This window comes from Amycolatopsis sp. NPDC104863, assembly GCF_055582965.1.
This window is the reverse complement of sequence record NZ_JBVJOW010000010.1, coordinates 1-55,797: the sequence shown is the minus strand read 5'-3', so window position 1 is coordinate 55,797 and position 55,797 is coordinate 1. Positions and strand designations below refer to the sequence as shown.

General features: G+C 70.9%; 50 protein-coding genes, 1 tRNA gene and 1 rRNA gene (1 of these 52 only partly in view). 26 read left to right on the top strand and 26 right to left on the bottom strand.

What is annotated here, in order from left to right; all coding sequences use genetic code 11:
• The 4 genes from ACZ63J_RS41550 to ACZ63J_RS41535 all read right to left on the bottom strand — a co-directional run.
• Nucleotides 1-918: the 5' portion of a sensor histidine kinase gene (locus ACZ63J_RS41550; RefSeq protein ID WP_465407423.1), read on the bottom strand. 396 nt of this gene lie to the left of the window's left edge; the window shows 918 of its 1,314 coding nt (coding positions 1-918); it begins with the start codon at nucleotides 916-918; its stop codon lies off the left edge, out of view.
• Between the two features lie 150 nt (nucleotides 919-1,068).
• The gene (locus ACZ63J_RS41545) at nucleotides 1,069-1,269 is read right to left on the bottom strand and encodes a hypothetical protein (protein ID WP_257921124.1); all 201 of its coding nucleotides are present in this window, start codon (nucleotides 1,267-1,269) and stop codon (nucleotides 1,069-1,071) included.
• Nucleotides 1,270-1,276: 7 nt separating this feature from the next.
• On the bottom strand, nucleotides 1,277-2,386 hold the full coding sequence (locus tag ACZ63J_RS41540) for a fatty acid desaturase family protein (RefSeq protein WP_465407421.1): 1,110 nt from the start codon (nucleotides 2,384-2,386) through the stop codon (nucleotides 1,277-1,279).
• An 11-nt stretch (nucleotides 2,387-2,397) separates the two neighbouring features.
• Nucleotides 2,398-3,465 (bottom strand): ferredoxin reductase, encoded by a 1,068-nt coding sequence (locus ACZ63J_RS41535; RefSeq protein WP_465407419.1) that lies wholly within the window; start codon nucleotides 3,463-3,465, stop codon nucleotides 2,398-2,400.
• 93 nt (nucleotides 3,466-3,558) lie between these two features.
• Between ACZ63J_RS41535 and ACZ63J_RS41530 the strand changes: the two genes are divergently transcribed.
• The 5 genes from ACZ63J_RS41530 (at nucleotide 3,559) to ACZ63J_RS41510 (ending at nucleotide 7,943) form a co-directional block, all read left to right on the top strand.
• Nucleotides 3,559-4,212: a TetR family transcriptional regulator gene (locus ACZ63J_RS41530; protein WP_465407417.1), complete on the top strand. Its 654-nt coding sequence runs from the start codon at nucleotides 3,559-3,561 to the stop codon at nucleotides 4,210-4,212.
• Nucleotides 4,213-4,335: 123 nt separating this feature from the next.
• Nucleotides 4,336-5,448 carry a Re/Si-specific NAD(P)(+) transhydrogenase subunit alpha gene (locus ACZ63J_RS41525; RefSeq protein WP_465407415.1) on the top strand — a complete coding sequence of 371 codons (1,113 nt, stop codon included), beginning with the start codon at nucleotides 4,336-4,338 and terminating at the stop codon, nucleotides 5,446-5,448.
• Between the two features lie 82 nt (nucleotides 5,449-5,530).
• Nucleotides 5,531-5,833 (top strand): NAD(P) transhydrogenase subunit alpha part 2, encoded by a 303-nt coding sequence (locus ACZ63J_RS41520; RefSeq protein ID WP_465407496.1) that lies wholly within the window; start codon nucleotides 5,531-5,533, stop codon nucleotides 5,831-5,833.
• The gene (locus tag ACZ63J_RS41515; protein WP_465340354.1) at nucleotides 5,830-7,218 is read left to right on the top strand and encodes an NAD(P)(+) transhydrogenase (Re/Si-specific) subunit beta; all 1,389 of its coding nucleotides are present in this window, start codon (nucleotides 5,830-5,832) and stop codon (nucleotides 7,216-7,218) included. Before ACZ63J_RS41520 ends, ACZ63J_RS41515 begins: the two co-directional genes overlap by 4 nt.
• On the top strand, nucleotides 7,215-7,943 hold the full coding sequence (locus ACZ63J_RS41510; RefSeq protein WP_465407413.1) for a lipoate--protein ligase family protein: 729 nt from the start codon (nucleotides 7,215-7,217) through the stop codon (nucleotides 7,941-7,943). Before ACZ63J_RS41515 ends, ACZ63J_RS41510 begins: the two co-directional genes overlap by 4 nt.
• Nucleotides 7,944-7,961: 18 nt before the next feature.
• On the opposite strand, the gene ACZ63J_RS41505 is transcribed toward ACZ63J_RS41510, so the two are convergent.
• Nucleotides 7,962-8,453, bottom strand: a complete 492-nt coding sequence (locus tag ACZ63J_RS41505; RefSeq protein WP_465407411.1) for an Lsr2 dimerization domain-containing protein — start codon at nucleotides 8,451-8,453, stop codon at nucleotides 7,962-7,964.
• 138 nt (nucleotides 8,454-8,591) lie between these two features.
• On the opposite strand from ACZ63J_RS41505, the gene ACZ63J_RS41500 reads away from it, so the two are divergent.
• Complete coding sequence (locus ACZ63J_RS41500) at nucleotides 8,592-9,986, top strand: dihydrolipoyl dehydrogenase family protein (RefSeq protein ID WP_465407409.1); 1,395 nt, start codon at nucleotides 8,592-8,594, stop codon at nucleotides 9,984-9,986.
• A gap of 3 nt (nucleotides 9,987-9,989) precedes the next feature.
• On the opposite strand, the gene ACZ63J_RS41495 is transcribed toward ACZ63J_RS41500, so the two are convergent.
• On the bottom strand, nucleotides 9,990-12,593 hold the full coding sequence (locus tag ACZ63J_RS41495; protein WP_465407407.1) for a hypothetical protein: 2,604 nt from the start codon (nucleotides 12,591-12,593) through the stop codon (nucleotides 9,990-9,992).
• Nucleotides 12,594-12,805: 212 nt separating this feature from the next.
• On the opposite strand from ACZ63J_RS41495, the gene ACZ63J_RS41490 reads away from it, so the two are divergent.
• Nucleotides 12,806-13,309, top strand: coding sequence for a DUF3145 domain-containing protein (locus ACZ63J_RS41490; protein WP_465314411.1), 504 nt, complete (start codon nucleotides 12,806-12,808; stop codon nucleotides 13,307-13,309).
• Between the two features lie 111 nt (nucleotides 13,310-13,420).
• The gene (locus ACZ63J_RS41485) at nucleotides 13,421-14,014 is read left to right on the top strand and encodes a hypothetical protein (RefSeq protein WP_465407405.1); all 594 of its coding nucleotides are present in this window, start codon (nucleotides 13,421-13,423) and stop codon (nucleotides 14,012-14,014) included.
• Between the two features lie 51 nt (nucleotides 14,015-14,065).
• On the opposite strand, the gene ACZ63J_RS41480 is transcribed toward ACZ63J_RS41485, so the two are convergent.
• From ACZ63J_RS41480 to ACZ63J_RS41460, 5 genes are all read right to left on the bottom strand, one after another.
• Complete coding sequence (locus tag ACZ63J_RS41480; RefSeq protein WP_465340360.1) at nucleotides 14,066-15,316, bottom strand: beta-ketoacyl-[acyl-carrier-protein] synthase family protein; 1,251 nt, start codon at nucleotides 15,314-15,316, stop codon at nucleotides 14,066-14,068.
• 28 nt (nucleotides 15,317-15,344) lie between these two features.
• A complete protein-coding gene (locus ACZ63J_RS41475; protein ID WP_004559006.1) occupies nucleotides 15,345-15,590 on the bottom strand; it encodes an acyl carrier protein in 246 nt (81 codons plus the stop codon).
• 74 nt (nucleotides 15,591-15,664) lie between these two features.
• The gene (locus ACZ63J_RS41470) at nucleotides 15,665-16,648 is read right to left on the bottom strand and encodes a beta-ketoacyl-ACP synthase III (protein WP_465340361.1); all 984 of its coding nucleotides are present in this window, start codon (nucleotides 16,646-16,648) and stop codon (nucleotides 15,665-15,667) included.
• Entirely contained in the window at nucleotides 16,645-17,568 is a 924-nt protein-coding gene (locus ACZ63J_RS41465) for an ACP S-malonyltransferase (RefSeq protein WP_465340362.1), read from the bottom strand. Before ACZ63J_RS41465 ends, ACZ63J_RS41470 begins: the two co-directional genes overlap by 4 nt.
• Before the next feature lie 159 nt (nucleotides 17,569-17,727).
• A complete protein-coding gene (locus ACZ63J_RS41460) occupies nucleotides 17,728-18,942 on the bottom strand; it encodes a PucR family transcriptional regulator (RefSeq protein WP_465340363.1) in 1,215 nt (404 codons plus the stop codon).
• Between the two features lie 125 nt (nucleotides 18,943-19,067).
• Here ACZ63J_RS41460 and ACZ63J_RS41455 point away from each other — a divergent pair, with 125 nt between their 5' ends.
• From ACZ63J_RS41455 to ACZ63J_RS41440, 4 genes are all read left to right on the top strand, one after another.
• On the top strand, nucleotides 19,068-19,976 hold the full coding sequence (locus ACZ63J_RS41455) for an ABC transporter ATP-binding protein (protein ID WP_465407403.1): 909 nt from the start codon (nucleotides 19,068-19,070) through the stop codon (nucleotides 19,974-19,976).
• Entirely contained in the window at nucleotides 19,973-21,196 is a 1,224-nt protein-coding gene (locus ACZ63J_RS41450) for an ABC transporter permease (RefSeq protein WP_465407401.1), read from the top strand. The genes ACZ63J_RS41455 and ACZ63J_RS41450 overlap by 4 nt, the downstream gene beginning before the upstream one ends.
• Nucleotides 21,197-21,497: 301 nt before the next feature.
• Nucleotides 21,498-22,274, top strand: coding sequence for a mechanosensitive ion channel family protein (locus ACZ63J_RS41445; protein WP_465314419.1), 777 nt, complete (start codon nucleotides 21,498-21,500; stop codon nucleotides 22,272-22,274).
• Nucleotides 22,275-22,511: 237 nt separating this feature from the next.
• Entirely contained in the window at nucleotides 22,512-23,150 is a 639-nt protein-coding gene (locus tag ACZ63J_RS41440; protein WP_465314420.1) for a nicotinamide mononucleotide transporter family protein, read from the top strand.
• On the opposite strand, the gene ACZ63J_RS41435 is transcribed toward ACZ63J_RS41440, so the two are convergent.
• Entirely contained in the window at nucleotides 23,131-24,744 is a 1,614-nt protein-coding gene (locus ACZ63J_RS41435; protein ID WP_465407494.1) for an L-lactate permease, read from the bottom strand. The two genes, ACZ63J_RS41440 and ACZ63J_RS41435, sit on opposite strands and share 20 nt — an antisense overlap.
• Nucleotides 24,745-24,886: 142 nt before the next feature.
• Nucleotides 24,887-25,477 carry a TetR/AcrR family transcriptional regulator gene (locus ACZ63J_RS41430; RefSeq protein WP_465407400.1) on the bottom strand — a complete coding sequence of 197 codons (591 nt, stop codon included), beginning with the start codon at nucleotides 25,475-25,477 and terminating at the stop codon, nucleotides 24,887-24,889.
• An 82-nt stretch (nucleotides 25,478-25,559) separates the two neighbouring features.
• Between ACZ63J_RS41430 and ACZ63J_RS41425 the strand changes: the two genes are divergently transcribed.
• Nucleotides 25,560-26,303, top strand: coding sequence for an SDR family oxidoreductase (locus tag ACZ63J_RS41425; RefSeq protein ID WP_465407398.1), 744 nt, complete (start codon nucleotides 25,560-25,562; stop codon nucleotides 26,301-26,303).
• Here ACZ63J_RS41425 and ACZ63J_RS41420 read toward each other — a convergent pair.
• Nucleotides 26,300-27,511, bottom strand: coding sequence for an alpha-hydroxy acid oxidase (locus ACZ63J_RS41420; RefSeq protein ID WP_465314424.1), 1,212 nt, complete (start codon nucleotides 27,509-27,511; stop codon nucleotides 26,300-26,302). The two genes, ACZ63J_RS41425 and ACZ63J_RS41420, sit on opposite strands and share 4 nt — an antisense overlap.
• A gap of 83 nt (nucleotides 27,512-27,594) precedes the next feature.
• Nucleotides 27,595-30,390 carry a pyruvate dehydrogenase (acetyl-transferring), homodimeric type gene (gene aceE, locus ACZ63J_RS41415; RefSeq protein ID WP_465407396.1) on the bottom strand — a complete coding sequence of 932 codons (2,796 nt, stop codon included), beginning with the start codon at nucleotides 30,388-30,390 and terminating at the stop codon, nucleotides 27,595-27,597.
• 418 nt (nucleotides 30,391-30,808) lie between these two features.
• Here aceE and ACZ63J_RS41410 point away from each other — a divergent pair, with 418 nt between their 5' ends.
• The 3 genes from ACZ63J_RS41410 to ACZ63J_RS41400 all read left to right on the top strand — a co-directional run bounded on the left by ACZ63J_RS41410 (nucleotide 30,809) and on the right by ACZ63J_RS41400 (nucleotide 31,890).
• On the top strand, nucleotides 30,809-31,240 hold the full coding sequence (locus ACZ63J_RS41410; protein ID WP_465314426.1) for a DUF3052 domain-containing protein: 432 nt from the start codon (nucleotides 30,809-30,811) through the stop codon (nucleotides 31,238-31,240).
• A 71-nt stretch (nucleotides 31,241-31,311) separates the two neighbouring features.
• Entirely contained in the window at nucleotides 31,312-31,773 is a 462-nt protein-coding gene (locus ACZ63J_RS41405; RefSeq protein WP_465407394.1) for a peroxiredoxin, read from the top strand.
• A gap of 42 nt (nucleotides 31,774-31,815) precedes the next feature.
• Nucleotides 31,816-31,890 (top strand) — tRNA-Val (locus tag ACZ63J_RS41400).
• Here ACZ63J_RS41400 and ACZ63J_RS41395 read toward each other — a convergent pair.
• Nucleotides 31,847-33,226 (bottom strand): MFS transporter, encoded by a 1,380-nt coding sequence (locus tag ACZ63J_RS41395; protein WP_465407492.1) that lies wholly within the window; start codon nucleotides 33,224-33,226, stop codon nucleotides 31,847-31,849. The two genes, ACZ63J_RS41400 and ACZ63J_RS41395, sit on opposite strands and share 44 nt — an antisense overlap.
• Nucleotides 33,227-33,452: 226 nt before the next feature.
• Between ACZ63J_RS41395 and ACZ63J_RS41390 the strand changes: the two genes are divergently transcribed.
• Together ACZ63J_RS41390 and ACZ63J_RS41385 are read left to right on the top strand one after the other, a co-directional pair.
• Nucleotides 33,453-33,917 carry a hypothetical protein gene (locus ACZ63J_RS41390; protein ID WP_465407392.1) on the top strand — a complete coding sequence of 155 codons (465 nt, stop codon included), beginning with the start codon at nucleotides 33,453-33,455 and terminating at the stop codon, nucleotides 33,915-33,917.
• A gap of 54 nt (nucleotides 33,918-33,971) precedes the next feature.
• Nucleotides 33,972-34,547 carry a short chain dehydrogenase gene (locus ACZ63J_RS41385; protein ID WP_465407390.1) on the top strand — a complete coding sequence of 192 codons (576 nt, stop codon included), beginning with the start codon at nucleotides 33,972-33,974 and terminating at the stop codon, nucleotides 34,545-34,547.
• Between the two features lie 38 nt (nucleotides 34,548-34,585).
• On the opposite strand, the gene ACZ63J_RS41380 is transcribed toward ACZ63J_RS41385, so the two are convergent.
• Entirely contained in the window at nucleotides 34,586-35,320 is a 735-nt protein-coding gene (locus ACZ63J_RS41380) for an SdrD B-like domain-containing protein (RefSeq protein WP_465407388.1), read from the bottom strand.
• A gap of 49 nt (nucleotides 35,321-35,369) precedes the next feature.
• Complete coding sequence (locus ACZ63J_RS41375) at nucleotides 35,370-35,882, bottom strand: carboxymuconolactone decarboxylase family protein (RefSeq protein WP_465407491.1); 513 nt, start codon at nucleotides 35,880-35,882, stop codon at nucleotides 35,370-35,372.
• Nucleotides 35,883-36,007: 125 nt separating this feature from the next.
• Here ACZ63J_RS41375 and ACZ63J_RS41370 point away from each other — a divergent pair, with 125 nt between their 5' ends.
• A complete protein-coding gene (locus ACZ63J_RS41370; RefSeq protein ID WP_465407387.1) occupies nucleotides 36,008-36,472 on the top strand; it encodes a MarR family winged helix-turn-helix transcriptional regulator in 465 nt (154 codons plus the stop codon).
• On the opposite strand, the gene ACZ63J_RS41365 is transcribed toward ACZ63J_RS41370, so the two are convergent.
• Nucleotides 36,469-36,885 (bottom strand): cupin domain-containing protein, encoded by a 417-nt coding sequence (locus ACZ63J_RS41365; protein WP_465340385.1) that lies wholly within the window; start codon nucleotides 36,883-36,885, stop codon nucleotides 36,469-36,471. The two genes, ACZ63J_RS41370 and ACZ63J_RS41365, sit on opposite strands and share 4 nt — an antisense overlap.
• Before the next feature lie 18 nt (nucleotides 36,886-36,903).
• Nucleotides 36,904-38,397, bottom strand: coding sequence for an AMP-binding protein (locus ACZ63J_RS41360; RefSeq protein WP_465407385.1), 1,494 nt, complete (start codon nucleotides 38,395-38,397; stop codon nucleotides 36,904-36,906).
• 79 nt (nucleotides 38,398-38,476) lie between these two features.
• Here ACZ63J_RS41360 and ACZ63J_RS41355 point away from each other — a divergent pair, with 79 nt between their 5' ends.
• The gene (locus ACZ63J_RS41355) at nucleotides 38,477-39,427 is read left to right on the top strand and encodes an SDR family NAD(P)-dependent oxidoreductase (RefSeq protein WP_465407383.1); all 951 of its coding nucleotides are present in this window, start codon (nucleotides 38,477-38,479) and stop codon (nucleotides 39,425-39,427) included.
• A gap of 5 nt (nucleotides 39,428-39,432) precedes the next feature.
• On the opposite strand, the gene ACZ63J_RS41350 is transcribed toward ACZ63J_RS41355, so the two are convergent.
• On the bottom strand, nucleotides 39,433-40,602 hold the full coding sequence (locus tag ACZ63J_RS41350) for an aminotransferase class V-fold PLP-dependent enzyme (RefSeq protein ID WP_465407381.1): 1,170 nt from the start codon (nucleotides 40,600-40,602) through the stop codon (nucleotides 39,433-39,435).
• A 46-nt stretch (nucleotides 40,603-40,648) separates the two neighbouring features.
• Between ACZ63J_RS41350 and ACZ63J_RS41345 the strand changes: the two genes are divergently transcribed.
• Complete coding sequence (locus tag ACZ63J_RS41345) at nucleotides 40,649-41,281, top strand: GntR family transcriptional regulator (RefSeq protein WP_465407379.1); 633 nt, start codon at nucleotides 40,649-40,651, stop codon at nucleotides 41,279-41,281.
• Entirely contained in the window at nucleotides 41,278-42,045 is a 768-nt protein-coding gene (locus ACZ63J_RS41340) for a metallophosphoesterase (RefSeq protein WP_465407377.1), read from the top strand. Before ACZ63J_RS41345 ends, ACZ63J_RS41340 begins: the two co-directional genes overlap by 4 nt.
• Here the strand turns inward: ACZ63J_RS41340 and ACZ63J_RS41335 are convergent.
• The 5 genes from ACZ63J_RS41335 to ACZ63J_RS41315 form a co-directional block, all read right to left on the bottom strand.
• Nucleotides 42,020-43,645: a CocE/NonD family hydrolase gene (locus tag ACZ63J_RS41335; RefSeq protein WP_465407375.1), complete on the bottom strand. Its 1,626-nt coding sequence runs from the start codon at nucleotides 43,643-43,645 to the stop codon at nucleotides 42,020-42,022. The two genes, ACZ63J_RS41340 and ACZ63J_RS41335, sit on opposite strands and share 26 nt — an antisense overlap.
• A 71-nt stretch (nucleotides 43,646-43,716) precedes the next feature.
• Complete coding sequence (gene aspA, locus ACZ63J_RS41330; RefSeq protein ID WP_465407374.1) at nucleotides 43,717-45,108, bottom strand: aspartate ammonia-lyase; 1,392 nt, start codon at nucleotides 45,106-45,108, stop codon at nucleotides 43,717-43,719.
• Nucleotides 45,108-46,028 carry an asparaginase gene (locus ACZ63J_RS41325; RefSeq protein ID WP_465407372.1) on the bottom strand — a complete coding sequence of 307 codons (921 nt, stop codon included), beginning with the start codon at nucleotides 46,026-46,028 and terminating at the stop codon, nucleotides 45,108-45,110. The genes aspA and ACZ63J_RS41325 overlap by 1 nt, the downstream gene beginning before the upstream one ends.
• Nucleotides 46,025-47,362: an amino acid permease gene (locus ACZ63J_RS41320; protein ID WP_465314444.1), complete on the bottom strand. Its 1,338-nt coding sequence runs from the start codon at nucleotides 47,360-47,362 to the stop codon at nucleotides 46,025-46,027. The genes ACZ63J_RS41325 and ACZ63J_RS41320 overlap by 4 nt, the downstream gene beginning before the upstream one ends.
• 77 nt (nucleotides 47,363-47,439) lie before the next feature.
• Nucleotides 47,440-48,087, bottom strand: a complete 648-nt coding sequence (locus ACZ63J_RS41315) for a FadR/GntR family transcriptional regulator (protein ID WP_465314445.1) — start codon at nucleotides 48,085-48,087, stop codon at nucleotides 47,440-47,442.
• Between the two features lie 510 nt (nucleotides 48,088-48,597).
• On the opposite strand from ACZ63J_RS41315, the gene dnaE reads away from it, so the two are divergent.
• The 4 genes from dnaE to ACZ63J_RS41295 all read left to right on the top strand — a co-directional run.
• The gene (gene dnaE, locus ACZ63J_RS41310) at nucleotides 48,598-52,182 is read left to right on the top strand and encodes a DNA polymerase III subunit alpha (RefSeq protein WP_465314440.1); all 3,585 of its coding nucleotides are present in this window, start codon (nucleotides 48,598-48,600) and stop codon (nucleotides 52,180-52,182) included.
• A 72-nt stretch (nucleotides 52,183-52,254) separates the two neighbouring features.
• A complete protein-coding gene (locus tag ACZ63J_RS41305) occupies nucleotides 52,255-53,736 on the top strand; it encodes an MFS transporter (RefSeq protein WP_465407370.1) in 1,482 nt (493 codons plus the stop codon).
• Between the two features lie 422 nt (nucleotides 53,737-54,158).
• Nucleotides 54,159-55,352: a low temperature requirement protein A gene (locus ACZ63J_RS41300; RefSeq protein ID WP_465407368.1), complete on the top strand. Its 1,194-nt coding sequence runs from the start codon at nucleotides 54,159-54,161 to the stop codon at nucleotides 55,350-55,352.
• Nucleotides 55,353-55,723: 371 nt separating this feature from the next.
• Nucleotides 55,724-55,797, top strand: a 16S ribosomal RNA gene (locus ACZ63J_RS41295); the annotation flags it as partial.

The following is a 55,797-nucleotide window of genomic DNA, read 5'->3' as shown; positions in this document are numbered from 1 at the left end:
GTCGCGCAGCTCGGTCAGGGCCTGCTTGGCGTTGGTGTGCGCGGCGGTGACCAGCTGCCTGACCTGGGCGAGGTCGAGCTCGTCGGCGCTCAGCTCGTCCTTGGCCAGGCCGAGCTTCATCGCCAGCGCGACGAGCTGGGCCTGCGCGCCGTCGTGGAGGTCACGCTCGATGCGCCGCAGCCGCAGCGCCGAGTCCTCGACCGCCGTCGCGCGGCTCGCCTCCAGGTCGCGGACCCGTTCCGAAAGCACGCGTTCGCCGAGCAGGCCCACGACGAGCAGCCGGTCGAGGGCGACGAAAGCGTGCGTCACCCACGGCAGCGCGATGAGCACGAGCAGCCCGGACGCCGTCCAGGCCAGCGACCCGGGCCAGCTTTCGGCGCGGATGCCGAAGACCGGCAGGTTCTCTTCGCCGAGCGGGAACCACAGGAAGCTGTAGGTCGTGGCGGCCAGGCCGTAGACGGTCGCGGCGAAGACCGTGAACAACCCGACGAGGGTGAGGGGAAGGCGAAGCAGCAGGTAACCGGCGGCGCGCCAGCCCGCCGGATCCCCGACGCGGGCCCGCACCCAGGCCCAGAGCCCGGGCTTCAGCTCCGGCCGCCGCGGAACGGGCACGCTGACGCCGAGCAGTGCGCGGGCGAGTCGCCGGTGGGCGCCGCCGAGGCCGCGGGCGTAGAGGATGGCCCCGGCGAGCACGAGGAAGCCGAGCAGGATCGGCGTCAGCCAGAGCCCGAGCGCGAGCAGGACGAGGAAGCTGACCAGGGCGAAGAGGGTCAGCGGGGCGGAGAGCCAGAGCCAGAGGTACTCGGCCCAGAAGTCCCGCGAGGCCAGCGGCCCGAAGGTGCGGCGCAAGGGGTGGGGGCGAGGGACGTCGAGGCTGGTCACGGTGCCAGTCTCGCCCGCGGGGGCGGTGGTGCCCATCCGGTTTTCCCCCGGGCCGGACCCGGGTTCACCCCTCGGCCCGCGGGGGCGCCCCCGTTTTCCACGCTACCGGCGGGCACCGACAGTTCTGGTGCCCGAAAGGGGCGCGGGCCACCCTGCATCCACAAGGTGGCCCGCACCCGCCGTCGGTCAGGGGGCGTCCGGGTCGTCGTCCCGGGCCTTCTGTGCCGCCTCGCGCATCTCGATCACGTCGGTCAGCCAGTCGCCGGTCTCGCGGGCGATGTCGCGGATCGCTCCCGTGATGATCGAGGCGATGTTGCCGACGTGGGTCGCGGCGGACTCGGTGATCACCTGCAGGGTGTCCTTGTCTCGTTCGAACTGGCCCACCATGTCACCCTCACGCTGCTCGGAGCTGCCGGTCGGGTTCCACGGTAACCGGCGACGGCGAACTCTGCGGAAGAGCCAGCTTCACGATCTTCTTCGCCACCGACCAGAGCTGCTTGCGCAACGGGCCCGTGTGGTACGGCAGGCCGTACTTCTCGCAGATCGCGCGCACCTCGCCGGCGATCTCCGGGTAGCGGCGCGCCGGGATGTCCGGGAACAGGTGGTGCTCGATCTGGTGGGACAGGTTGCCGCTCATGATGTGGAACAGCGGGCCGCCGGAGATGTTCGCCGAACCCAGGATCTGGCGCAGGTACCACTGGCCCCGGGACTCGGAAGCGGTCTCCTCCTCGGTGAAGCTCTCGACGTCGGCCGGGAAGTGGCCGCAGAAGATGATCGAGAACGACCACAGGTTGCGGACCAGGTTCGCGGTCGCGTTGCCGGCGAAGGTCAGCGGCGCGAGCGGCCCGGTCAGCAGCGGGAACAGCACGTAGTCCTTGCCGACCTGCCGCGACGCCTTGCGCAGGATGCGCCGGAGCACCGGCGCGTTGTCGGCCCACGACCGCTCGCCCTTGACGACGTTCTCGACCTCGAGGTCGTGCAGCATTACGCCCCACTGGAAGAACAGCGCCAGCAGCGTCGCGTACACCGGGTTGCCCAGGTAGTACGGGTGCCACTTCTGGGCGGTGTCCATCCGCAGGATCCCGTACCCGACGTCGCGGTCCTTGTCGAGGATGTTCGTGTACGTGTGGTGGATGTAGTTGTGCGAGTGCCGCCAGTTCTCGGCCGGCGCCACGGTGTCCCACTCGAAACGCTGCGAGCTGAGCGCCGGGTCGCGCGTCCAGTCGTACTGGCCGTGCATGACGTTGTGGCCGATCTCCATGTTGTCGAGGATCTTCGCCACCGACAGCGCGCCGACACCGGCGAGCCACGCGGGCGGGAAGAACCCCGCGAACAACAGCGCCCGGCCGGCGACCTCGAGGCCGCGCTGGGTCTTGATGATGCCGTGGATGTAGTCGACGTCTTCCTGGCCCAGACTGTCGACGGTCCGCTGCCGCAGCGCGTCGAGCTCGCGGCCGAACTCCTCGACCTGTTCCGGGGTCAGGCGGTCCTGCAGACCGGTCATGGCGGTTCTCCCTAAGCGTCGATCTCGACGTCCCCGACCGGGACGGAGATGCAGAGCTGGATTTCTTCGTCTTCTTCGCCGGAGACCTCGCCCGTCTTGGCGTTGCGGACGCGGCCGGCGGTCTTGAGCTGGGTGCAGGAGAAGCAGATGCCCATCCGGCAGCCGTGTTCCGGCGACAGGCCCGCTTCCTCGGCCTGCTCCAGCAACGGCTTCCCGGAGTTGGCGCACTCCCGGCCACTGCGCTTGAACCGGACCTGCCCCTCGGCGTTCGCCGTGTCGAAGGTCAACGCCGGCGGCGTGAACTCTTCGGTGTGCACCCGTTCACCCAGCTGGTCACGCACGGCGTCCATCAGCGGCTTCGGGCCGCAGACGAACGCCTCCGCGTCGCGGTGCCACGGTGCGACGCGCTCGAGATGTTCCGGCGAGAAGAACCCGTGCAGGTCCCCGCCCTGGGTGTGGGTGTAGGCGTGCACGACCTTCAGCCCGGGGTGCCGGGCGGCGAGCTCGGCCAGCTCGGTGCGGTAGAGCGCGTCGGCCGGGCCGTTCGAGTACTGCAGGAACACGATCTCGCCGGCGTGCCCCTCGGCGACCAGGGTGCGCACCATGGCGAGCACGGGCGTGACCCCGCTGCCGCCGCCGATCAGCAGCACCCGCCCGGGCCGGGTGGCCGGCAGCGTGAACGTGCCGTCCGGAGTGGACAGACCGACCACCGAGCCGGCGCCGATCGCGCGGTTCAGGTGCCCGGAGACCAGGCCCTGCTCCTTGACCGTGAACTCCAGCTCACCGTCGTACTGCGAACCGCACGGTGAATAGCAGCGCGTGCGCCGGACGCCGTTGATCTCCACCTGCAGGCGGACGTACTGGCCGGCGGTGAAGCCGGGCCACGCGCGGCTGGGCCGCACGGTGAGCGTGACGGTGTCCGGTGTCTGCTTGCGCACCGCCGTGACCAGGCCGCGGATCTCGCGGCGGACCAACATCGGGTCGACGAGCTCCAGGTAGCGGTCCATCCCGTGCGGGGTCAGCAGCGCTTCGGCCAGCGAGGCCAGGCTGCGCACCCGCCGGGGGATGAGCGCCGTCATCGGAGACCTCCTCGATTACAGTGAACGACTGTGCACTCAACAGTGCACTGCAGGAGTGGACTGCGTGTCAACGAAGGACGCGGAGGATGTGACGTGAGCAACGCGGTGGACATCCGTACGCTGGACCCTGTGTCCGAAGAGCCCGTGAGCCGCCAGGAGCGCAAGCAGCGCACGCGCCAGGCGTTGCTGGACACCGCACTGGAGCTGCTGGCCGACCGCCCGTTCGCGAGCCTTTCCCTGCGTGAGGTCGCCAAGGGCGCCGGTCTGGTGCCGACGGCGTTCTACCGGCACTTCGCCTCGATGGAGGAGCTCGGCGTCGCGCTCGTCGAAGAAGCGACCCGCACCCTGCGCGGCATGATGCGCTCGGCGCGCAGCGACCCGGACACCTACCGGGGGATGATCAGCGCTTCGGTCGCCACCGTGCACCAATTCGTCCGGGCGAACGAGGACCATTTCCGGTTCCTCACCCGCGAACGCTACGGCGGCGGCCCGCTCGCCCGCGCCATCGCCGTCGAACTGCGGATGTTCTCCGGTGATCTCGCGATCGACCTCGCCCGGTTCACGCCGCTGCGGGCGTGGAGCACCGAAGACCTGCACATGCTGGCCGACTTGATCGTTTCCGTAATGATCACCACGACGGTGGAACTGCTGGAAGCGCGCCCTGGTGAAGACGCAAAAATCACCGGAACGGCGGAAAAACGGCTGCGGTTGGTCCTGCTCGGGATCCCGCATTGGAAAACGAGCTGAACGTTTCCGGCACAACGCTCGTATCTTCTGGCACATCCCCGAGACTTGCGACCCACGTCACTGGGGACTGTCGGTCCGGCGTGGTACAACCCACGGATCGTGCCTCGCCGATGAGGAGGTCGTGTGGCGGACAGCGAACAGGATCAGCAGCTCACCGTGGGCGTGGTGGCCGAGTCACGCCCCGGGGAGCGCCGGGTGGCCATGGTGCCCAAACTGGTCGGGAGACTCGTGCAGCGCGGGCTGCGCGTGCTCGTCGAACCGGGCGCCGGGGCCGGGGCGCACCTGAGTGACGACGCGTACACCCAAGCGGGCGCCGAACTCGGCGACGCGTGGGGCGCGTCGGTCGTCGTCAAGGTGAACCCACCCGCGCCGGAAGAGATCGCCAAGCTGAGCCGGGGCGCCGTGCTCATCGGCTTCCTCGACCCGCGCGGCAACCCGGAGGGGCTCGCGAAGCTCGACGAAGCGGGCCTGCGGGCGTTCGCGATGGAGGCGGTTCCGCGGATCTCCCGGGCGCAGGCGATGGACGCGCTGTCGTCGCAGGCCAGCATCGGCGGGTACCGCGCCGTGCTGCTCGCGGCGCAGAAGCTCCCGCGCTTCTTCCCGATGCTCACCACCGCGGCGGGCACCGTGCCGCCGGCGAAGGTGCTGGTGCTCGGCGCCGGCGTCGCCGGCCTGCAGGCGCTGGCCACCGCGAAACGGCTCGGCGCGCAGACCACCGGCTACGACGTGCGGCCCGAGGTCGCCGAGCAGGTCAAGTCGCTCGGCGCGCAGTTCCTGGACCTCGGCATCGAAGCGGTCGGCGAAGGCGGGTACGCCCGCGAGCTGACGGCGGAGGAGCGCGAGGAGCAGCAGCGGCGGCTCACCGAGGCGATCACGAAGTTCGACGTCGTGATCACCACCGCGCTGGTGCCGGGCCGCAAGGCGCCGACCCTGGTCACCGCGGACGCGGTCAAGGGCATGCCGGCCGGGTCGGTGGTCGTCGACCTCGCCGGCGAGACCGGCGGCAACTGCGAGCTGACCAAGCCGGGCGAGGACGTCGTGGAGCACGACGTCACCATCTCGTCCCCGCTGAACCTGCCCGCCGAAATGCCTTCGCACGCCAGCGAGCTCTACGCCCGCAACGTCACCGAGCTGCTGGAGCTGCTGGTGACGAAGGAAGGCGCGCTGGAGCTGAACTTCGAGGACGAGATCGTCGCCGGTGCCTGCGTGGCCGGGCGCGAAGGGAGCACTTCGTGAGCGAGCTGGCGAGCGAACCATTCAACACCGCGCCTTCGGCGAACGGCGCACCGAGCTCCAGCGAGGTGGGCGCGTGAGCCCACTGGTGCAGAACCTGGCGGTGCTGGTGCTCGCCGGGTTCGTCGGCTTCGCCGTCATTTCCAAGGTGCCCAACACGCTGCACACGCCACTGATGTCCGGCACCAACGCCATCCACGGCATCGTGCTGCTGGGCGGGCTGGTCGTGCTCGGCCTCGGCGTCGACGGCGTGTTCAACAAGATCCTGCTGGTGATCGCGATCGCCTTCGGCACGATCAACGTCGTCGGCGGCTTCCTGGTCACCGACCGGATGCTGTCGATGTTCAAGGCCAAGAAGCCCGCGCCGGGCGAGGAGGAGGACAAGTGACCGACTTCGTCGCGATCCTCTACATCGTCGCGTTCGCCCTCTTCATCTACGGCCTGATGGGCCTGACCGGCCCGCGCACCGCGGTCCGCGGCAACTGGATCGCCGCGGTCGGCATGGGCATCGCCGTGATCGCCACCCTGCTCACCCCGGGCATGGGCAACTGGCTGCTGATCGTCCTCGGCGTCGCGATCGGCGCGGTGGTCGGCGTGCCGTCCGCGCGCAAGGTCAAGATGACCGCGATGCCGCAGATGGTGGCCCTGTTCAACGGTGTCGGCGGCGGCGCGGTCGCGCTCATCGCGTGGGTCGAGTTCAACTCCACCGACGGCTACGCGCACGAGCCGACGTACATCGCGATCGCGTCGCTGTTCGCCGCGATCATCGGCTCGATCTCCTTCTGGGGCTCGAACGTCGCGTTCGGCAAGCTGCAGGAGCTGATCAGCGGCCGCCCGATCACGATGGGCAAGCTGCAGCAGCCGGTCAACGCGCTGCTCCTGCTGATCGCCCTCGCGTGCGCGGTGGGCATCATCGCCGGCGGAGACTCGTGGCTGCTGATCGTCGGGCTGCTCGTCGCGGCCGGCATCCTCGGCCTCACCGTCGTGCTGCCGATCGGCGGCGCGGACATGCCGGTCGTGATCTCGCTGCTCAACGCGTTCACCGGCCTGTCGGCCGCGGCGATGGGCCTCGCGCTGGACAACACGGCGCTGATCGTGGCCGGCATGATCGTCGGCGCGTCCGGCTCGATCCTGACCAACCTGATGGCCAAGGCGATGAACCGGTCCATCCCGGCGATCGTCGCGGGCGGCTTCGGCGGCGGCCCGGCGGTCGCGGCTGGCAGCGGGACGAAGGAAGCGCGCCCGGTGCGCTCGACCAGCGCGGCCGACACGGCGATCCAGATGGCGTACGCCAGCAAGGTCGTCGTGGTGCCCGGCTACGGCATGGCCGTGGCGCAGGCGCAGCACACCGTGCGCGAGATGGCGAAGCTGCTGGAGAAGAAGGGTATTTCGGTCGCCTACGCCATCCACCCGGTGGCCGGGCGCATGCCCGGGCACATGAACGTGCTGCTCGCCGAGGCCGACGTGCCCTACGAGCAGCTCAAGGAGATGGACGAGATCAACTCCGAGTTCGGCCAGACCGACGTCGCGCTGGTGATCGGCGCGAACGACGTCACGAACCCGGCGGCGCAGACCGACCCGAGCTCGCCGATCTACGGGATGCCGATCCTCAAGGTCAACGAGAGCCGGTCCGTGATCGTGTTGAAACGCGGCATGAGCTCGGGCTTCGCCGGCATCGACAACGACCTGTTCTACGATCCGAAGACCAGCATGCTCTTCGGGGACGCCAAGTCGTCGGTGGGCGAGATCGTGGAGGAACTCAAAGCGTTATGACAACCGGGTCGGACGTGCGCGCGGCGTTCACCGATCCGGCCGAGAACCTCGCTTTCGACGAAGCGCTCCTCCGGGTTGCGCCCGAGTCACCGGTCGTGTGGCTCTGGCGCAACCCGGTTTGCGTCGTGGTGGGCCGCGGGCAACGGATCGCGCGCGAGGTGCACGTCGACGCGTGCTCGCGTGACGGCGTCCCGGTGCTGCGGCGCGCGAGCGGCGGCGGCACGGTGTTCCACGACCCGGGCAACCTGAACGTGACGCTGGTCCTGCCGGGGCCCGCCGACCGGCCGCTGGAAGCGCTCGGCCAGGTGATGAGCGCCGCCGTCGACCAGCTCGGGCTGGTGCCGCGGATCGGCGACCGCGGGCTGTTCGTCGGCGAGGCGAAGCTGTGCGGGTTCGCGGTGTTCCGCACCAAGACCGGGCTGCTCGCGCACTCGACGCTGCTGGTCGAGACGTCGGCGGGGCTGGTCGGGCGTTACCTGACCAGCGCGCCGCCGGATCCGCGCCCGCTCGACTCCCACCGCAGCCCGGTGGCGTCGCTGGCCGAGCACGGGCTGCGGCCCGGCTTCCCGGCGGTCGAGGCGGCGGTGCGGGCGGCGGCGACGCAGCTGCTCGGCACGCTGGTGCCGCGCCCGCCGTCGGCGGCCGAGCTGGCCCGGCAGCGGGCGCTGCTGCACACCCGCTACCGGTACCCGGCCTGGCACGCGGACGGTTCCCAGCGCGCTTGACTTCTGTCTACTGTGGACTTACTGCTCGGCGGCCGAGAACGTGACGCCGGGCACCTTCCGCGCGGTCGCCCGGGTGGTCTTCTTCGGCTCCGCCGCCTTGCGGGTGCGGGTGGTCTTCGCGGGCTCGGCCTTCGCCGTGGTCTTCGCGCGGGTCGCCTTCGCCGGGGCGGCCTTCGGGGTGGTCTTGGCCGCGGTGGTCTTCGCTGCGGTGGTCTTGGCGGCCGTCGTCTTGGCGGCCGTGGCCGTGCGGCCGGCGACCGGCTTCGCGGTCTTGGGGGCGGCCTTCGCCTTGGTCTTCTTCGCGCCCGGGACGATCCGCGGCCGGCGCTTGCGGCCGCCGGCGCGCCGGCCCGCGTCGGCGTAGCGCTGCAGCAGCTCGCGCAGCGCCTCGGCGTTGGCGAAGGTAAGGTCGATGTCGTAGTCGATGCCGTCCAGCGAGAACCCGACCGTCTCGCCGGCGGGGTCCCCGGTCAGATCGTCCAGGACCCGCACAGCCGTGTTTCTGGCCACGACAAACCTCCCGTGCTCGAACGTGGTTGTTCGCGCGCACCGGGCCCGACGGCACCCGGTGCCGCCGATGTCTTGCAGCTTCCTGACGAGGATAACTGCTGGCTTGCGCGATCCCGCGTGGTGGTGTGCGCTGAACCCATGTCTGGACAGACTTTTGACGTAGTGGTGGTCGGCGCGGGTCCGGTGGGGGAGGTGGCCGCCGAACGGGCGGCCCGTGGCGGCCTGAAGGTCGCCCTCGTCGAGCACGAACGCTTCGGCGGCGAGTGCTCGTACTGGGCCTGCATCCCGAGCAAGGCGTTGCTGCGGCCCGGAAATCTCCTCGCGGCGGCCAAGCGCGTGCCCGGGGTGCCGGTCGGCGACAAGATCGACCCCGCCGCGGTGTTCGCCCGCCGTGACTGGTTCACCGGCAAGGGTGACGACTCGGGCCAGGTCGAGTGGGCGCGCGGCGCCGGCATCGAGCCGGTCCGCGGGCACGGCGAGATCACCGGTGAGCGGGAGGTGACCGTCGGCGGCGACCGCGTCCTGACCGCGCGGCACGCGGTGATCGTCTGCACCGGCAGCGTGCCGAGCCGGCCGTCGATCCCCGGGCTCGACACGATCGAGCCGTGGGGCTCACGGGAGGCAACGTCGGCTTCGTCGGTGCCCGGCCGCCTCGGCGTGCTGGGTGGCGGGGTGGTCGGCGTCGAGATGGCGCAGGCGTTCGCGTCGCTCGGCTCGGAGGTCCACCTGGTGATCACCGGCGAGCGGCCGCTGCCGCGTAACGCCGCGTTCGCCGGCGACCTCGTGTTGCACGGGCTGCGCGAAGCCGGGGTCTACGTGCACACGGAGTCGGGCGTCGAGCGGGTCACGGCCGGGAAGTCCGGCACCGAGCTGGCGCTGAAGGACGGCGAGACGGTCGTCGTCGACGAGTTCCTGGTGGCGACCGGCCGCCGTCCCGCGACGGCCGGGCTCGGCCTGGAGGCGTTCGGCGTCGAGCCCGGGCGCCCGCTGGAGGTCGACGACACCGGCCGCGTGTCCGCAGTGGACGGTGGCTGGCTGTACGCGGCGGGCGACGTCACCGGCCGGGCCCCGCTCACCCACCAGGGCAAGTACGGTGCCCGCGCGGCCGGCGACACGGTGGCGGCGCTGGCCGCGGGCAAGCCGGTGTCGGCTTCGCCGTGGAGCCCGTTCACCGCGACGGCCGACCACCACGCGATCCCACAGGTGGTGTTCACCGACCCGGAGGTGGCGGCGGTCGGCCTGGCGGACGCCCGGCCCGGCTCGGCCGACCGCGTCGTCGACATCGACATCGCGGTGGCGGGTTCGTCCCTGCACGCGGACGGGTACACGGGCAAGGCCCGGATGGTGGTCGACACCGAGCGGAACGTCCTGCTCGGCGTGACGTTCGTCGGCCAGGACGTCTCAGAGCTGGTGCACTCGGCGACGATCGCGATCGTCGGCGAGGTGCCGCTGGACCGCCTGTGGCACGCGGTGCCGTCGTTCCCGACGATCAGCGAGGTGTGGCTGCGCCTGCTCGAGGCGTACGGGCTCTGAGGGTTACCGGGCAGGCAGGTCCAGGGCGGCTTTTGCGGCCCGGGTGAGGCCGGGATCGTCCGGAGTGGACGGTCCCGGCGCCCAGACGGCCTGCACCAGCCGTACGGAGGTGCCTTCGACCTTGCTGGCGTAGGCGGCGTTCTCGAAGCGGGGTGGCTGGGTGGCGCCCCACTGGCCGGTCTCGGTGGCGAGGTCGAGGATGCCGCCCCCGCCGGGAGTGTCGGCAACGGCCTTGAAGTCGGCGGCCTGAGCGGCATCGGGAAACTGCACGATCCCGACGGTGACGGCCCCGGCCCGCCCATCGATGGTGGCGGCGTAGCTCGCCCGCCGCACGCCGGCGCAGCTGGTCTGCTGAAGGCTGGCTTGAGCATCCCCGAAGGCATGGGAGGCGCACCGCTGGTCACCCCCGGCGGCGCGCAGGGCGAACTGAAGGCTCTCGACGGGAGCGGCGCTGGGAGAGGAGCCGGGCGGCTGAGTGGCGGGAGTGGGCGGGCCAGTGGGTGCGGCGGCGGTGTCATCCCCGGTGGTGGCGACGGCAATCGCGGCGACGACCAGGACGACGAGCAGCGCGATGGCGGCCAGGGGGAGCCAGCGGACGGTCCGTGAGGCCGGAGTGGCGGTGCGGGGCGCAGGTTCGGGGCGCGGCCGGGGGGTGGGGAAGGACGGCGGTCCGAGGGGGTGCGCGGGTCCGGTGGCCGGAGTGGACTTGGCGGCTTGAGCGGGCTCGGTTGTGGGGGACGGGCTGGCCGACTTGGGGAGCCAGGGGAGTTGGGCGGCGTTGGCGGATTCGGCGGCGGGGGAGGAACCGGCCGGTTTCGGGAGCCAGGGGAGTTGGGCCGCGTTGGTGGACTCGGCGGGCTGGGTCGGCTCGGTGGCCCGGACGGGCTCGGCCGGACCGGCGGCTCGGGAGCGGTCGCTGGCTTGGGTCGGCTCGGCTGCGGGGGAGGAGTTGGCCGGCTCTGGGAGCCAGGGGAGCTGGACTGCGTTGGTGGCCGAAGTGGACTCGGCGGCTGAGGTGGGCTCCGCTGGCGGAGTTGGCTTGGCGGCCTGGGCCGGTTCGGCGAGCTGAGTCGAATCGGCGGGTTCGTTCGGTTCGGTGGGTTGCGCCGGTTCGGCGGGCTGAGTCGAATTGGTGGACTCGGTCGGTTCGGTGGACTGCTCCGGGTCGGCGGGTTCGGTCGACCCGGCGGTTCGGGAGGATCCGGCGGGATCGGTCGCTCCGTCGGGCTCGGTCGCTCCGGTGGATTGCGCCGGTTCGGCGGGCCGGGTGGGCTGAGGTCGGGCGCTCCCGGGGAAGCGGAGAGTCTCGGTTTGCTCGGCGTCCGGGGCTTCGAGGGACTCGGTCCGCTCGGTTTCCGTGGCGGGAGCCGCGGGGCGCGCGGAAGACTCGGTGCCGGGGAACACCGGCAGGGCGGGAGTTTCCGCCGGTTCGACCTTGTCCTCGGTGGGGGACGAGAGAACCTCGGTGCGCTCGGCAGCCGGCTCCGCAGCGAAAGGCGCGGGATCTGCTGCGGAAGAGCCCGCTTTCGCAGCCTCGGGCCGCGTTTCGGCCGGGAGAGAGCCACTCGAGACGGCAGAATTCGTGCTCGCCTGGGGCGCAGCTGAGTCCGGAGCGACCTCGGAAGCGGCAGAAATCGCGGGCACGGCGGCAGAAAGGTCCGGTTTCGAAGCAGCGCCGACCGCCGAAGCCGGTGTCTTGGTCCGCCAATCGGCTCCGCTCGACGCCACCAGACCGGGTGAACCGCCCGCCAACGACCCCGGCGCAGCCGCACTCGCCGCCGGCGAGCCGGGCGCGGGTGAACTCGGCACAGTCGGCGCGGGTGCAACCGATCCGGCCGCCACTGAGCCCGGCGCAGGAGAGCCCGGCGCACGAGAACCCGCCCCAGAAGACCCAGACACCGCCGCCCCACTGTCCCAAAGGGACTCCGGGGGCGAGTCGTCCGAAAAGCGGCTGAAGCCTTCCCCCAGCAAAACCTCGTCCGACAGCTCCGGAGCCTCCGGCGCCAACCCCCGGATCAACGCCCGCACCTGGTCCACCGATCGGGGCCGGTGGGCCGTGGCCAACGACACCGTCGCCGCCAGCATCGTGGTCGGGGTCGGGTGCAGGACGCGGACCGGGCCCGCCAGGTCGCCCGCCGGCTGGTCGACCGTCTCCACGTACGGTCCTACCGCGACGATCGTCCCCACCGGGGCCGTTCCCGGCACCAGGGACACGATGCGCTGCTCGCACGCCTGGGACAGGTCCAATGCCTCCGTCGCCGGGTTGACCGCGTCGTCGTCGGCGACCAGGGGCCAGCCGTCCGCCTTCCACTCCGCCCCCAGCGGGGCTTCCAGGCGCAGCGCCGGGTCCGGGAGGTCGACGCCGATCACGATGATCACCCCGTGTGGCAACAGGACTACCGCTTCGATCGGGCGCTCGGTCACCGAGCCGACCCCGACCAGCGCGATCCCGCCGACGACGGTGCTGCCGCGGCCCAGGGACGCCAGCGCCGCCCGGACGTCGTCGGCCACCCGGGACTGCTGCCGCTCCAGGCGCACCAGTCGCACCGAAACCCCTCCCTGCTCGTCGTTCCGGGTCATCACGCTAGCGCGCGTGGTGGTATCCATCGTGCGACACGGGGACGACGCGGCCGCAGGCCCACCGAAAGTGGGGCCCTGGGTGACTTGTGGTGTTCATGTGGCCAAACAGCACGGTTGGGGTGCAGAATGTGCTACAACGCATCGGAGGCGGTATTCGGGAGCCGCACTGAGGCCGCGCTGCAACTCGATTCAGGGCGTAGGGGAAGACGTCCCTCGTCGAGTTACAAGCGGAGGTAGCAGTGAGCACCCGTGGCAGCACCCGAGGTGTGGTGTACGTCCACTCGTCGCCGTCTGCGGTGTGTCCGCACGTCGAGTGGGCTATTTCGGGCACCCTGGGTGCCCGCGTTGACCTGAAGTGGACGGCGCAGCCGGCCAGTCCGGGTCAGCTTCGCGCCGAATGCGGCTGGCGCGCGCCCGCGGGCACCGGCGCCAGATTGGCGTCCGCCCTCAAGGCGTGGCCGATGATTCGGTTCGAAGTCACCGAAGAGCCCAGCGCGGGCCTCGACGGCGAACGGTTCTGCTTCGCGCCCGGCCTCGGCCTGTGGCACGGGCGGACCAGCGCCAACGGGGACATCGTGGTGGGCGAAGACCAGCTGCGCGCCCTCGTCGCCATGACCCGTGGGGGTGAGTCCCTCGCGCACAAGCTCGACGAACTCCTCGCCGCGGGCTGGGACGAGGCGCTCGAGCCCTACCGCCACGCCGGCGACGGCGCTCCGGTGACCTGGCTGCACCAGGTGGGCTGACCGGTTTCCCGCGAGCGGCCCGGCGCGACCTCGGGTGATCCCCGGCGCGCCGGGCCGCTCGCGCGTCCGGGCCCGGAGTCCCGCGCGGCCGGGGCCGGTACGCTTCCGGGCGTGACCAGCCCCGCCCCCAGCTCCCGCCAGCGCTGGCTGGTGCCCGTCGTGGTCGTGGTGCTCTCCGTGACCGTGGGTGCCGGCCTGCTCGCTCGCGAGCTCTACCGCCGGCCGGACCAGCCTGCCGACGACACGTCCTCTTCGGTGTCGGCGCCGTCCTCGGCCAGCGGCGGTGAACCGGCCGCGGCGGACGCCGTCGGGATGACCGACGACGCGCGGGCGCACCCGCAGGCCGACGCCGTCCGCAAGCTGCTGCAGCAGTACTTCGACGCCATCAACACCAAGCAGTACGCGCAGTGGACGGCCGTCGTCAGCGCCCAGCGCATCGCGGAGCAGTCGCAGACGACCTGGAAGAACGGCGTCCGCACCACAAAGGACAGTGACGCGCTCGTCTACCGGATCGAGCGCGGCTCGGGCTCGTCGCTGCGGGTCCTGGTCGGGTTCACCAGCGTCCAGGAACGCGAGGACGCGCCCCCGTTCTTCCCCGAGCCGTGCATCAAGTGGCGGCTCGTGCTGCCCGTGATCGTCGAGAAGTCCGCCCTGAAGATCGACTCCGTCGACAAGGGCCCGCCGCCCGAACACGAAAAGTGCTGACACGAGAAGGGGCCCGGCCGAAGCCGGGCCCCTTCTCGTTCGTCAGTGCGTTCAGGCCGCCGGGGTGAACAGCAGCGCCGTGTTGTGCCCGCCGAAGCCGAACGAGTTGCTGATCGCCGCGGTCAGCTCGACCTTGCGGGCCTCGCCCGCCACGACGTCCAGCTGCACCCGCGGGTCCAGGTCGGTCAGGTTCAGGGTCGCCGGCACGATGCCGTGGTAGAGCGCCAGGATCGTGATGATCCCCTCGACCGCGCCGGCGCCGCCGACGAGGTGGCCGAGCGCGCCCTTCGGCGCCGTCACGACCGGGTGTTCCCCGACCGCGTTGCGGATCGCCGCCGCCTCGCCGATGTCACCGACCACAGTGGACGTCGCGTGGGCGTTGACGTGCCCGACGTCCGCGGGGGTGACCCCGGCCATCTTCATCGCCGCGCGCATGGCGGCGATCTGGCCGATGCCCTCGGGGTGGTTGCCCGTGATGTGGTAGGCGTCCGAGGTGATGCCGTGGCCGGCGATCGTCGCGTAGATCCGCGCGCCCCGGGCCTTCGCCTGGTCCGCGCGCTCCAGGATGACCACGCCGGAGCCTTCGCCGAGGACGAAGCCGTCCCGGTTGGCGTCGAACGGGCGCGAGGCCGCACCCGGGTCGTCGTTGCGCGTGGACACCGTGCGGGCCTGGGCGAACCCGGCCAGCGTGATCGGGTGGATGCACGCTTCGGCGCCACCGGCGACCACGACGTCGGCACGCCCGGAGCGGATCATCTCCACGCCGTTCGCGATGCCTTCCGCGCCCGAAGCACAGGCCGAAGCCGGCGAATGCACCCCGGCCCGCGCCTTCAGGTCGATGCCCACGTGCGCCGCCGGGCCGTTCGGCATCAGCATCGGCACGGTCAGCGGCGACACCTTGCGGAGACCCTGCTGGTGCAACAGGTCGTTCTGGGTGAGCAGGGTGACCGGGCCGCCGACACCGGTGCCGATCGACACGCCGAGGCGGTCGGGGTCGACGTCGGTGTGCTCGTCGGTCGGCTCGGCGTACCCGGCGTCGGCCCACGCCTGGCGGGCGGCGATCAGCGCGACCTGCTCGCAGCGGTCCAGCCGGCGGGCCTGCACCCGCGGGAGGACCTCCGACGGATCGACGGCCAGCTGACCGCCGATCTTGACCGGCAGCTGCAGCTCCTCGACCCAGTCGGCCTCGATCGCCCGGATCCCGCTCCGCCCGGCCAGCAGACCGTCCCACGTGGACGTCACGTCCCCGCCGAGCGGTGTGGTGGCGCCGAGACCGGTGATCACGACGTCGATGTTGCTCATGGGAGTCTCCTCAAGGAGGGAAGAGGACTTACTTGGAGTTGGCCGACACGTAGTTCACGGCGTCGCCCACGGTCTTCAGGTTGGCGAGCTCGTCGTCCGGGATCTTGACGCCGAACTTGTCCTCGGCCTGCACGGCGATCTCGACCATCGACAGCGAGTCGATGTCCAGGTCGTCCACGAACGACTTCTCGGCGGTGACGTCGTCCTGAGCCACACCGGCCACCTCTTCGACGATCTCGGCGAGGCCGGCGAGGATCTCAGCGTTGTCAGCCATGGGGTAGTTCCCTTCTCGGTGTTTCTTGGGTCTGGGTGCCCTCGGGCGAGTGCCCGCGGGGAGCGTAACGGTGGTCAGGGGCAGACGAACGCCTGCCCGGCGTAGGACAGGCCCGCGCCGAACCCGACCGCCAGCACCACGTCGCCGGACTTCGCCGTCCCGGCCTTGCGCATGTGGTCCAGCGCGAGGGGGATGGACGCCGACGAGGTGTTGCCGGAGTACTTGATGTCGTCGGCGACGACCATTTCTTCGCGAGCGCCCTGCGCCCGCAGCTTCTTCGCGATCGCCTCGACGATGCGCAGGTTCGCCTGGTGCGGGATGAGGACGTCCACATCGGACGGCTTCAGCCCGGCGACCTCCAGCGCCTGCAGTGCGATCGGCGCGATCTGGGTGGTCGCCCACCGGAAGACCGACTGGCCCTCCTGGTAGATGAACTTGTCCTCGGTCATCCCGATCAGGTCGACGAGGTCACCCGCGCTGCCCCAGGAGACCGGGCCGATCTGCGGCTCGTCGGACGCGCCGACGACCGCGGCGCCGGCGCCGTCGGCGAAGATGATCGCGTTCGCGCGGTCGGTCGGGTTCACCGAGTCGGTGAGCTTCTCGGCGCCGATCACGAGGACCTTCTTCGCCGAGCCCGCGCGGACCAGGTCGGAGGCGACCCCGAGGCCGTAGCAGAACCCGGCGCACGCCGCGTTGAGGTCGAACGCGCCGGGGCTCGGGATGCCGATCCGGGCGGCGACCTGGGCGGCCGCGTTCGGGATCTGCGTCGGCATGGTGCAGTTCGGGAGGATCACCGTGTCCACTTCGGACGGGTCGACGCCCGCGTCGGCCAGCGCGGCGGTGCCGGCGGCGACGGCCATGTCGGTGAGCAGCTCGTCCTTCTCGGCGAAGCGGCGCTCGATGATCCCGACGCGCGTCTGGATCCACTCGTCGTTGGTCTCCATCAGCTTCGAGAGGTCGTCGTTGGTGACGACCTTCTTGGGCTGGTAGCTGCCGACGCCCAGCACGCGGCTCCCGCGGGAGCCCGGGTTGAGGCTCAGGGCCGGTCGGTCGGTCACGAGGCGTCCTCCTGGCGCAGCGCCGCCAGTTCGGCCGGCGTCTTCAGCGCGGTGGTAGTGGTCACGACGCCCTTGAGCTGCCGCTTGACCAGGCCGGTCAGCGTGCCCGCGGGCGCGAGTTCGACGGTGCGGGTGACGCCGAGCGCGACGAGGCCGTCCATCGTCAGGTCCCAGCGGACCGACCGGGTGACCTGCGAAACCAGGCGCTCCAGGTACTCGGCCCCGCTGGTGACGACCGCGCCGTCCGCGTTGGACAGCAGCGGGCGCGTCGGGTCGGCCGGGGTGAGCTCGGCGGCGTGGGCGCGCAACGCCTCTTCGGCGGGCGCCATGTACTGCGTGTGGAACGCGCCGGCGACCTTGAGGGCGCGGATCTTCGTGCCTTCAAGGGGTTCGGCGACGATCTTCGCGATCGTGTCGGCGGCCCCGGAGGCGACGATCTGCCCCGCTCCGTTGCGGTTCGCCGCGGTCAGGCCCTGCTCTTCGAGCCAGGCGACGACCTGCTCGGGGTCCCCGAGCATGACCGCGGCCATCGACGTCGGTTCGAGCGCGCACGCCTTCGCCATCTCGGCGCCGCGGACGGCGGCGAGCGCGACGGCGTCTTCGGGCTTGAGCACCCCGGCGATCGCGGCGGCCGCGAGCTCGCCGACGGAGTGGCCGGCGACCGGCGCGTCGGCGGGCACCGGCGCGGTGGCCTGGAGGTGCTCGAAGGTGAGCAGCGACAGGGCGACGATCAGCGGCTGCGCGATCGCGGTGTCCTGGATCTCCTCGGCGTCCCCCTCGGTGCCGAGGCGGAGCAGATCGAGCCCCGCGCGCTCGGACCACTGGGCGACGCGCTCGCGGGCGCCGTCGAGGTCGAGCCAGGGCGTGAACATACCGGGGGCCTGGGACCCCTGACCGGGAGCGAGGACTGCTGCTGTCACCCTCTAAGACAACACGCTGGGGCCCGGTTCCCGTGATGCCGACGCTCACAGTGTCTGCCCGGCGTCTTTGTCGGAAACCTCCAAAGACGCGCCGGACGACCTCGCTCGTAACCCGGAAGCCTTGTCGGGTTCACTGTAATCTGGGTCACGCGCGGGCCGTCACCAGAGGCCGCGGGCGCGGGCCAGCCGGCCCACGGTGAGCGCGATCCGCAGCACCAGCGCGTCCCGCGGGTCGGTCGGCTGGCAGCCGGTCAGGTCCGCCGCCTTCCGCAGGCGGTAGCGGACGGTGTTCGGGTGGACGAACAGCGTCTTCGCGCACGTCTCCAGCACGCCGCCGGACTCGAGGTAGGCCTCCACCGTGCGTTGCAGCGTCGGGCCGGCCTCTTCCAACGGCCGGGCGATCAGGTCGACCAGCAGGCGCTCGGCCTCGGCGTCGCCGGACAGCGCGCGCTCCGGCAGCAGGTCGGCCGAACGGACCGGGCGGGGCGCGCCGGGCCAGCCGACCACCGCGCGCAGCCCGGACAGCGCCTCCGTGGCGCTGTGATGGGCCTCCGCGAGCGTCGCCACGGTCGGGCCCGCGACCACCGGGCCGTCGGCGAACGCCACCGACATCTTGGCCAGGATTTCGCGTTCCTTCAGGCCGCCGTCGGTCGGCCCGCCCACCACGACCACCAGCCGGGAGCCCTGCACCGACAGCAGCACCGGGCGCCCGACGCGAGCCGCGCGGCTGCGGACCTCGAACACCACCGTCGGCGGGTCTTCCGACGGCGGGTTGCCCACCAGGACCGTCGCCGCGGCGGACGGCTCCCAGCCCAGCGCGGTCGCGCGCGAGAGCACCGACTCCTCGGCGTCCCCGCGGACGATGCCGTCGACGACCAGCGCCTCCAGCCGGGCGTCCCACGCGCCGCGCGCCTCCGCGGCGGCGGCGTAGGAGTTCGCCGCCGCGAACGCGATTTCCCGGCCGTAGCGAAGGATTCCCTCGATCAGGGCGGCCCGTTCGGCTTCGTTCGCGGCGAATTCGGGCAGCTGCTCTTCGAAGACTTCGATGGCGAGCCGCACCATGCCGACCGCCTGGCGCAGGCTGACCCACCGCGAAAGCTCGGCCGGCGCGTCGCGGAACGCCTCCGTCGTGAGCTTCAGCGCTTCCTTCGAGTCCCGCAGCCAGCTGACAAAACCGGCGGCGCCGGCCTGCGTGATCAGCAGGACGCTCGCGCGCTGGTCGGCGGGCAGCCGGGCGAACCACGGCAGCCGCCGTTCCATCACCGCGACACTGGCGCTGGCCAGGCTGCCGGACGCGTGCTCGAGCCGCCGGAGTGTCTTCGCGGACAGTCCGTGGTGCTTGGGCACCCGGCGCGGGGCGGTCGTTCCATCCATGGCGGAGGCGATCCTACGTGCCCGCAACTTTCGTAGCCGCCGAAGGCAACGCCGGACGGTATGCGGGGCGTGGACGTACTGCCTAGGATCTCCGGCGAGGGCAGACCAGGAATGGGGGAACCGGAATGACCGGTTTAGAGATCGACGCGATCTCCAAACGCTACGGCGACGTGGTCGCTTTGCGTGAAATGACGTTCGACGTCCGGCCGGGTGAATTGTTCGGCTTCGTCGGCAGCAACGGCGCCGGGAAGACCACCACCATGCGGATCGCGCTCGGCGTGCTGTCCGCCGACGCCGGCCAGGTGCGCTACGAAGGCGAGCCGGTGACGCACGAAACCCGGCGCCACATCGGGTACATGCCGGAAGAACGCGGGCTCTACCCCAAGATGAAGGTCGGCGAGCAGCTCACCTACCTCGCCCGGCTGCACGGGATGTCCGCTTCGGACGCCAGGTCGTCGGCGGAGAAGTGGACCGAACGGCTGGGCGTGGCCTCGCGCCGCGACGACGAGGTCCAGAAGCTCAGCCTCGGCAACCAGCAGCGCGTCCAGCTGGCCGCGGCGCTGGTGCACGAGCCGCGGATCCTGGTGCTCGACGAGCCGTTCTCCGGCCTCGACCCGGTCGCGGTGGACGTGATGAGCCAGGTGCTGCGGGAAAAGGCCGCCGAGGGTGTGCCGGTCGTGTTCTCCAGCCACCAGCTCGACCTCGTGGAGCGCCTCTGCGACCGCGTCGGCATCGTCCGGAGTGGACAGATGGTCGAGATCGGCACGGTCGGCGACCTGCGCTCCGGCGGCGCCGTGCGGCTGCGCGTCGACGTGCCGTCGGCCGGCGACGACTGGGCCGACGGCCTGCCCGGTGTGAAGGTGCTCGGGCGCAAGGGCACGGTGACCGAGCTCGAGCTGGGCGAGGGCGCCGACGACCAGGACGTCCTCAAGGCCGCGCTGGCCACCGGGCCGGTGCGCGAGTTCGCCCGCGAGCAGCCGACGCTGGCCGACCTGTTCCGTTCCGTCGTGACCACCGAGGAGGTCCCCGCATGAGCGCCCCGCTTCCCGATGTGCGGATGAGCCCGATGGGCGCGGTCGGGCTGGTCGCCTCCCGCGAGATCTCCACCCGGGTGAAGTCGAAGGCCTTCCGCGTCGCCACCGCCGTCATGCTGCTGCTGATCGTCGCCGGCATCGTGCTGGTCAAGCTGATCTCCGGCGGGGACAGCGCCGACTCGACGGTCGGGTACACCTCGGCGACCGCGCCGTTCGCCGCGCCGCTGAAGGCCGGCGGCCAGGCCGTTGACGAGAAGATCGACGTCACCCAGGTCGCCGACGAGGCGGCCGGGCGCGCGAAGCTCGAGGACGGCTCGATCGACGCGCTGCTCACCGGCGATGGCAAGAGCGTGCACGTCCAGGTGAAGAAGGACCTCGACAGCAAGCTCGCGAACGTGCTGCAGCTGCTCGCCCGGCAGGCCGCCATCGACCAGCAGATCACCGGCCTGGGCGGCAACCCGGCGCAGTTCCAGGCGGCCGTCGCGGCGGCGAAGTTCGTCGAGGACCCGCCGCTGGAGCAGCCGTACGACTACAACGGCACGCAGCTGGTGCTGGGCATCGTGGCGGGCATCCTGATCTACCTCTCGCTGATGATCAACGGCCAGACCGTCGCCCAGGGTGTCGTCGAGGAGAAGACGTCGCGGGTGGTCGAGCTGCTGCTGTCGACGATCAAGCCGTGGCAGCTGATGGCCGGGAAGGTGCTCGGCATCGGGGTGGTGGGGCTGATCCAGATGGTCGTGATCGGCGTCGGCGGCCTGATCGCCGTGACGGCGACCGGGGCGCTGCCGGATCTCTCGCTGTCTTCGGCGATCGGCGCCGTCGTGTGGCTGATCGTGTGGTACCTGCTCGGGTTCTTCATGTACTCGATCGTGTTCGCCGCGCTGGGTGCGCTGGTTTCGCGCCAGGAAGACGTCGGCGGCGCGACGATGCCCGCGTTGATGTTCGTGATCGCCGGGTACGTGATCGGCATTTCGGTGCTGCCGTCGAATCCGGGCAGCACGTTCGTCGAGGTGCTTTCCGTGATTCCGGTGTTCTCGCCGACGCTGATGCCGATCCGGCTCGCGATGGGCGGGGTGCCGGTGTGGGAAGCGGTGTTGTCGGTGGGGCTGGTGGTGCTGATGATTCCGGGATTGATCTGGCTCGCCGCGCGGATCTACCGCAACGCCGTGATGCGCAGTGGCGCGAAGGTGAAACTGCGCGACGCCCTGCGCGCCGCCTGACGTTCTTCCGCTGTTCATCCGGCCCTCGGGAGCTTCGGCTTCCGGGGGCCGGATTTTGTATACCCGGTAAATGCTCGAGGCCGCCCGGCGCTTGCGGTTTACGCTGCGCCGGACGGCCTCGTCTCCCCGGTCCCCACCGGTAGAACCAGTATGGCCGTGGCTGATCTTCGCGCGCCAGTCGTCTCACTCGATCGTGGGGCGCACGAGTTGCCGCGGCTGGGTACCTGATCAACGATCCGGTGCACAACAGCGCGCACCACCCGAATCGTGATTCGGTGCGAACACCTAGAGGGAGTCGGACATGGGCCAGCAACTGAAGGACGGACTCGGGCAGGCGTGGAACCTCGTCGCCACGTTCGTGCCGAAACTCGTCGGATTCCTGATCATCCTGCTGATCGGCTGGCTGATCGCGAAGGCGGTGTCGAAAGGGCTGAGTCTGGTCCTCGGAAAGGTCGGGTTCGGCAAGCTGATCGAGAAGACCGGCCTTTCCGCCAGCATCGGCCAGCAGAAGATCGACGCGGCCGGGATCCTCGTGAAACTGGTCTACTACTTCATTCTGCTGATCGCGCTGCAGCTGGCGTTCGGCGTGTTCGGGCCGACCAACCCGGTGAGCCAGCTGCTCAACGACATCATCGCGTTCCTGCCGCGGATCGTGGTCGCGCTGGTGCTGATCGTGGTCGCGGCGGCGATCGCGAAGGTCGTGCGTGACGTCGTCTCGTCGGCGATGTCGGGCCGCCCGGCCGGCCGTTACCTGGCGACCGGCGCGTACTGGCTGATCATGGCGTTCGGCATCATCGCGGCCCTCGGCCAGGTGAACATCGCAACGGCGATCACCGGCCCGGTCCTGATCGCGGTCCTGGCGACGATCGGTGGGGTGATCGTGGTCGGCTTCGGCGGCGGACTCATCAAGCCGGCCCAGGACCGCTGGCGCGGCTGGATGGCGAACATGCAGCAGCAGCTGGCCGAGACCCCGGCCCAGCGCACGGGCGAGATGGGCACGAGCGCCCCGCCGCGGGCGACGGTCGGCGCCGACAACACCCCGACCCCGCCGGCGGGCATGCAGCGTCCGCAGGTCTGAGCGGGCTCAGTGAGGTGACGGACGGGCCCGGCGGACGGGGAAGCCGCCGGGCCCGTTCTCGTCTGTGTGCCGGGGCAGCCCGCCGCGCGGGCCCCGGTCCCGACCAGGCCGGGTCGCGTATCCCGACCTCAACCCCCTCCGGCCGTCCCACGCCTCGGGATGTCTCGCCGCTCACAGTCTCTGGGGAATTCACCCTTCGCGGAGCATGTTGGAGCGGGAGGACGAAAGGGGCGTGTCGTGGACTTCCTGCTGCACCACGGGATCACCGTGCTCGGACAGTGGATCTCGATCGCGGAGCTCGCCGGGCAGGTGTTCGCGCTGGCCGTGGTCTTCCTCGCCCAGCGTCGCACCCTGTGGACGTGGCCCGTGCAGGTCGGGGCGACCGTCCTGCTCTTCGCCGTCTACGTCTCCGCGCACCTCGGGGGGCTCGCCGCGCGGCAGGTCGCCATCCTCGCCATCTCCGTCTACGGCTGGTGGGCCTGGACGCGCCGCCAGGACCCTGTCTTCGGCGTCGTCGTGCGGCAGGGACGGCTCGTCGAACGCCTGGCCATGCTCGGCGCCTTCGTCGTCGGCACCACCGTGATGGCGCTGGTCCTGGACGCGCTGCACGCGTCGTGGGCGCCCTGGCCGGACGCCGCCATCTTCGTCGGGACCCTCGTCGCCTTCGGGGCGCAGGGTGCGGGGCTCGTCGAGTTCTGGCTGGTCTGGCTGGTCGTCGACGCGATCGGCGTGCCGCTGCAGATCTCGTCCGGGCTCTACTTCTCCGCCGCGATCTACATCGTCTTCGCCGGGCTCGTCGTGCACGGCTGGTGGAGCTGGAACCGCTCCGCGAAGCAGACGATCGCCGCCCACGACGTCATGGCAGCATCCAGCTGAGCACCGGCGTGCTCTGACCCCACACGATCAGGCACATCACCAGCAGCAGCCCGACGCTCCACGGCAGCACCTTCCGCAGGAGCTTGCCCTCCTCACCGGGCAGGTTCGCGGCCACACACGCGATCGTGAGGTTCTGCGGCGAGACCATCTTGCCGAGCACCCCGCCGGAGCTGTTGGCCGCGGCGAGCAGGTCCGCGGGCAGGCCCGTCTTGTTCGCCGCCGTCACCTGCAACGCGCCGAACAGCGCGTTCGCCGAGGTGTCCGAGCCCGAGACGGCGACGCCGAACCAGCCCAGCACCGGGGAGAGGAACGCCAGGCCCGCGCCCGCGGCCGCGATGAACGTGCCGATCGTGCTCGTCTGGCCGGACAGGTTCATCACGTAGGCCAGCGCGAGCACCCCGGTGACGGTGAGAATCGCGAACCGCAGCTCCTTCACCGTGGCCAGCCACTCGCTCGCGGCGCCGCTCGCCGACACCGCCAGCAGCACCGTTGTCAGGATGCCGGCCAGCAGCACCAGCGTGCCGCCGGTGTTGAGGAACGGCAGCGAGAAGGTGTTGCCGGACACCGGTTTCCCGTTCGGCCCCGCGACGTTCAGGCCCGGCCAGTGGAACTTCCACGTCGCCTTGTCGAGCAGCTTCTTGACCGGCGGCAGCACGGCGACCGAGAAGATCACGATGATCAGGAGGTAGGGCAGGTAGGCCTTGACGACGTCGTTGCGGGAGTCCTCCGGCGGCGTCTCCTCGGTGCCCGCCGTGCCGCCCGTGCCGATCCGGACGGACTCGGGCACCGCGCGGCGGGTCTGGGGGAGCGCCACGAGCGCGGCCGCGCCGGCGAGCGCCGCGCCGATGTCGGCCAGCTGCGGGGACACGAAGTTCGACGCGAGGAACTGCACGAGCCCGAACGCGACCCCGCAGACCAGCGCGGGCAGCCAGGTGTCACGCAGGCCGCGCTTGCCGTCGACGATGATCACCAGCAGCAGCGGCACGACCAGCGCGAGCAACGGCGTCTGGCGGCCGACGATCGAGGAGACCTGCTCCAGCGGCAGCCCGGTGACCTGGGCGAGCGTGACGACCGGGGTGCCCATCGCGCCGAACGCGACCGGCGCGGTGTTCGCGACCAGCGCGACGACGGCGGCCTTCACCGGGTGGAAGCCGACGGCCACCAGCATCACGGCGCTGATCGCGACCGGCGCGCCGAAGCCGGCGAGGGCCTCCATCAGCGCGCCGAAGCAGAAGGCGATGATCAGCGCCTGGATCCGCGGGTCGTCGGAGATCCGGCCGAACGAGCGGCGCAGGACGTCGAAGTGCCCGGTCCGCACGGTGAGCCGGTAGATCCACAGCGCGTTGACGACGATCCACATGATCGGCCACAGCCCGAACGCGGCGCCCGACAGCGCGCCAGAGACGGCCTGGACGATCGGCATCCCGAACGCGGCGATCCCGACGACGAGCGCGACCAGCAGCCCGATCAGGGCGGCGTGGTGCGCCCGCATCCGGATGACGCCGAGGAGGACGAGGACGGTGGCCAGGGGCAGCACGGCGACGAGCGCCGACAGGCCCAGCGAGCCGAGGGGAGTCACGTCTTGAATGAACAGGGCCTGCACGAACACGGGCGACCTCCGTTTTCCACGATGCGAAAACGGCCTTTCGGCGAGTGCCCGAGATCTTCGTCACAAACCAGGCGGTCCGTCAAGAAGTTGAGTCCGGTTGGCCCAACGGGTCAGGCGGTAACGCGGGTTACGGCTTCGGCAGGACGGCCAGGGTGGTCTCGGCGATCGTCTGCAGCTCCGCCGGGCTTGAACCGCCCTTGCCGAGCGCTTCGATGCCGCGGTTGACGGCGAGCAGGAGGCTCGCCAGGTGGGCCGGGTCGTGGCCGCCGGCGATGTCGCCGGCGCGCTGGGCCGCCGCGATGCAGTCCGCCAGCTGGGCGTGCAGCTCGCGGAACGCGCGCTCGGAGCGGGCGGCGATCGCTTCGTCGTGCTGCGCGCACTCCGCCGTGCTCTTCGCGATCAGGCAGCCGCGCCGGTCGCGGTCGGCCGCGGTGTCCGCGGCGATCGCCAGGACGTGCTCGCGCAGCCGCTGGTAGGCGGTGTCGTCCGGCCCGGACAGCGCGCGCCGGGTGCCTTCGGCCGCCTCGGTGCAGTAGTCGTCGTAGACGCGCAGGAACAGCGCGTGCTTGTCCCCGAAGGCGCCGTAGAGGCTGCCTTTGCCGAGGCCGGTCGCCGCCGCGATGTCGTCGATCTTCGTACCCGCGTAACCGGTCGCCCAGAACTGGTCCCGTGCGGCGCGCAGGACCGCGGCCTCGTCGAAGCTCCGGGGTCTCGCCATGAAGTCAGCCTACCCATTCTTGACTATCTCGTCCAGAACCGCGTACGTTCTGGACGAGATAGTCAAGAATTCGGAGGGCGAGATGAACCTGAAGGACAAGACGGCACTGGTGACCGGCGCCGGGACCGGCATCGGCCTGGGCATCGCGAAGCGGTTCGCCGCCGAAGGCGCGCACGTCGTGATCACCGGGCGGCGCAAGGAGGTCCTCGACGACGCCGTCGCCGAGATCGGCGGCAGCGTCCAGGCGATCCGCGCCGACTCCTCGAACCTCGCCGACCTCGACGAGGTCTACCGGGTGATCGCCGAGCGCGGCCGCGGTCTCGACGTCGTCGTGGCCAACTCGGGCGGTGGCGTGACCCAGCCGCTCGGCGAGATCACCGAGGAGCAGTTCGACGCGACCTTCGGCACGAACGTCAAGGGCGTCGTCTTCACCGTGCAGAAGGCCCTGCCGCTGCTGAACGACAAGGCCTCGGTCATCCTCACCGGCTCGACGACGTCGACGCGCGTGGCGCCGGGCATGAGCGTCTACGCGTCGACGAAGTCCGCCGTCCGCAGCTTCGCCCGCACCTGGGCGCTCGACCTGCAGGGCAAGGGAATCCGCGTCAACGTGCTCAGCCCCGGGCCGACGCTCACCCCGGGCCTGCTCGGCCTGGCCGAGCCGGACGCGCAGCAGCAGCTCGTGGACGGCATGGCGAGCCAGGTGCCGCTCGGCCGCCTGGGCGACCCGAGCGAGATCGCCGCGGCGGCGCTGTTCCTGGCCACCGACGAGGCGAGCTTCGTCAACGGCGTCGAGTTCTTCGTCGACGGCGGCCAGGCGCAGGTCTAACGCAGGGTGGCGTGCGAGGGCGTCAGGTCCTTCAGGGTCCGGACGCCCAGCAGCTGCATCGTGCGGACCATCTCCGTCCGCAGGATGTCGACGCAGCGCTGCACCCCGCGCTCACCGCCGGCCATCAGGCCGTACAGGAACGCGCGGCCGACCAGCACCGCGTCGGCGCCGCGGGCGATCGCCGCCACGATGTCGCCGCCCGAGAGGATGCCCGTGTCGATCCAGACCTCGGCGCCGCCCTGGAGCTCGTCCAGCACCGCCGGGAGCAGCTCCAGGGGCGTCGGGGCGCGGTCGAGCTGGCGGCCGCCGTGGTTCGAGATCAGGACCGCGTCCGCGCCGTGCTTGACGACGTCGCGGGCGTCGTCGACGTTCTGCACGCCCTTCACCACGAGCTTCCCGGGCCAGGTGCGGCGCACCCAGTCGAGGTCGTCGAAGTTGAGCGTGGGGTCGAAGAGCTTGTTCAGCAGTTCGGCGACGGTGCCGCCGAAGTGGTTGAGCGAGGCGAAGTTCAGCGGCTCGGTGGTCAGCAGGTTGAACCACCACGCCGGGTGCGTCGCGCCGTCGAGGAACGTCTTGAGGGTCAGCGCCGGCGGGATGGTCAGGCCATTGCGGACGTCACGCAGGCGGGCGCCGCCGACCGGGGTGTCCACGGTCAGCATGAGCGTGTCGTAGCCGTGCTCCCAGGCGCGATTCATCAGATCTTCACCCGCGCCGTGGTCGCGCCAGACGTAGAGCTGGAACCACTTGCGCGCGCCGGGCGCGGCAGCCGCGAGGTCTTCGATCGACGTTGTCGCCATCGTCGAGAGGCCGACCGGGATGCCGTTGCGCTCGGCGACGCGGGCCACCGCGCTCTCGCCCTCGTGCTGCATCATCCGGGTGAACCCGGTGGGGGCGAAGGCGAACGGCAGCGCGGACGTCTTCCCGAGGATCTCGCGCGTGGTGTCCACATCGGACACCCCGCGCAGCACGTTCGGGTGGAACTCGATCCGCCGGTAGGCCTGTCGCGCGCGGCGAAGGCTGTCCTCGAGCTCGGCCGCGCCGTCGGTGTAGTCGAAGGCCGCCCGGGGGGTGCGCTTGCGCGCGATCGTCCGCAGGTCGGCGATGGTGTGCGCGTTCGCCAGCCGCCGGTCGGTCGGGTTCAGCACGATCGGCTTCGGCCGCAGGATCTGCTTCAGCTCGTCCGGCTTCGGCAGTCGGCGCTTCGTCACCTTCATCAACTCCCTGACGACCAACACGGCGAGCGGGACCCGGCAGACATCGGATGTCTGCCGGGTCCCTTTCTAGCACCAGGTCACGCGCTACCGGAATCCGACGTCTGCGGCCCGGCGGCCGCGATGTCGTCGAGCCGGTACTTCGTGGCCGCTTCGAGGACCTTCGCCGAGTCGACCTCGCCGCGCTTGGCCAGGATCGACAGCGCGCCGACGGTGATCGACTCGGCGTCGACCAGGAACTTCCGCCGCGCCGCCGGCCGGGTGTCGGAGAACCCGAACCCGTCGGTGCCCAGCGTCAGCATGTCGGTCGGCACGTACGGGCGGATCAGGTCCGGCACCGCGCGCATCCAGTCCGACACCGCCACGACCGGGCCGTTCGAGCCCTGCAGCTTCTCGGTCACGTACGGCACGCGCGGCTCGCTGCCCGGGTAGAGCAGGTTGTCGTGGTCGATCTCCACGGCCTCGCGCCGCAGCTCGGTCCACGACGTCGCCGACCAGACCGACGCCCGCACGCCCCACTCCTCGGCGAGCAGCCTCTGCGCCTTGAGCGCGTCCGGCATCGTGACGCCCGAGACCAGGATCTGCACCTCCGGACCGTCGCCCGAGGGCGCGTCCGCGTACTTGTACAGACCCTTCAGCAGGCCGTCGACGTCGAGGTTCTCCGGCTCGGCGGGCTGCTGGTACGGCTCGTTGTAGATCGTCATGTAGTAGAAGACGTTCTCGCCGTTGCCGTCCGGGCCGGTCTCGCCGTACATCCGGCGCAGGCCGTCCTTCACGATGTGCGCGATCTCGAACGACCACGACGGGTCGTAGGCCACCGCGGCCGGGTTGGTCGCCGCCAGCAGCAGCGAGTGCCCGTCCGCGTGCTGCAGGCCCTCACCCGTCAGGGTGGTCCGGCCGGCGGTGGCGCCGAGGACGAACCCGCGGGCCATCTGGTCGGCGGCGGCGTAGAGGCCGTCACCGGTGCGCTGGAACCCGAACATCGAGTAGAAGATGTAGATCGGGATCATCGGCTCGCCGTGCGTCGCGTACGACGTGCCGACGGCGGTGAACGACGCGGTCGAGCCCGCCTCGTTGATGCCCTCGTGCAGCAGCTGGCCCTTTTCGGACTCCTTGTAGGCCAGCATCAGGCTCGCGTCGACCGAGGTGTAGGTCTGGCCGTGCGGGTTGTAGATCTTGGCCGTCGGGAACATCGAGTCGAGGCCGAAGGTGCGGGCCTCGTCCGGGATGATCGGGACGACGCGCTTGCCGATCTCGGAGTCCTTCGCCAGCTCGCGGACCAGCCGGACGAACGCCATCGTCGTGGCGACCTCCTGCTTGCCGGAGCCCTTGCGCAGGCCCTCGTAGACCTTGTCGCCGGGCAGCACGAGCGCCTTCGACGCCTTCGGGCGCCGCTCGGGCAGGAAGCCGCCGAGCGCCTTGCGGCGGCCGACCATGTACTCGATCTCGGGCGAGTTCGCGCCCGGGTGGTAGTACGGCGGCAGCTTCGGGTCGCGCTCGAGCTCCTCGTCGCTGATCGGGATCCGCTGCGAGTCGCGGAACAGCTTGAGGTCGTCGAGGGTGAGCTTCTTCATCTGGTGCGTGGCGTTGCGGCCTTCGAACGCCGGGCCCAGGCCGTAACCCTTGATCGTGTGGGCCAGGATCACCGTCGGCTGGCCGTGGTGCTCCAGCGCCGACTTGTACGCCGCGTACACCTTGCGGTAGTCGTGGCCGCCGCGCTTGAGGTTCCAGATGTCGGCGTCGGAGAGGTCCTTGACCAGGTCCTTCGTCCGCGGGTCGCGGCCGAAGAAGTGCTCGCGGACGAAGGCGCCGTCGTTGGCCTTGTACGTCTGGTAGTCGCCGTCGGGCGTCACGTTCATCAGGTTGACCAGGGCGCCGTCGCGGTCGGCGTGCAGCAGCGAGTCCCACTCGCGGCCCCAGATGACCTTGATGACGTTCCAGCCGGCGCCGCGGAAGTACGACTCCAGCTCCTGGATGATCTTGCCGTTGCCGCGCACCGGGCCGTCGAGCCGCTGCAGGTTGCAGTTGATCACGAAGGTCAGGTTGTCGAGGCCCTCGTGCGCCGCGACGTGGATCAGGCCGCGCGACTCGGGCTCGTCCATCTCGCCGTCGCCGAGGAACGCCCAGACGTGCTGGTCGTTCGTGTCCTTGATGCCGCGGTCGCGCAGGTAGCGGTTGAACCGGGCCTGGTAGATGGCGTTCATCGGGCCGAGGCCCATGGACACCGTCGGGTACTCCCAGAACTCCGGCATCAGCCGCGGGTGCGGGTACGACGGCAGGCCGCCGCCCTCACCGGCGTGCGAGAACTCCTGGCGGAAGCCGTCGAGCTGCTGCTCGGTCAGCCGGCCTTCGAGGAACGCGCGGGCGTAGGTGCCGGGGGAGGCGTGGCCCTGGAGGTAGACGTGGTCACCCCCGCCCGAGTGGTCCTTGCCGCGGAAGAAGTGGTTGAACCCGACTTCGTAGAGCGCGGCGGAGGAGGCGTAGGTCGAGATGTGCCCGCCGACGCCGACGCCCGGGCGCTGCGCCCGGTGCACCATGATCGCGGCGTTCCACCGGATGTAGGCGCGGTAGCGGCGCTCGATCTCCTCGTCGCCGGGGAACCACGGTTCGTTCTCCGTCGGGATGGTGTTGACGTAGTCCGTCGACGTGAGCGCCGGCACGCCGACGTGGCGTTCACGGGCGCGCTCCAGGATGCGCAGCATCAGGTACCGGGCCCGCTGCTGACCTCCCCTGGCCAGCGCCTCGTCGAAGGAGTCCAGCCACTCGGCGGTCTCCTCCGGGTCGATGTCGGGCAGGTGCGCCGCCAATCCGTCACGGATGACGCGTACGCGTGCCGGGGTCTCCTTGCCGGAGGCGCCGTCGTTCTGCGGGGCCAAGGGGTCTCCTTGCGAAAAGTTGTAGCCGGTGGTGCTCGTACGCGGGGGTGTACGACTCTCCATCGTCGTCTTCCGTCCCGGCTTCCGCACCGCTACTTGGCGGTAACATCGGCCGACCCGGGCGAGCCACTCCCAGCGCGCGGTGTATCGCGCGCGCGTTTTCTTCCTCCCCACCCTAGGGGACGGGTCCTGGCGGGGTGCCAGACCGGTCGCCGGAGGCACCCGAAACGCCGTCGCGGCGGGTCCCCGCCGCCCCGTATCCTGCGACACGAGTTGTCAAAGATCCGGTGTGGACGGTTGCGCGCAGCGCCGCACCAGTGTTCGCTATCGGCAACCGGGTAGCCGAGTGTGGCGCAGCCGTACCCTCCACGAGGGTGCCGGACCGCCACGCTCCGTCGTAGTTGGAGGAGTGAAAGCAGTGGTCGCCGCGGGAGACGCTGATCAGAGCAGCGTCGCCGAGAGGCTCGGCATCAAGCCCGAGATGGTGGTCCAGGAGATCGGCTGGGACGAGGACGTCGACGACGACGTCCGCGCGGCGATCGAGGAGCAGATCGGCGGGGACATCCTCGACGAGGAAGCCGACGAGGTCATCGACGTGGTGCTGCTGTGGTGGCGCGAAGACGACGGCGACCTCGGCGACGCGCTCATCGACGCCAGGGGCCCCCTGGAAGAAACCGGCGTGATCTGGGTCCTGACCCCGAAGACGGGACAGCCCGGGCACGTCGAGCCGAGCGAGATCGCCGAAGCGGTCCCTGCCGTCGGGCTGGCCCAGACCGCCAACATGAGCGTGGGGGCGAACTGGATCGGCACCCGGCTGGTGTCCCCCAAGTCGAAGTCCAAGCAGCGCTGAACCGGCTCGCCCGGGTGACACGATAGGGTTGTCGTCGCAGGCACGTGTCCGTTCGGGAGAGGAAACGCGGTATGGCCCTCGAGGTCGGCTCTGAGGCCCCTGACTTCACGCTCAACGACTACAACAAGCAGCCGGTCCAGCTGTCGTCCTTCCGGGGTGACAAGCCGGTGCTGGAGGTCTTCTACCCGTTCGCGTTCAGCGGCATCTGCACGGGCGAGCTCTGCCAGCTCCGTGACGAGTTCGCGGACTACGACGGCAAGGGCGTCCAGGTGCTGGGTGTCTCGGTGGACACGCCGTTCTCGCTGAAGGCGTGGGCCGAGAAGGAGGGCTACCAGTTCCCGCTGCTGTCCGACTTCTGGCCGCACGGCGAGGTGGCCCGCGCGTACGGCGTCTTCAACGAGCAGGCGGGCCTGGCGGTCCGCGGCACGTTCCTGGTCGACACCTCCGGTGTGGTCAGGTTCGCCGAGGTCAACGCCCCGGGCGAGGCCCGCGACCAGCAGGCCTGGAAGAAGGCCGTCGCCGAACTGGTGTGAGGTTTCCCGGCGGCGGCCCCCTGGCTGGGGACCGCCGCCGCCGGGCGCATAGCTCAGCGGAAGAGCACTCGGCTTACACCCGAGCGGTCGCAGGTTCGAACCCTGCTGCGCCCACCACGTCGCGCTGACGCATCGTCGTCACCAGCAGGGCCAGGCCCGCGAACAGCACCGCCGCGATCACGCCCGTGACGTTCACCGCGGTCGTGAACGCTGCCTTGGCCTGGGCCGCCAGTTCCGGTCGGGTGACGTCCGCCGCCAGCGTTGTTCCCGCCGGGAACACTGCGCGGTAGACCGCCGTCGCCAGGAGGCCGATCAGGGCCAGGCCCAGCGAGCCGCCCAGGTAGTTGCCCGTGTCGGCCATCGACGCCGCCGAGCCCGCGCGTTCCGGTGGGACCGCGCCGACCACCAGGCCGATGCCGAGCGCGAACAGCGGGCCCGTGCCCAGCGTCAGCACCGCGATGCCCGCCACGACCAGCGGCAGGCCGTCCGCGAAGGCCAGCAGGAGGCTGCCCGCCGCCGAGACCACCAGGCCGCCCGCGATCGCCGTGGCCGGGGTCATCCGGCCCGTCAGCGCCGGCGCCGCTAGTGTGCCCGCCGCGACGCCGAGCCCCATCGGGGCGAACAGCAACGCCGACACCAGCGGCGAATACCCGAGGACGCTCTGCAGGTACTGCGTCACCAGCAGGCCGACCCCGGCCATCGCGACCCCGGCGAACACGAGCGCGACCAGCACGGCGGTGAACGGGCGGTTCCGGAACAGCCGTAGGTCCAGCAACGGCGACGACGAGCTCAGCTGACGCCGGACGAAGACCGTGCCCAGCCCGGCCCCGGCGGCGATCGCGACCAGCGGCACGGTCAGCTCGCCGGCGCTCAGCTGCTTGAGGCCGAACACGATGAGCAGCACGGCCGCCAGCGAGAGCGCGACGCCGGCGAAGTCGAGCCGCCCGGTCGCGGGCGCCTGGGACTCCGGCAGGAGGAACGGGCCGGCCACCAGCAGCACCGCCATCGCCGGGACGGCGACCAGGAAGACCGACCCCCACGCGAAGTGCTGCAGCAGGAACCCGGCGAGCACCGGGCCGGCCGAGCCGCCCGCGAACTGGCAGGTGGCCCAGATCGAGATGGCCTTCCCGCGCTGCCGGTCGTCGCGGAACATGTTCGTGATCAGGGCGAGCGTCGACGGCATCAGTGTCGCCCCGGCGATGCCGAGCGCCCCGCGCGCGACGATGAGCATCTCCGGGCTGGTCGAGAACGCGGCGACGACCGAAAGTGCCGCGAACGCGCCGCCGCCGGTGAGCAGCAGCCGCCGTCGCCCGATCCGGTCGCCGAGGGTGCCCATGGTGATCACGAACCCGGCGACGACGAAGCCGTAGCTGTCGGTGATCCACAGCTGCTCGGTGGCGCTCGCGCCGAGGTCCGCGCTCAGCTGCGGCAGCGCGAGGAACAGCGAGGTCATGTCCATCGCGACGAGCAGGGTGGGCAGCACGAGCACCATCAGCCCCAGCCACTCCCGCCGTCCGGCCGGCTTGTCCATTTCGACTCCTTCTCGGTGGTGCGGTCACCGAGGGGTCGTCGCCGCGGGCCGGGACCGGACACGGGAAAATGAGACCTGAGTCACATAAACCTTCGAGGCCTGTCGCGCGAGTAGCCGTCGACGAAGCGCCGACGCGAAGGAGTCATCCATGAATCGGAAGCTGCGCGCTCTGGTCTCGATCCTGGCCGTGGCCGGCGGCCTGGTGGCCGCCACCGGCACGGCGAGCGCCGGGCAGGTCGGCGACTCGACGAGGTTCGACGTCGGGTACGGCTACGGCACCGCGGGCTCGTTCACCTGGTGGAACCGGGTCGCCGACGTGCAGGGCGACGTCCACATCTCCGACTGGCGGATGAGCGGGGACGCGAACCCGGTCACGATGATCAACATCGTCTTCGACGCGATGAAGGGCTCCGCCCGGGTCGCCTCCGAAGGCCGCACCGTCACCTTCGACGACTACCCGCACGGAAGCCGGTCCATCCACTTCACGCTCGGCAACCCCGACCTGGTCGGCGGGTTCGACCGGATCCGGATCACCCGGTGCTCCTACCTCCAGACGCCCGACGGGCTGCCGCCGGACTGCATGGTCCTCGGCAACTTCTCCCGGCCGTTCTGAGCGCGCGGGAAATCCCCGGGCGGACCGGAGGCCGGCGCCGGTAGCGTCGACGGCGTGAAGATCATCGTGCTGGGCGCGACCGGGCTCGTCGGCCGGGCCGTCACCGCCGCTCTCGAACCGCGTCACGAGGTCGTCCGCGTCTCGCGGACGGCCTCGGTGCGCGCCGATCTCCGGGATCCCGCTTCGCTCGACGCGCTGTTCGGCGAACCGGCCGACGCCGTCGTGTGCTGCGGCGCCAACGTGCCGCTGCGGCCGCTGGCCGAGCTGACCGACGAGCAGGCTCTGGACGACCTGCGCGGCAAGCTGCTCGGCCAGGTGGCCCTGGCGAAGCGAGCCGTGCAACACCTGAACGACGGCGGTTCGATCACCCTCACCGGCGGCACGTTCGACGAGCCGATCCCGGGCAGCGGCCTGGGCGCGCTCGTCAACGCCGGCCTCGAGGGGTTCGTCCGCTCGGCCGCGCCCGAGCTGCCCCGCGGCCTGCGGATCAACGTCGTCAGCCCGGGCTGGGTCACCGAAACCCTCGAGGCCATGGGAAGGACCGGCGGGACACCGGTGGCCGTGGTCGCCGACGCCTACCGCGCGCTCGTCGAGGGTGACGCGAACGGCAGCACCGTCAGACCGGGATAGCCGGTGGCGGCGGAAGTTCACCGCCACCGGCGCCCGGCTCACCGCACGACGAACCCCACGTCGTTGTTGGGCAGGTAGGAGCCCGGCCAGATCGACAGCGGGTCGGACGACAGCCGGCTTCCCAGCCCGCTGTGGAAGTCCGAGTCCAGGTACCACTCCGTGCCCGCGTGGTACTTCGTCGCCGTCATCCCCGGCGGGGCGGTCGTCTGCAGCTTGTACGTGCCCTGCGGGACGTCTTCGAAGTAGTAGTCCGCGCCGCCGGTGGTGGTCACCGTGCGGTTCAGCAGTCCTTCGAACCCACTCGGGCCGACGAGCGAAAACTGCGTCTCCCGGCGGGGTTCGGTGTCCTGGCGGACGCCGTCGCCGTTCGTGTCGTCCCAGGCGCGGCCGTGGATGCGGCCGCCCTGCTGCCCGAAGTGGTCGTAGCCGGTGGGATGCGGCAACGCCAGCGTGCGGTCCTGCGTGTTCCACCCGCTCGTGCGGTAGCCGTCGTCGATCGCGTGGACCGTGTAGTCTCCGAGGGCGAGCCCGGTGAACGCGTAATGGCCGTCCTGGTCGGTGTAAGCGACGTAGTCGGCCGGCGGTGACACCTGGTGGAGGACGACCTTCGCGCCCACCCGGCCCGGCTCGCCCTGGTTCTCGATGTTGTTGCCGTCGCGGTCGAACCAGACGCGGCCCTCCAGGTCGCCGGGACCGGTGTCCGCCACCGCCGGCGCGGTCACCGCCCCCATCAGCACGACCGCCAGAAGCGCCGCTCTTCCCCACAGCCCCACGGTGAATCCCCCTTCTCGGGCGGCCTGTTCGCCGCCGACGGGAAAAACACTAGCGAGGGGCACCGACAGTTTCGGGACTCCAGGCGTGGGCGGCGAAGACCTCGTCGAGGGGCGCGTCCGTCAGGCGGTTCGCGAACGTCGACAGCGTGTAGGTGCCGATGCCCAGCACCACCTCCAAGGCGTTCTGTGGCGTGTATCCGGCGGAGACGAACGCCGAAAGCGCAGCTGGGGGCACGTCGCCCGTCGTGTCCATGACGGCGTGCACGAACTGCCGCAACGCCTCCAGCCGCGGGTCGGGGAGCGGGGCCTGCGCCCGCAGCGCCGTCACCAGTTCGGGTGACGCCGAGAGCCGCGCCAGCGCGGCGGTGTGCATGGCGACGCACACGTGACAGCCGTTGCGTGCGGTCACCGTCATGACCAGCACTTCGCGATCCAGGGCGGGCAGGGTGGTGGTTTCGAAGAGCGCGTTCAGCTTGAGGAAGCCGTTCAGCAGTTCGGGTGACGTCGCCAGCCGCCCGACGGCGGCCGGGACGTGGCCGAACTTCTTCGCCGTGGCCGCCATCGCCGGGCGGGCGGCCGGGGGTGCAGACTCCGGGGTGTGATCGGGGAACAAGACGTCTCCAGACGTAGGATCGACAATGTGGTTGTCGAAACCGTAAACCTGGTTGTCGAACTTGGCAAGGGGTCATGACCGACGCGCCCGGCTACGAGCTGCCCTTCCTGCTCTTCGGCGGCTTCCGCACGCTCATCGACCGCCTGCACGCCGAGCTCGCGCTCCGGGGCCATCCGCACGTCCGGCCGTCGTACGGCTTCGCGATGCAGGCCATCGGGATCCCGGGCGCGACGGCGTCGGAGATCGGCCGCCGTCTCGGCGTCTCCAAGCAGGCGGCCGGCAAGACCGTCGAACGGCTCGAAGCGCTCGGGTACGCCGAGCGTGCCGAAGACCCGGACGACGCGCGCCGCAAGATCGTCCGGCTGACCGCGCACGGTGTCGACGCGCTGACGAAGTCGGCCGAAATCTTCGACGAACTGCGCGCGGACTGGGCACGCACGGTCGGCGCGGAGCGCATCGCCGCCCTCGAGGCGGACCTGCGCGCGGTGGTCGGGCCCGCGGCGTACCGGCTCGACGCCGCGGGCTGGTTCTCGGCCTAGAAGCCGCAGCCCGGGTCCGGCGCGTCCTCGGAGAGGGGGCTGCCCGCCGGGAGCACGTACAGGACCTCCAGCACCAGCGGCGTCGACCCGAGGTTGCGGCCGATGTGCACCTGGTCGGGGTGCTCGGTGAACGCGCGCCCGGTGCCGAAGACGCCGTCGACGCTGCAGTCGGCGAGGTTGTGGGTGAGCGTTCCCGCCTTCACGTAGGCGTAGAGCGTGCCGTCGTGGAAGTGCCAGCCGGTGTACCCGCCGGGCTGGACGGTGATCTCGCGCAGGGTGTAGTCGGTGTGCCCGATCGTCTTCTGCGTGAGGATCGTGCCGGTCACGCCGCTGCCCGGCGTCGCGGACGCGGTCGAGGGCAGCAGGACCGCGGCGAGCGCGGCGGCGGTGAGCACGGTCAACGGCTTGCGCATCAGGGAGCTCCTCTGAGGTCAGTCCCGCCGCAGGGTGCGGCGCAGCATCTTGCCCGACTCCGTCCGCGGCAGCAGCTCGGTGAAGTCGAACCGTTTCGGGGTCTTGAACCCGGCGAGCGCGGCCCGGCAGTGTTCGGCCAGGCGCGCGGCCAGCGCGTCGTCCCCGGGCACTCCCGGCACCGGCTGGACGACGGCGACCACCCGCTGCCCCCATTCGTCGTCCGGCTCGCCGATCACCGCCGCGTCGGCGACGTCCGGGTGGCCGAGCAGCCGTGCCTCGACCTCGGCCGGGTAGATGTTGACCCCGCCGGAGAGGATCAGGTCCGTCCGGCGGTCGAGCAGGAAGACGCGGCCTTCGGGGTCGCGGTAGCCGAAGTCGCCGACGGTGAGGAACTCGCCGGACCGCGCGGCCGCCGTCTTCTCCGGGTCGCCGAGGTAGTCGAGCGTGGTGTGCGCCGAGCTGAAGTAGATCGTGCCCGGCTCGCCGTCCGGCACGTCCTCGCCGTCTTCGTCGACGACCTTCAGCCGCACGCCGGTCAGCGGCCGGCCGACCGTGCCCGGCGCCTCCAGCCAGTCGGCCGCCGTGACGCCGCAGATCAGGCCCTCGGACGCGCCGTAGTACTCGTGCACCACCGGCCCGAGCCAGGCGATCATCCGCTCCTTGACCTCACGCGGGCACGGCGCCGCGCCGTGGATCACGCTGGCCAGGCTCGCCGTGTCGTACCGCGAACGGACGTCTTCGGGCAGCCGCAGCATCCGGTGGAACATGGTCGGCACCAGGTGGGTGCTCGTCACGCGGTGGCGCTCGACCAGCCGCAGCGTCTCTTCGGCGTCGAAGCGGTCCATGAGCACCGCGGAGTGCCCGAGGTGCATCGCGTTGACGGCGAACGAGCCGGGCGCGGCGTGGTAGAGCGGGCAGGCGACGAGGTGCACCCCCGGGCCCGGGTGGACGTCGAACATCGCCAGCAGGTCGCGGTGGATCGCGTGCAGCGACGGCGGTTTCCCGCTGAGCGCGCGGCGGACGCCCTTGGGCCGCCCGGTGGTCCCCGACGTGTAGAGCATCGTCTGACCGGCGGTCCGCGGCTCCGGCGCGGTGTCCGGCTCGTCTTCGCCCCACGACGCGTAGTCGCCCCAGCCGTCCGCCTCTCCGATCGCGAACCGGTGCACCGAGCCGAGATCGGCGCACGTCCGCGCGATGTCGGCCTCGGCGACGACGACCCGCGCGCCGCTGTTGCCCACGACGTAGGCGATCTCCTCGGCCGAAGACCGGTAGTTGACCGGCGTGAAGTACAGCCCGGCCTGCAGGGTGGCGAACAGCAGCTCGAAGTAGGGGAGTCCGTTGTGGACGATCGCGACGACGACGTCACCCTCGCCGAGCCCGAGCCGCCGCAGCGCGTGGGTCAGCCGGTTCGCCCGCGCGGCCAGCTGCCCGAAGGTCGCGGCCGTCCCGTCCGGCGCGAGCACCGCGAGCCGGTCCGGGTGCTGTTCGGCGACGTCGTAGAAGGTGCTCACGCTCCGCACGCTACCGCGCACTGATCCGTGGATCACTCCGGCTTGCGCTGGAGTTCACTCCAGCTCCTAGCGTCGGGGTATGACCACTGCACAGCACAAGATCGGCTCGGGCTTCGGCGCCACCAGCACCGCGGCCGACGTCCTGGCCGGGATCGACCTGACCGGCAAGCTCGCGATCGTCACCGGCGGCTACTCGGGCCTCGGCCTGGAGACGACTCGGGCGTTGACGCGGGCGGGCGCGCACGTCGTCGTCCCGGCCCGGCGCCGCGCCACAGCGGAAGAAGCGTTGCGGGGCCTCGACAACGTCGAAGTCGACGAGCTCGACTTGGCCGACCTCGACAGCGTCCGCGCGTTCGCCGAGCGGTTCGTCGCCTCCGGGCGCGGGATCGACGTCTTCATCGGCAGCGCCGGGATCATGGCGGCGCCGGAAACCCGCGTCGGGCCGGGCTGGGAGGCGCAGTTCGCGACCAACCACCTCGGGCACTTCGCCCTGGTGAACCGGCTCTGGCCGGCCTTCACGCCGGGCGCCCGCGTCGTTTCGGTGTCTTCGCGCGGCCACCACTTCGGCCCGGTGCGCTTCGACGACCTGAACTTCGAGCAGGGTTACGACAAGTGGCTCGCCTACGGCCAGGCGAAGACGGCGAACGTGCTCTTCGCGGTCCAGCTCGACAAGCTGGCGCGGGAGCGGGGGATCCGCGCGTTCGCGCTGCACCCGGGCCGGATCATGACCGACCTCGTGCGCTACCTCGACCGCGAGGAGCTCGTCGCCGCCGGGATGCTCGACGCCGACGGCGAGGTGACCGGCGACGTCAAGACGCCCGAGCAGGGCGCCGCGACCCAGGTCTGGGCCGCGACGTCCCCGCAGCTCGACGGCCTGGGCGGGGTGTACCTCGAGGACTGCGACATCGCCGAGCCCGCTCCGGCCGACGGCGGGCGGTCAGGGGTGAAGGACTACGCGGTCGACCCGGCGCAGGCCGAGCGCCTGTGGACGGTGTCGGCCGAGCTGACCGGCGTCGACGCGTTCGCCTGAGACTGTCAGAGCTTCTCGACCTGCTTCACCAGCAGGTCGATCTCCTCTTCGGTGTTGTAGTAGTGCACCGACGCCCGGACCATGTCGGGCAGCTCGCGCGCGGTGAAGTCGTACTGCGCCGACGTCCTCGACGACACCGACGTGTTGATGCCCGCCTCGGCGAGGCGGGCCTTGACGTCCGCGGCCGGGGTGCCGTCGACGCTGAAGGTCGTGATGCCGCACTTCTTCGCGCCGATGTCGTGCACCTGGGCGCCGGCGTCGGCGAGCCGGCTCCGCAGGGTCGCGGCGAGAGTGGCGACGCGCGTCTCGATGGCCGGCAGGCCCCAGCCGAGCGCGTAGTCGATGGCCGCGCCGAGGCCGTACACGGCGGCGAAGTCGCGTTCCCACACTTCGAAGCGCTTCGCACTCGGGTCGACGACGTACTCGGTGGGCGACGTCCAGCTCGCGGAGTGCAGGTCGAGCATCGCCGGCTCCAGCCGCTCCCGCAGCCGCGGGTGCGCGTAGAGGAACCCGGTGCCGCGCGGGCCGCGCAGGTACTTGCGGCCGGTCACCGACAGCGCGTCGCACTTCAGGCGGGTGACGTCGAGGTCGACCTGGCCGGCCGACTGGCACGCGTCGAGCAGGAACGGGATGCCCGCCGCCTCGGCGACCGCGCCGATCTCCTCGGCGGGGTTGACCAGGCCGCCCTGGGTGGGCACGTGGCTGACCGCGATGAGCTTGACGCTGCCGTCGACGCGCCGCTTCAGGTCTTCGACGTCCAGCTGCCCGGTCTCGTCGTCGCCGACCACCTCGACCACCGCGCCGGTGCGCCGCGCGACCTGCAGGAACGCGATGGCGTTGCTGGCGTACTCCGCGCGGGAGGTGAGGATCCGGTCCCCGGCGGCGAACGGCAGCGCGTAGAAGACGGCCTGCCAGGACCGCGTCGCGTTGTCGGTGATCGCGATGTCGTCGGCCTCGCCGCCGACCAGCCGGGCCGCCGACGTGTACACCGCGTCCAGCCGGTCCTTCGTTTCGGCGGCCGCCTCGTACCCGCCGACCAGCGCTTCGTGGCGGAGGTAGTCGACCACGGTGTCGGTGACGACGGCCGGGGGCAGCGCGGAGCCGGCGTTGTTGAGGTGGACCACTTCGGCGCAGCCGGGCGTTTCACGGCGGGCGCGTGCGACGTCGAAGGTCATAGGAACTGAATACAGTAGCTGCTATCTGTATGCAATACTCCCGGCCATGGCCCGGACCCCGCTGCGCAGCGACCTCATCGAGGAGATCACCACCCGCGTCCTCGACGGGCGGCTCGCCGCCGGCGCGCGGGTCAACGAAGTGCACCTGGCCCGCGAGCTGGGCGTCAGCCGGACACCGCTGCGGGAGGCGCTGATCGGGCTGGCCGACCGCGGCCTGCTCGTCTCCGCGCCGGGCCGCGGGTTCCTGGTGCCGCCGTTCGACCCGGACGAGGCGCGCCGGCTCTACCCGCTGGTCGCCGAGCTCGAGGCCCTCGCCCTGCGCTGGACGTCGCCGCTGGAGCTGGCCGGGCTGCCCGACGCGCTCGACACCGTCGCCGACGAGATGGCCACGACGCTGGCCGACGGCGGCGATCCGTCCGAAGTGGACGATCGCTGGCACGCGCTGCTGCTGTCCCGCTGCCCGAACCCGCACCTGCTGCGCCTGATCGGGCAGACCAAATCGCTGCTCAAGCGGTACGAGTCGTGTTACTTCGGCGGGGCGGCGCGCGCCGAGGAGAGCATCGGCGAGCACCGCCGGATCGCCGCGGCGCTGCGGGACGGCGACCTGCCCCAAGCGTCCGCGGTGCTCGTCCGCAACTGGGTGAAAGCGCTGGCGTACCTGGGAAAGGACGACCGATGATCATCGCGCACCTCAGCGACCTGCACCTCGACGGCGAGCCGCGGGCCGACGAACGCGCCGCCGCGGTCATGGCCTACCTGGCCGAGCTGGCGGTCGACGCCGTGGTCGTCACCGGCGACATCGCCGACCACGGCGCGCCCGCGGAGTACGCGCGCGCCGCGCAGCTGCTGACGCACCCGGCGCCGGTGCTGGTGTGCCCGGGCAACCACGACATCCGCGCCGAGTTCCGCGCAGGGCTGCTCGGGCTGCCGCCGTCCAACGCGCCCGTGAACCTCGCGCAGGAGGTCGACGGCGTGCTGTTCGCCCTGTGCGACTCGACGATTCCCGGCCGCGGCGCGGGTTTCCTCGCCGACGAGACGCTCGACTGGCTCGACGGCGTGCTCTCCGAGGGTGACGGCCCGGCGTTCGTCGCCTTCCACCACCCGCCCGTCGAGGTCGGTGTCCCGCTCGTGGACGCGATCCGGCAGTCGGGGGAGGAGCGGCTGGCCGCGGTGCTCGGCCGGCACCCGCGCGTGACGGCGCTCCTGGCCGGGCACGTGCACACGGGCGCGGCGACGACGTTCGCCGGGGTGCCCCTGCGGATCGCGCCGGGCGTGGTGTCGTCGTCGCTGCTCCCGGGGGAGCCGGGCGCCGGGCGCGGCTGGGACGAAGGCGGCCCGCTGGACTTCGAACGGCCGCCGTCGCTGCTGCTGCACGTGCTGCACGACGACGGCCGGGTGACCACCCACCACCGCGTGGTCAGCCGCCGAACACCGGCAGCGTGATCCGCGACGGCCGGGCCGCGTCGTGGAAGACCTCGAACCGGTTCGGCTTCCCGTCGACCGCCGAGGTGATCGGCTCGTCCGTCCCGTGGTTGCGGGCGAACCGCGGGAACGCCCCGCCCGCCACCTGCACCCGCAGGCGGTGGCCGCGGCGGAAGCGGTAGGCCGTCGGGTCGAGCGTGACCTCCGCCGTCACGACGCCGTCCGCGTCCGCCGCCGGGACACCCGGCCGCAGCCGGAGGATGCCGTCGGTGACGTTGCGGGAGACCCCGCTCGTGTCGACGTCGCACAGCCGGACGTAGACGTCCGCGTACGGCAGCTCGGTGCGCACGTGGACGGTCGCCGACACCTCGCCGATGACGTCCAGCTCCGAGGGCAGCGGCTCGCCGGTGAACACCAGGACGTCCGGCCGGGCCTCGACCTCCTGGTTGTCCTTCTGCTTCCAGTCGCCGGTCAGCAGCGGCCCGCCGACCGCCGGGGTCGGGTCGGCCGGGTCGTAGGTGAACGCCGTCGGCAGCGCCTCGTCACCGACACCCTCGCCGAGCCCGCCGATCGGCCGCAGGTGCGACGCGGTCGCGGTCGAGGGCGGCGGCCACGACTCGAAGTCCAGCCAGGTGCCGGCGCCCTGGAGGAAGAGCCGGACCGGCGCGCGCTGCAGCTGCGTGCGGTCGCCGAGCAGGTGGGCGCGCAGGAAGCCGAGCTGGTCGCGGATCATCGGGCCCATGCTGGCCGGTTCGCCGTGCGCCCACGGGCCGATGGTGAGCCGCGGCGCCTTGCCCGCCTCGGCGAGCCGGCGGTAGTCGCGCAGCTGCGAGCCGATGAACAGGTCGTACCAGCCGGTGGCCATCGACACCGGGACAGCCAGCTTTTCGACGTCGGCGCTGTGGTCCGACATGGCCCAGTAGGTGTCGTCCGGCACGAAGTGCTCGGTGACGTCCTGGAGGAACTGCACCGGCTTGCCGATCGCGGCGACGTCGGCGCGGCTCAGCGGCAGGAACGACATCGCCTGCCGTGTCTTGCGCTTCTGGAGCGGGTTCGGGAACGCGGCGAAGCGTTCCTCCTGGCGGCCGATCATGGCCGACCACGAGACCATGTTGTCCGCCGCGAGCACGCCGCCCGGGTAGAACGTCGAGACGAACTCCGACGCCGTGACGCCGAGGCACATCGCCTTCAGCGGCGGGTCGAGGTAGGGGCCGACGGCCCACTGCGTGTGCCCGAGGTAGCTGGCGCCGGCCATGCCGAGGTTCCCGTCGCACCACGGCTGCGCGCGCAGCCACTCGGCGGTCGCGACGCCGTCCTCGCGCTCGAGGTGGAAGGGCCGGAACTCGCCGCCGGAGCCGAACGAGCCGCGGGTGCTCTGGATGACCGTCTGCAGGCCGTGCCGGGCGAACGTGTCGCCGAAGAGCTTCGAGAGCAGGCCCTTGCGCCCGTACGGCGTGCGGATCAGCACCACCGGCGCCGTCGTCGTGCCGGCCGGGGCGTACCGGTCCGCGAGCAGCGTGACGCCGTCGGCCATCGGCACCGGCAGGTCGCGCGTGACGACCGGTTTCGGGCCTTCGGCGCGGGGGAGCCCGAGCATCCTGTCGACAAGTCGGTCCAGCACGGGCGCCCGCCTTCCGAAGTGGAGTCACACCTTCCGGATCCGACGGTACCCCGTACCGGCCGCCTGGCAAGTCAGCTCAGCCGGGCGAGGGTCTCCGGCCGCAGCAGCTTCGCCAGCTCCTCGGCGGGGATCAGGCCCTTCTCGACGACCAGCTCGGCAACGCCCCGCCCGGTGGCCAGCGCCTCCTTCGCGATCTCCGTCGCGGCCGCGTACCCGATCGCCGGGTTCAACGCCGTCACCAGGCCGATCGAGTTTTCGACGTAGGAGCGCAGGACGTCGGTGTTGGCGGTGATCCCGGCGACGCACCTCCGTGCGAGCACCCGGCAGGCCGCGCCCAGGTGCGTGATGCTCTCCGACAGCGAGTGCAGGATGACCGGCTCGAACGCGTTGAGCTGCAGCTGCCCGGCTTCGGCGGCCATCGTCACGGTGACGTCGTTGCCGATCACCTCGAACGCGACCTGGTTGACCACCTCGGGGATCACCGGGTTGATCTTGCCGGGCATGATCGACGACCCGGCCTGCACCGGCGGCAGGTTGATCTCGTTGAGCCCGGCGCGCGGCCCGGACGACAGTAGGCGCAGGTCGTTGCAGCTCTTCGACAGCTTCACGGCGATCCGCTTGAGCACACCGGAGAGGTGCACGAACGCACCGCAGTCCTGCGTCGCCTCCACAAGATCTGCCGCAATGACGACGGGCAGCCCGGTGATCTCGCGCAGGTGGCGGCACGCGGCTTCGGCGTACCCCGGCGCGGCGTTGAGGCCGGTGCCGATCGCGGTGGCGCCGAGGTTGATCTCGTGCAGCAGCGCGACGGCTTCGTTCAGCCGCAGCCGGTCCTCGCCGAGCATCACCGCGTAGGTGCCGAACTCCTGGCCGAGCGTCATCGGGACCGCGTCCTGCAGCTGCGTGCGGCCCATCTTCAGGACGTCGTGGAACTCGACGGCCTTGGCGGCGAACGCCTGCTCCAGCACGACCATCGCGTCGGACAGCTCGCGCACCGCGAGGATCGTCGCGACGTTCACCGCGGTCGGGTACGCGTCGTTGGTCGACTGGCTCAGGTTGACGTGCTCGTTCGGGTGCACGACGTGGTAGTCGCCCTTGGCGTGCCCGAGCAGCTCGAGCGCGCGGTTCGCGATCACCTCGTTGGCGTTCATGTTGGTCGAGGTCCCGGCGCCGCCCTGGATGACGTCGACGACGAACTCGCCGTGCAGCGCGCCCTCGCGGATCTCCCGGCAGGCCGCGCCGATCGCGTCGGCGATCTCGGGTTCGAGCAGGCCCAGCTCGGCGTTCGCGCGGGCCGCGGCCTCCTTCACCGACGCCAAGGCCTCGATCAGGTGCGGGTAGGCGGCGATCGTGGCGCCGGTGATCGGGAAGTTCTCCCGGGCGCGGGCGGTGTGCACGCCCCAGTACGCGCCGGCGGGGACGTCCTTGTCCCCGAGCAGGTCGTGTTCGCGGCGGGTGGTCATCACAAGCTCCCCACGGAGGCGGCCAGTTTTCCGGTGACACGCAGGTTTTCCGGACCGGACGGGACGTCGGCGCCGCACAGCTTCAGCGTCGCGGCGAGCACGGGCAGCCGGGCCCGGTCACCGCCGTCGGCGATCTTGACGGCGATCGCCGTGCCGTCCGGCAGCGCGGCGACCTGGACGGCCTCGAAGCCGTCCTTCGCGATCAGCCCGGGCACCGCGCGCATGACGGCGGTGACGTCGCGACGGCTGCCGCCGACCAGGTTGGGGTGCTGCCGGATCCCGTCGGCGACCAGGTGGTCCGGCGTGCCGGGCGCGGCGGTGGCGATCTTTGACACGGCCGTGGCGAGCCCGCGCAACGTCGTCGCGAACAGCGGCGCGCCGCAGCCGTCCACCGCGACCCGCTCGATGCCGCGTCCGGTCAGGTCCTCGACGGTGGCGGCGATCGCGCGCTGCAGCGGGTGCGCCGGATCGAGGTAGCCGTCGGTCGGCCAGCCGTTCAGGTCACAGGTCGCGAGCATCGCCGCGTGCTTGCCGGAGCAGTTGTGCGCCAGCCGGCTCGGGGCGCGGCCCGCGGCGACCCAGCGGTCGCGCTCGACCGGGTCGTACGGGAAGTCCGCCGGGTTGCCGAGCGCGTCCGGGAAACGGCCGTCGAGCACCGCCGACGCGGCGTCGAGGTGCTCCGGCTCGCCGGAGTGGCTGGCCGCCGCGATGGCGAACCCGGCGGGGGAGAGGCGCAGGCCGAGCCGGGCCATCGCCGTGGCCTGCAGCGGCTTCGCCGTCGACCGCGGGTACATCGGCGCGTCCGGGTCGCCGGCGGTGAACAGGGTCGTGCCGTCCGGGGCGAGCACGACCGCCGAGCCGTGGTGGACCCCCTCGACCAGGCCGTCGCGCACCAGCTCGACGAGCGGTTCGTGGCTCACAGGCCCTCCTCGTCGAACGCGCGCATGTCGATCCGCTTGCGCACGGCGAACCAGCCCACGACCAGCGCGACGGCGATCGCGGGCAGCGCCAGGAGCGTGATCCGGCCGGTCTCGTCGAAGCCCATCAGCACCACGACGGCGGCCAGGAACACCAGCGTCGCGATCTCGGTGTAGGGGGAGAACGGCAGCCGGAACGACGGCCGCTCGACGCCGTCGCGCTTCGCCTTGCGCACGAACAGCAGGTGGCAGAGCACGATGATGGCCCAGGTGGCGAGGATGCCGATCGCGGCGAAGTTCAGCACGATGTCGAAAGCGTCCTTCGGCACGACGTAGTTCAGCCCGACCCCGAGCACGCAGACCGCCGCGGTGAGCAGGATCCCGCCGTAGGGCACGTGGTTGCGGTTCATCACGCCGGTGAACTTCGGCGCCGACCCGGCCGTCGCCATCGAACGCAGGATGCGGCCGGTCGAGTAGAGGCCGGAGTTCAGGCTCGACAGCGCCGCGGTGAGCACGACCAGGTTCATCACGCTGTCGGCCGCGGGCACGCCCAGGTGCGAAAGCACGGTGACGAACGGGCTCTGGTCCTTCGTGTAGGAGCTCCACGGCAGCAGCATCGCCAGCAGCACGACCGACCCGACGTAGAACACCGCGATGCGCCACATGATGGAGTTGATCGCCTTCGGCATGATCTTCTCCGGGTTCTCCGTCTCGCCGGCGGCCACGCCGACCAGCTCGACCGAGGCGTAGGCGAACACGACACCCTGGACGATCAGCACCATCGGCAGCAGCCCGGTCGGGAAGAGCCCGCCGTGGTCGGTGATCAGCTGCGGGCCGGGGACGGCGCCGTCGATCGGCGTCTGCGTCACCAGCAGGAAGATCCCGATCACCATGAACAGCACGAGCGCGGCGACCTTGACGATGGCGAACCAGAACTCCATCTCGCCGAACAGCTTCACCGAGACGAGGTTGAGCGTCAGCACGACGGCGAGCGCGATCAGCGCGAGCACCCACTGGGGGATCGGCGAGAAGAACGACCAGAAGTGCGCGTACAGCGCGATGGCCGTGATGTCGGCGATGCCGGTGGTCGACCAGTTGAGGAAGTGCATCCAGCCGGCGACGTACGCGCCCTTCTCGCCCATGAACTCACGCGCGTAGGAGACGAAGGCGCCGCTGGAGGGCCGGTACAGGATCAGCTCGCCGAGCGCGCGGACGACGAAGAACGCGAAGAGCCCGCAGACGCCGTAGACGATCGCGAGCGCCGGCCCGGCCTGGGCGAGCCGGCCGCCCGCGCCGAGGAACAGGCCGGTGCCGATGGCGCCGCCGATGGCGATCATGGTCACGTGCCGGGGCTTGAGCGCCTTGGCGTAGCCGGCGTCCCCGGCGTCGGCGGCCCGGGTGAGGGTCTTCTCGGTCACTGGTCCCCGTTCACGATGCTGGTGAGCGTGTCTTCGACGTGCTGCAGGTGGGCGGTCATGGCGGCGACGGCGGCGCCTTCGTCGCCGCTCTCGATCGCCGTGACGATCTCCCGGTGCTCGACGTTCGACTGCCGCCGCCGGCCGCCGAGCTGGTTGAGGAAGGCGGACTGCCGGGCGAGCGCGTCGCGGATCTCCTCGATCACCTTCCCGAACACGGGGTTGCCCGAGGCCTGGGCGATGGTGATGTGGAAGAGCGAGTCGAGCGCGACCCAGGCGGTGTTGTCGGTCTCGGCGTCCATCCGGTCGACGAGGTGGGCGAGCAGGTCGAGGTGGTCCTGGTCGCGCCGGACGGCGGCATAGCCCGCGACGGGGATTTCGACGTGCCGGCGCACCTCGATGAGGTCGCGGGCCGAGTAGGGCCCGAAGGTCGGGTGCTCGGCGGGCCCGGTGGCGGTGACGAAGGTGCCCTTGCCGGTCTTGGACTCGGTCAGGCCGAGGGCCTGCAGGCCGCGCAGGGCCTCCCGGACGACCGACCGGCTGACCTCGAACTCCCTGCTCAGCGCGGCCTCGGAGGGCAGCTTGGCGCCCACGGCGTACTCGCCGTTTTCGATCAGCCGGCGCAGGTGGGCCAGCACGGCCTCCATGGCGCTGACCCGCCGCGGACCACCTTGTCCGGCTGTCCGGCTGTCAGACAGGTTCATGCGGGGAATGCTCGGTCCCGGGGGACGCGCTGTCAACGCGAGCCCGGGCCGCTGTGGCTCACCTCACCGCCGCGGCCGTGATGCCTCCCCAGGCACGCCTGATGCCCCTCCAGTCACGCGTGATGCCTCCCTGATCACGCGTGATGCCTCCTCGATCACCTCGCCCGCCGGCAACCGGCCCGCCCTGCCCCGGGCGTCGCACGAGAAGAGCGGGGCTGGAGTGCCCCACCCGCCCGTCCGGCGTCCCCGCGTGACCACCCGGCAGCGGCCGGTACCCGCCCGCCGCACCGTGCTCATCACCGCCCGAAAAGGGGGGCGTGTCCCAGCGGCGGAACACTGCCCGCGAGGAGCAGAATCGACCGGGCCAGTACGTGTCGGGACCGGCAACGCCACGGGTTAGGGTGAGGGACCCGGGCGCAGCCGGTCCCATTCACCTAGGGGAGGTTTTCGCTGGTGTCGAACGATTCCTTCGTCCACCTGCACGTCCACACCGAGTACTCGATGCTCGACGGTGCGGCGAAGATCGCCCCCCTCTTCGCGGAGGCGGCGCGCCTCGGCATGCCCGCGGTCGGCATGACCGACCACGGCAACATGTACGGCGGCGACGAGTTCTACCAGCAGTCGAAGAAACACGGCCTCAAGCCGATCATCGGCATCGAGGCCTACATCGCGCCGGAGAGCCGGTTCCACAAGAAGCCGGTCTTCTGGGGGCAGTCGAACCAGCGCGGCTCCGACGAGCTGGGCGAGGGCGGCGACGTCTCGGGCGCCGGCGCGTACACCCACATGACGATGCTCGCGCAGAACGCGACCGGCCTGCGGAACCTCTTCAAGCTGTCGTCCCTGGCCAGCATGCAGGGCTACTACCGCAAGCCCCGGATGGACCGCGAGCTGATCGCGGAGAACCACTCGGGGATCATCGCGACCACCGGCTGCCCGTCCGGCGAGGTGCAGACCCGGCTGCGGCTGGGCCAGAAGGAGGCGGCGATCCAGGCCGCGTCCGACTACAAGGACATCTTCGGCGCCGACAACTTCTTCCTCGAGCTGATGGACCACGGCCTGCCGATCGAGCGGTCGGTCCGCGAGGGCCTCCTGGAGGTCGGCCGGCTGCTCGACCTCAAGCCGATCGCGACAAACGACTCGCACTACGTCACCAAGGACCAGGCGGACACGCACTCCGCGCTGCTCTGCGTCCAGGCCGGCAAGACCCTCAACGACCCGACCCGGTTCAAGTTCGACGGCGACGGTTACTACCTCAAGGCCGCCGCCGAGATGCGCGAGTACTGGGACAAGGAGGTCCCGGGCGCGGCGGACAACACGCTGCTGATCGCCGAGCGCGTCGAGTCCTACGAAGACGTCTACGCGCACAAGGACCGGCTGCCGTTCTTCGAGGTGCCGGAGGGTTACGACCAGGGCGGCTGGCTGCGCGAAGAGGTCGCGAAGGGCCTCGCGTGGCGCTTCCCGGGCGGCCCGCCCGAGGGCTACCCCGAGCGGATCGAGAAGGAGCTCGACGTCATCATCGGGAAGGGCTTCCCGGCCTACTTCCTGATCGTCGCCGACCTCATCAGCTACGCCCGCCGCGTCGGCATCCGCGTCGGCCCCGGCCGTGGTTCCGCCGCCGGTTCGCTCGTCGCGTACGTCCTGGGCATCACGAACCTGGACCCGATCCCGCAGAAGCTGCTGTTCGAGCGGTTCCTGAACCCCGAGCGCGTCTCGATGCCGGATATCGACATCGACTTCGACGACCGCCGGCGCGGCGAGATGATCCGGTACGCGACCGACAAGTACGGCTCGGACAAGGTCGCCCAGGTCATCACCTTCGGCACCATTAAGACCAAGGCCGCGATCAAGGACTCCGCGCGGGTCCACTTCGGCCAGCCCGGGTACGCGATCGCGGACAAGATCTCCAAGGCGCTGCCCCCGCCGATCATGGCGAAGGACATCCCGCTCTCGGGCATCGTCGACAACAAGCACGAGCGCTACGGCGAGGCCGCCGAGGTCCGCGCGCTGGTCGAGACCGACGACGAGTGCAAGACGATCTTCGAGACCGCCCGCGGTCTCGAGGGCCTGATCCGCAACGCGGGTGTGCACGCCTGCGCGGTCATCATGTCGTGCGACCCGCTGACCGACGCGATCCCGCTCTGGCAGCGTGACGACGGCTCGATCATCACCGGCTGGGACTACCCGTCGTGCGAGGCCATCGGCCTGCTGAAGATGGACTTCCTGGGCCTGCGGAACCTGACGGTCATCGGCGACGCGATCGACAACATCAAGGCCAACCGCGGGATCGACATCGACCTCGACACCCTGGGCGTCGAGGACCCGGAGACGTACAAGCTGCTCGCCCGCGGCGACACGCTCGGCGTGTTCCAGCTGGACGGCGGGCCCATGCGTGACCTGCTGCGCCGCATGGAGCCCACGGTGTTCGACGACATCGTCGCGGTCGGCGCGCTCTACCGCCCCGGCCCGATGGGCATGAACGCGCACAACGACTACGCCGACCGGAAGAACAACCGGCAGAAGGTCAAGCCGATCCACCCGGAGCTCGACGAGCCGCTGCGCGAGATCCTGGCCGACACCTACGGCCTGATCGTGTACCAAGAGCAGATCATGCACATCGGCCAGAAGGTGGCCGGCTACACGATGGGTCGCGCGGACGTGCTCCGCCGCGCGATGGGCAAGAAGAAGAAGGAAGTCCTCGACCTCGAGTACGAGGGCTTCGAAGCCGGGATGAAGGCGAGCGACCTGCTCCCGGGCGGGTTCTCCGCCGAGGCCGTCAAGGCGCTCTGGGACACGATCCTCCCGTTCGCCGGCTACGCGTTCAACAAGAGCCACGCGGCCGCGTACGGCCTGGTCTCCTACTGGACCGCGTACCTCAAGGCGAACTTCACGGCCGAGTACATGGCGGCCCTGCTCACGTCGGTCGGCGACAACAAGGACAAGTCGGCGGTCTACCTGTCCGAGTGCCGCCGCCTGGGCATCAAGGTGCTGCCGCCGGACGTCAACGAGTCGGCCCTGCGGTTCGCGGCCGTCGGGGACGACATCCGCTTCGGCATGGGCGCGGTCCGCAACGTCGGCGCGAACGTCGTCGAGTCGATCATCAAGACCCGCGCGGAGAAGGGCAAGTACGCCTCCTTCACCGACTTCCTCGACAAGTCCGAGCTCGTGGCCTGCAACAAGCGGGTCATCGAGTCGCTGATCAAGGCGGGCGGGTTCGACTCGCTCGGCCACACGCGGCTGTCGATGATCCAGGTCCACGAAGACGCGGTGGAAGCCGTCGTCCCGCTCAAGCGCCAGGAGGCGATGGGCCAGTTCGACCTGTTCGGCTTCGGCGGGGACGAGGGGGAGGCGCAGCCGTCGTCGTCGCCGCTCGCGCACCTGAAGTTCGGCGAGGAGGAGTACCCGCGCAAGCAGCTGCTCGCCTACGAACGCGAGATGCTCGGCCTGTACGTCTCGGCGCACCCACTGGACGGCGCCGAGCGGATCCTGCGCAAGCACGCCCCGAAGCCGATCGCCGGCATCCTCGCCGACCCGCCCAAGGAAGGCGAGCTCGTCATCTCCGGGCTGATCACGTCGCTGGAGCGGCGGGTCAACAAGAAGGGCGAGCCCTGGGCGATCTGCACGGTCGAGGACATGGACGCCTCGCTGGAGGTGCTGTTCTTCCCGAAGTCGTACGCGCTGTTCTCCTCCGAGCTGATCGAGGACAACGCGGTGCTGGTCAAGGGCCGGGTCAACTGGCGCGAGGACAAGATGTCCATCTTCGGCGGCGGGCTGGCGACGCTGGACCTGTCCGAGGTCGGCACGGGCAACGGCGACGACGAGCCACCGCTGGTGCTGCTGGCCGCGGCGGAGAAGATCGACCAGTCGGTGGTCAGCGAGCTCCGCTCCACGCTGCTCGCCCACAAGGGTGAAACGATGGTCCACCTGAAGCTGGTGGGGCGGAACCAGACGGTGTTCGCCCTCCACGACTACCCGGTGAAGGTCAGCTCGATGCTGATCGGCGAGCTCAAGGGGATCCGCGGGATCACCGCTTCCACGTAGGTTCTGCGCGAAACGGGCGGGACCGCGGCGGACAACGCGCGCGGATCCCGCCTTTCGTGTTTGCTGAGCTGGATGACTTACGAACCCGACCCCCGTCGCTGGAAAGCGCTCGCCGTCTCGCTGACGGCCGGGTTCATGGGGCTGCTCGACGTCAGCATCGTCAACGTCGCCCTCCCGTCGATGCAGTCGGGCCTGCACGCGAGCAGCGGCGGGATCCGCTGGGTCGTCTCGGGGTACGCACTCGCGTTCGGGCTGGTCCTGGTCACCGGCGGCCGCCTCGGGGACGCGTTCGGCCGCCGGACCATGTTCCTCGGCGCGCTCGCCGCGTTCGTCGTCACGAGCGCACTGGCCGGCGCCGCCCCGAACGAGACGACGCTCGTCATCGCGCGGCTCGCCCAGGGCGTGGCCGCGGGCATGCTCACCCCGCAGAACACCGGCCTGATCCAGGACCTCTTCCGCGGGCCCGAACGCGGCCGCGCGTTCGGGATGTTCGGCGCGGTCGTCGGGATCTCGACGGCCGTCGGCCCGATCCTCGGCGGGGTGATCCTCGCCGTCTTCGGCGCCGAGGACGGCTGGCGCTGGGTGTTCTACGTGAACGTCCCCATCGGCGTGGTCGCGTTCGGGCTGGCCCTGCGGCTGCTGCCACGCGGCGAGAAGCGTCACCTGCGGATCCGGGACGAGATCGACTTCGCCGGGATCGCGCTGCTCGCGGTCGCGGTCCTCGGGGTGCTGCTCCCGGTGGTCGAATCCGACCAGGACGGGCTCGCACGGTTGTGGTGGTTGTTCCCCGTCGCGGTGGTCTTCGGGGTGGCGTTCGTGCGGTGGGAGCACCGAGTGGTCCGGCTCGGCCGGTCCCCGCTGCTCGACACCCGGCTGTTCACCGGCACGCCCGGGTACGCCGTCGGGGCGTCGGTCGGCGCGCTCTACTTCGTCGGGTTCGCCGGGATCTGGCTGGTCTTCGCGATGTTCTTCCAGCAGGGCCTCGGTTACTCGCCGCTGCAGTCCGGGTTGTCGGTGACGCCGTTCGCGCTCGGCTCGGCCGTCTCCGCGGCGGTCGCCGGACGGCTGGTGCCCCGCTTCGGCCGGCTGCTGACCGTCACCGGGCTGAGCATGGTCGCGGTCGGCCTGCTCGTCGTGGCGCTGCTGGCCGAGCTCGTCCCGCCGTCGGCGTCCGGCTGGGCGTTTGCGCTGCCGCTGCTGTTCGCGGGGGTGGGCGGCGGCATGGTGATCTCGCCGAACACGACGTTGACGCTCGAGTGCGTGCCGGTGCGGATGGCCGGGGTCGCGGGCGGCGCGCTGCAGACCGGGCAGCGCATCGGCACGGCGATCGGCACCGCCGTGCTGGCGTCGGTGTTCGGCGCGGTCGTCGGAGCGGCGGCCGGCTACCCGGTGGCGCTCACCGTCGCGCTCGGCTGTGCCGCCCTCCTGACGTGCGGCGCGCTGGCGCTCGCCGTCGCCGAGCTCCGGACGCGGCGCCACCGAGAGCAGGCTTCCGACCAGGAACGCGAAGCGCGGGAGGCGCACACCTCCGCCGCGGACGTCCAACGGGGCTGAGACACTACTTTCGGCAGATTCGCGATGCTCCATCCGAGTGACGAGCACGGAAAGACACTGGTGCTACGCAGAGCAACCGGGTAGATCTTATGGAGCCTTCACTGCGCGGCTTCGGCTACCGACAGTGGCAATCGGTCGGCCACCCGGGGATGGGGTGACCGGCCTGAGCGATCGAGGCGTCCGGAGTTCGAGGGAATGGACACACTCGGTCACCTTCCATCCAGTGAGTTGTCGGCGTCCGCGGGGGACCGTCCGGCACTCGCGGAAGGGCTGCCCATCGGCTGCCGGCAGCGCGCGTGACGGTGGCGGGCGGGCCCGGGTGAGGGGGAACCGGGCCCGCCCGTTCTTCGTGTCGTGCTTCCACCCGGCTCGTGATCATGTTGGGATGACCGCATCTCACCGGCACGAGACCAGGAGCTTCGATGACCGAGCAGCCGTCTTGGCCCGGGAGCCGGATCCGCGTGTGGCACCGGCCGATGCGGTCGCGGGACAGCAGTGAGCAGCACCGCGTCGCGACCCCTCTGGAGCTGCTGTTCGACCTCTGCTTCGTGGTCGCGGTCGGCCAGGCGGGGGCGTCCCTGCACCACGCGCTGGCCGAGGGCCACGCCGCCCATGGCGTCGCGTCGTTCGCCATGGTGTTCTTCGCGATCTGGTGGGGCTGGCTGAACTTCAGCTGGTTCGCTTCGGCGTTCGACACCGACGACGTCCCGTACCGGCTGGCCACGCTCGTGCAGATCGCGGGCGGGCTGACCGTCGCGGCTTCGGTGTCGAGCGCGTTCGAAGGCGACTTCCGGCTGATGGTCGTCGGGTACGTCCTGATGCGGCTGGCGATGGTGTTCCAGTGGTTGCGGGCCGCGCGGTCGGACCCGGGGTGCCGGCCCGCCGCGCTGCGCTACGCCACCGGGATCGCGGTGGTCCAGGTGCTGTGGGTCTCCTACCAGTGGCTGCCGCAGGGGATCCGCGTCGTCGCGTTCGTCGTGTTCGCGGTGCTGGAGATGGCCGTCCCGGTCTGGGCGGAGAACCGGCGGGGCACCACGTGGCACCCGCACCACATCGCCGAGCGATACGGGCTGTTCACGCTGATCGTGCTCGGCGAGGTGATCCTCGGCGCGACGAACGCGATCAAGGAGGGCGCCGCCGAACCCGGGCACGTCGGCGCGTTGGTTTCGCTGGCCGCGGCCGGGTTGGTGCTGGTGTTCTCGATGTGGTGGCTGTACTTCGACCGCCCGGGGCACACGCGGCTCGTCCGCCGTCCGACCATGTTCACGTCGATGAGCTGGGGCTACGGCCACTACTTCATCTTCGCGTCGGCCGCGGCGGTGGGAGCGGGGCTCGAGGTGGCGGTCGGCTACGACACGGGTGCGTTGCACGGGCTCGGCGGGGTGGCCGCGGCGTTGCCGACGACGGTGCCGGTCGCGGTCTTCCTGCTGAGCGTGTGGCTGCTGCACATCGGGCCGACCAACGAGTGCCGCCCGATCGCCATCGGTTTCCCGGTGACGGCGGTGCTCGTCTTCGCCGCGTCGTTCACGCCGGCGCCGATCCACATCGCGGCGGTGCTGACGGCCGCGCTCGTTGTGCTGACGGTCGTCGCCACCCACGGGGAGCCGCAGACTTAGCTGCTGCCCGGCTACTTGCCGGATCGACGCAGGTCAGCGGCCTGGCGCGAATAAAGGGGACCCCCCTGTGCGAGGCCGTTTCGGGGCATGTAAAGTTCTCCAAGTCGCCAGGGAAACCGGGCGGCCGCCGGGGCCACGAACCAAGCTCCCACGAACGTGGTAGAGTGGGTGGTCCTGAACCGAGGTGGTAGCCTCGGAACAAAGCTTGAAACAATCGCCGAGAGTTTCAGCCGCCGATAACGCGGGTGGATCCAGAGTGTGTTGCTTGAGAACTCAACAGTGTGCTAGTGAACTAAGCCAGTAGAGCTTATGTATTGAACCTCGTATGAGGTTCCTTTGAGAGCATTAATTTGCCTCGATTAAACTGTTCATTGTTGGAGAGTTTGATCCTGGCTCAGGACGAACGCTGGCGGCGTGCTTAACACATGCAAGTCGAACGCTGAAC

What these genes read in the sequence shown, in the direction of transcription:
- ACZ63J_RS41545 (WP_257921124.1), bottom strand. Translation starts at nt 1,269, where the DNA reads ATGGTGGGCCAGTTCGAACGAGACAAGGACACCCTGCAGGTGATCACC.
- ACZ63J_RS41540 (WP_465407421.1), bottom strand. Translation starts at nt 2,386, where the DNA reads ATGACCGGTCTGCAGGACCGCCTGACCCCGGAACAGGTCGAGGAGTTC.
- ACZ63J_RS41535 (WP_465407419.1), bottom strand. Translation starts at nt 3,465, where the DNA reads ATGACGGCGCTCATCCCCCGGCGGGTGCGCAGCCTGGCCTCGCTGGCC.
- ACZ63J_RS41510 (WP_465407413.1), top strand. Translation starts at nt 7,215, where the DNA reads ATGACAACCGGGTCGGACGTGCGCGCGGCGTTCACCGATCCGGCCGAG.
- ACZ63J_RS41500 (WP_465407409.1), top strand. Translation starts at nt 8,592, where the DNA reads ATGTCTGGACAGACTTTTGACGTAGTGGTGGTCGGCGCGGGTCCGGTG.
- ACZ63J_RS41495 (WP_465407407.1), bottom strand. Translation starts at nt 12,593, where the DNA reads ATGGATACCACCACGCGCGCTAGCGTGATGACCCGGAACGACGAGCAG.
- ACZ63J_RS41480 (WP_465340360.1), bottom strand. Translation starts at nt 15,316, where the DNA reads ATGAGCAACATCGACGTCGTGATCACCGGTCTCGGCGCCACCACACCG.
- ACZ63J_RS41475 (WP_004559006.1), bottom strand. Translation starts at nt 15,590, where the DNA reads ATGGCTGACAACGCTGAGATCCTCGCCGGCCTCGCCGAGATCGTCGAA.
- ACZ63J_RS41460 (WP_465340363.1), bottom strand. Translation starts at nt 18,942, where the DNA reads ATGGATGGAACGACCGCCCCGCGCCGGGTGCCCAAGCACCACGGACTG.
- ACZ63J_RS41455 (WP_465407403.1), top strand. Translation starts at nt 19,068, where the DNA reads ATGACCGGTTTAGAGATCGACGCGATCTCCAAACGCTACGGCGACGTG.
- ACZ63J_RS41450 (WP_465407401.1), top strand. Translation starts at nt 19,973, where the DNA reads ATGAGCGCCCCGCTTCCCGATGTGCGGATGAGCCCGATGGGCGCGGTC.
- ACZ63J_RS41445 (WP_465314419.1), top strand. Translation starts at nt 21,498, where the DNA reads ATGGGCCAGCAACTGAAGGACGGACTCGGGCAGGCGTGGAACCTCGTC.
- ACZ63J_RS41430 (WP_465407400.1), bottom strand. Translation starts at nt 25,477, where the DNA reads ATGGCGAGACCCCGGAGCTTCGACGAGGCCGCGGTCCTGCGCGCCGCA.
- ACZ63J_RS41425 (WP_465407398.1), top strand. Translation starts at nt 25,560, where the DNA reads ATGAACCTGAAGGACAAGACGGCACTGGTGACCGGCGCCGGGACCGGC.
- ACZ63J_RS41405 (WP_465407394.1), top strand. Translation starts at nt 31,312, where the DNA reads ATGGCCCTCGAGGTCGGCTCTGAGGCCCCTGACTTCACGCTCAACGAC.
- ACZ63J_RS41395 (WP_465407492.1), bottom strand. Translation starts at nt 33,226, where the DNA reads ATGACCTCGCTGTTCCTCGCGCTGCCGCAGCTGAGCGCGGACCTCGGC.
- ACZ63J_RS41390 (WP_465407392.1), top strand. Translation starts at nt 33,453, where the DNA reads ATGAATCGGAAGCTGCGCGCTCTGGTCTCGATCCTGGCCGTGGCCGGC.
- ACZ63J_RS41375 (WP_465407491.1), bottom strand. Translation starts at nt 35,882, where the DNA reads ATGGCGGCCACGGCGAAGAAGTTCGGCCACGTCCCGGCCGCCGTCGGG.
- ACZ63J_RS41370 (WP_465407387.1), top strand. Translation starts at nt 36,008, where the DNA reads ATGACCGACGCGCCCGGCTACGAGCTGCCCTTCCTGCTCTTCGGCGGC.
- ACZ63J_RS41365 (WP_465340385.1), bottom strand. Translation starts at nt 36,885, where the DNA reads ATGCGCAAGCCGTTGACCGTGCTCACCGCCGCCGCGCTCGCCGCGGTC.
- ACZ63J_RS41355 (WP_465407383.1), top strand. Translation starts at nt 38,477, where the DNA reads ATGACCACTGCACAGCACAAGATCGGCTCGGGCTTCGGCGCCACCAGC.
- ACZ63J_RS41350 (WP_465407381.1), bottom strand. Translation starts at nt 40,602, where the DNA reads ATGACCTTCGACGTCGCACGCGCCCGCCGTGAAACGCCCGGCTGCGCC.
- ACZ63J_RS41345 (WP_465407379.1), top strand. Translation starts at nt 40,649, where the DNA reads ATGGCCCGGACCCCGCTGCGCAGCGACCTCATCGAGGAGATCACCACC.
- ACZ63J_RS41340 (WP_465407377.1), top strand. Translation starts at nt 41,278, where the DNA reads ATGATCATCGCGCACCTCAGCGACCTGCACCTCGACGGCGAGCCGCGG.
- aspA (WP_465407374.1), bottom strand. Translation starts at nt 45,108, where the DNA reads ATGACCACCCGCCGCGAACACGACCTGCTCGGGGACAAGGACGTCCCC.
- ACZ63J_RS41320 (WP_465314444.1), bottom strand. Translation starts at nt 47,362, where the DNA reads ATGATCGCCATCGGCGGCGCCATCGGCACCGGCCTGTTCCTCGGCGCG.
- ACZ63J_RS41315 (WP_465314445.1), bottom strand. Translation starts at nt 48,087, where the DNA reads ATGGAGGCCGTGCTGGCCCACCTGCGCCGGCTGATCGAAAACGGCGAG.
- ACZ63J_RS41305 (WP_465407370.1), top strand. Translation starts at nt 52,255, where the DNA reads ATGACTTACGAACCCGACCCCCGTCGCTGGAAAGCGCTCGCCGTCTCG.
- ACZ63J_RS41300 (WP_465407368.1), top strand. Translation starts at nt 54,159, where the DNA reads ATGACCGAGCAGCCGTCTTGGCCCGGGAGCCGGATCCGCGTGTGGCAC.